Consider the following 49400-nt stretch of genomic DNA (forward strand, 5'->3'; position numbering starts at 1 on the left):
TGGAGACGTTTGTCGGTAAAGAAAAGCAGTACATTGTTACAGGGGCAGACAAAAAAGGCGACAAAATGTATGTTTGGGTGCCTGCTGACAAAAAGCAGAAAACGCTTTACAAAAAAGCATCAGCCGGCATTACCGGCCGCCAGGCTGCAAAAGCTGTTCAGGATGAGGGCCTGATGTCTGAGCTTAAAGAGGTGCACCTTGCAAGGGAAGGCAATGTTCTATTGTGGGAAGTTACATACTTAAATAAAGATGGGCAGTACAGTTTAAGCTATGTGGACTTTATAAACGGAAAAATTCACAAAAATATTACGCCTTAGACGAAACAGGGGGAAATCGAGTTGAATCTAGCTAAAAGAGTATCAGCGTTAACACCATCTGCAACATTGGCAATCACTGCAAAAGCAAAAGAATTAAAAGCGGCAGGGCACGACGTCATCGGTCTTGGGGCAGGTGAGCCGGATTTTAATACGCCTGAGCACATCATTGAAGCGGCTGTCCGTTCGATGAACGAAGGACATACCAAATACACGCCTTCCGGCGGTCTTGCGGCGCTGAAAGACAGCATCCGCGATAAATTCAAGCGCGATCAGGGAATTGAATACAGCCAATCGGAAGTTATTGTGTGCACAGGTGCAAAGCATGCTCTTTACACCCTATTTCAAGTGCTCCTCGACGAAGGGGACGAAGTGATTATTCCGACTCCGTACTGGGTCAGCTATCCTGAACAAGTCAAGCTTGCAGGCGGCAAACCTGTGTTTGTGGAAGGCCTTGAGGAAAACAGCTTCAAGATTTCTCCGGAGCAGCTCGAAAAAGCCGTCACAGAAAAAACGAAGGCTGTGATCATCAATTCCCCAAGCAATCCGACAGGGATGATGTATACGGAAGAAGAGCTCAAAGCTCTCGGTGAAGTATGCCTTCGACGCAACGTTTTAATCGTATCTGATGAAATATATGAAAAGCTGATTTACGGCGGAAAAAAACATGTATCCATTGCACAGCTTTCTCCAGAACTTAAAAACCAAACCGTGATCATCAACGGGGTTTCCAAGTCACACAGCATGACCGGCTGGAGAATCGGTTATGCAGCAGGCAGCGAACCGATCATTAAAGCGATGACGAACCTAGCCAGCCACAGCACGTCAAATCCGACATCTGTCGCTCAATATGGAGCCATTGCCGCTTACAATGGGCCAAACGAGCCTGTTGAGGAGATGAGAAAAGCTTTTGAAGAACGGCTGAACAAGGTGTATGAACTGCTTGTTGACATTCCGGGATTAACATGCCTGAAGCCTGAAGGAGCCTTCTACTTGTTCCCGAATGCAAAAAAAGCGGCAGAATCGTGCGGCTTTTCAAGCGTTGATGAATTCGCCGAAGCGCTTTTGGAAGAAGAAAAGGTTGCGATCGTTCCTGGTTCAGGGTTCGGCGCACCGGACAACATCCGTCTGTCGTATGCGACATCCCTGTCACTTTTGGAAGAAGCGGTTGAACGCATCCGCCGCTTTGTCGTGAATCGCAGCCGCTAGAAATTAAAAAGCGTCCGCAGGCGGACGCTTTTTTCATGCACACAACCTGCATTGACCTGATCGATTTAAAAAAGGTATAATATACGTTATGGACGTCAGGAAGAATGAGGGCTTGACCGAATTCTTTCGTGTTTTGGAGGGAAACGATAGTGAAAACAACAATAAACCAAGTGTACAAGCATGTTGGTGAAGAAGTAACAATCGGCGCTTGGATCGCCAACAAACGTTCAAGCGGCAAAATTGCGTTTTTGCAGCTTAGAGACGGGACAGGCTTTATCCAAGGAGTCGTCGTCAAAGCGGAAGTGGACGAAGAAACATTTCAAACCGCTAAGTCTGTAACACAGGAAACATCATTATATGTAAAAGGCGTCGTCAAAGAAGACGAGCGTTCGCCTCTCGGCTACGAGCTTGCTGTGACGTCGCTTGAAGTCATCCATGAAGCGACAGATTATCCGATTACACCTAAAGAACACGGAACAGAATTTTTGATGGATCACAGACATTTGTGGCTCCGTTCAAAACGGCAGCATGCAACGATGAAAATCCGCAACGAGATTATTCGCGCTACATACGAATTTTTCAATAAGGAAGGCTTTGTTAAAGTCGATCCTCCGATTTTGACGGGAAGCGCACCCGAAGGAACGACAGAGCTTTTTGCGACAAAGTATTTTGACGAAGATGCCTACCTTTCGCAAAGCGGCCAGCTTTACATGGAAGCTGCTGCAATGGCTTTAGGAAAAGTCTTTTCATTCGGACCGACTTTCAGAGCTGAGAAATCAAAAACGAAGCGCCATCTGATCGAATTCTGGATGATCGAGCCGGAAATGGCTTTTGTCGAATTCAATGAAAACCTTGAAGTTCAAGAGAACTATGTCTCTTTTATCGTCCAAAGCGTGCTTGAAAACTGCAAAATAGAACTGAATACGCTCGGCAGAGACACTTCCAAGCTGGAGCTTATCAAAGCGCCTTTCCCAAGAATCACGTATGATGAAGCAATTCAGTTCTTAAAAGAGAAAGGCTTTGACGATATTGAATGGGGCGATGACTTCGGCGCTCCTCACGAAACGGCGATTGCTGAAAGCTATGACAAGCCGGTATTTATTACACACTATCCGACATCATTAAAGCCGTTTTATATGCAGCCTGCACCTGACAGGGAAGATGTCGTATTGTGCGCTGACCTGATTGCGCCTGAAGGCTACGGCGAGATTATCGGCGGATCTGAACGGATTCATGATCTCGAGCTTCTCGAAGCGCGCCTGAAAGAGCACGGTTTAGAATCGGACGCTTATCAATGGTATGCAGAGCTGAGAAAATACGGCTCAGTTCCGCATTCAGGGTTCGGACTCGGACTTGAACGGACGGTTGCCTGGATCTGCGGCTCTCCGCACGTCCGCGAAACGATTCCGTTCCCAAGACTGTTAAATCGCTTATATCCTTAAGAAAAAAGTCTCCTGATTGCAGGAGACTTTTTCACAGTCATCCATGATATACTGGAAGGTAAGAGGTGTATCGAATGAAAAAACAGCACTTTATTAAGATGCAGGATATGGGAGCTGTCACCATTCCGAATCTGCTCTTTATGAACTATCGGGAGCTTGGCTTAAACGAGACAGAATTCATGCTGCTCTTAAACATTAAAATGCATGTTGAAAGAGGTTCTTTTTTTCCGACGCCGGAGGAATTAAGCAAGACGATGTCGATTGAAACCGAAGAATGCATGAATATGCTGAGAATGTTCATTCAAAAAGGCTTCATCTATATAGAAGAATGCGAAGACCAGAACGGCATTAAATTTGAAAAATATTCGCTCGAACCTCTCTGGGGCAAGCTGTTTGAGCTTTTAGAAATGGCCGAGCAGAAAAAACTCGCCGAACAGAATGAAGGCGAACAGAAGAGCCTTTATACAATCTTTGAAGAAGAGTTTGCACGACCGCTTTCTCCGCTGGAATGCGAGACGCTCAGCATCTGGCTTGACCAGGATCATCACGATGCACAGCTGATCAAACAAGCTCTCAAAGAAGCCGTCATATCAGGAAAATTAAATTTCCGCTACATTGACCGGATTCTGTTTGAGTGGAAGAAAAACGGCGTTTCAACAGTCGAACAAGCCGTAAACTACAGCCAAAGATTCAGGCGGAAGACCGCTCCGCGGCAAAATGAGCAAAAGGAGTATACAAGACAGGTTCCTTTTTACAATTGGCTTGAACAATAAAGTGAAAGGTGAAGACATGCTAACAAAAAAACAGATCGAGTTTTGTTTAGACACAATCGGTGAAATGTTTCCGGATGCAGAGTGCGAATTAGTCCATGACAATCCGTTTGAACTTGTCATCGCTGTCGCTTTATCGGCCCAGTGCACAGACGCGCTTGTCAATAAAGTGACGAAAACGCTTTTCCAAAAATACAAAAAACCTGAAGATTATCTTGCAGTTCCGCTTGAAGAGCTGCAGCAGGACATCAAATCGATCGGCTTATACCGCAACAAAGCTAAAAATATTCAAAAGCTGTGCAAAATGCTGCTGGAAGACTACGGAGGTGAAGTGCCGAGAGACCGCGATGAGCTGGTGAAACTTCCGGGTGTCGGAAGAAAGACCGCTAATGTCGTCGTTTCCGTTGCATTCGGTGTTCCAGCCATTGCCGTCGACACCCACGTGGAAAGGGTCTCAAAAAGGCTCGGCATTTGCAGATGGAAGGATTCGGTCACGGAAGTCGAAAAGACGCTGATGAAAAAAGTGCCTGAATCAGAGTGGTCCGTCACTCATCACCGCTTGATTTTTTTCGGCCGCTATCACTGTAAGGCGCAAAGACCGAAATGCGAAGAATGCCCGTTGTTTTCTCTGTGCAGGGAAGGGCAAAAACGATATAAAAAAGGGCTGGTGAAGCTGCTGTGACAAGCGTTTCACTGTTGGACGAATACGAAAAAACGCTGCGGAAGAAAAGGCCGGAATCCGGCGAAAGGCTTGCGGTACTTTCTGAAAATCCGCTCTGCTATGATTTTTTTCAAGACGCAGGAGAGGACAAGCCTTGGGAGCATGCGGAAGAATGGGTCCCGCTTCTGTTTGCAGAATGGGAACGCACAAAAGAAAAGCTTCTGCCCGTCTTTAAAACGAGAAAATCAAGGTGCAGCCAGGATGACATGCTCAACGGGGTGTGCTGCTTGATCGCAAGCCTTCACTGGACGATGGGGGAGCCTGTCAAAAGTCTCAACTGGGAGATCATCACCCGGAAGGATTTTGGAGCAAAGCCGATGAACTGGACGGAACGGCTCGAGTTCATCCTGCTGAAACCGACGCAGTACCATTGTTTTATCCAGCTTGACGAATTGTTTACGGAAATGAAAAAGCAATTTTATAAATATGTTGCCATGAATCATAAAAAAGCCACTCACTAAATTGTGAGTGGCTTTTTTGATCAATTGGTGCCGGTTGATTGACCGTTGGAATTTGTTTGTTGATCACCTGTGTTGGCGCCTTGATCCGGGTTTTTGTTTTTGTCTTTATCTTTATCTTTATTTTGATCGTTGTCTTGATCATCGGCGTCATCATCTTTTCTGCCGTTGTTTTGGTCTGAATTTCCCGGATTTTGATTGTTTTGATCGGAATTTCCTGGATTTTGATCATTCGGCTGATTTGAATTGCCGTTATTTTGTTTGTCTTTGTCCTGATCATCATCAGCATCCTGCTTCTTCTCGTCATCGTCTTTCTTTTCATCGTCCGTTTTTGACTCATCCTCATCAGCCGCGTTGACTTTAAGCGTTACAGAAGCAGGGTCGCTTTCACCATCTTCGGTAACGGCAGTGACTTGGAATCTGTAAACGGATCCTTCTTTTGCATTCGGTATGACGGCTTCTTTCGCACTGCTGTTTTGAATTTCGCTGTATCCGCCTCCGTCAACAGACTGTTTGACTTTAAAGGATACATCACCGTCTCCGGAATATGACCATGAAAGCTTAATGCTCTTTGATGCTTCATCATACTCTGCGCTCAAACCTGACGGCTTGTCGGCATTTTCTTTTTCTTCATATTTTTTCGAAACGGTCGTCGGCTGTGTGCCTTTTACAAAGTACTCAGTGACTTTTTTATCGCTAGGCGTGTTGCTGCTGGCGAGCACCGGCGGGTTCGAGCCTTTTAGAACGGTCGCTTCAACGACGCTGTCAGGCTTTTCAAATGAGCCGCTGCCGTTGTCCACCTTGGCAATCAGTTTTTTGAATAGGAGCTTGGCGACTTGCTGTTCGCTCTGGCTCAGCGAATTAAAGCCTTCTTTACCGGTCCAGACCGCTGCGGTATATTGCGGCGTATAGCCGACGAACCATGAATCTCTCGCTCCGTTTCGATTTATGCCGTGTTTTCTAATGTCGTCCTCGGTAAAGTTCGTCGTACCCGTTTTACCTGCTACAGTGACGCCGGGGACTTGAGCCGCTGTTCCTGTTCCTCGCTGAACAGCGCTTTTCAGCATATCCGTTATCATAAATGCGGTATAATCGCTCATGGCAGCCTTTGATTCAGGCGTCAAATCAAGCTTAGTGCCGTCATTGAATTCCACCGCGGTAACAGTATGCGGCTCATTGTAGTAGCCGTTGTTGCCGAAGGCGCTGTACGCTCCGGCCATTTGCAGAGGCGACACACCATTTCCGAAGCCGCCGATTGCATAAGCTTCCACTAAGTCATCTGAATTTATGTTAAGGCCAAGGTTGCCTGCAAATTTTACAATATTGTCTTTGCCGGCTGCCTGGAACGCTTTTAAAGCCGGGATGTTTCGAGAATCGACCAGCGCCTCTCTCATCGATATCCAGCCTCTGTAGCTTCTGTCATAGTTGTTAATCGGATCTCCAGTTGAATACGTGTATGCTTCATCTTTAATCTGTTCATACGTCGACCATTTCTTGTTCTCAATGACAGGGCCGTAGTCAAGGATTGGCTTAATCGTTGAACCGGGTTGACGTTTAGTATCTACTGCATAGTTAAAGTCGCCTGCTTTCCGGTCGCGTCCGCCGCCGAGCGCGCGGATCTCTCCGGTTTTCGTATCGAGCAGGGTGAGGCCGGCCTGCATTTTTTCGGTATACTGAATAGAATCGCCGTCCATCAGCTCATCCACATAATCCTGTGCGTCTGTATCAATCGTCGTGTAAATCTTCAGTCCGTCCGTTCCCGGAGTGACGTTCGCTTTTTCTTTCACTTCGGCGACGGCCTGCTCGATAAACGCGCTGTATTTGTTGGACGTTGTTTTTGCGTACTCTTTCGGAGATACAAGGCCTTTTGTGACGGCTACTTTTTTCGCTTTGTTGTACTCTGCGTCAGAGATAAAGCCGTGTTTATTCATCAGGCTCAGCACGACATTGCGCCGTTTCTCGGCTTTTTCCGGATGTTTGATCGGGTTGTAGTTATTCGGGCTTTGCGGCATGCCGGCAAGCGTTGCGGCCTGCTCGACCGTTAAGTCGTTTAGATCTGTAACCCCGTAGAACTGCTCAGCCGCTTTTCCGACACCGTAGGCCTGCGGCGAGAAGTAAATCCGATTTAAATACATTTCAAGAATTTCGTCTTTTGAGTATTTTCTTTCCAGCTGGAAAGACAGCCAGACTTCCTGGACTTTCCGTTTCAGCGTTTTTTCATGTGACAGAAGGGAGTTTTTGACGACCTGCTGTGTGATCGTACTTCCGCCTTCAGAACCAAATCCGCCTTCGAAGTTTGCCAGAAGCGCTCCTCCGATCCGGATCGGGTCGACGCCGTGGTGGTCATAGAAACGGGCGTCTTCCGTTGCAAGAAATGCGTTTTTGACGGAATCCGGGATGTCTTTAATCGACACGTACGTCCGTTTTTCCGAACCGATTTCGGCGATTTCTTTTCCGTTTTTGTCATAGATGGTAGAAGAGTACGGTGTCTTCAGTTTTGCTTCATCAAGGGACGGCGAGTCCGCTACCATCACCGCAAAAGTGACGCCCCCGGCAATCAAGCCGATAACACCGATGATTAAAATGGATAAAAGAATTTTCTTAAACAATCCTGCTTTTTTCTTTTTCTTGGGTTTAGAATGAGTATTAGACCTGCTTTTGCCCTGCTGGGCTTTTCGCCGTTCCTGGCGGCTGTTAAATTGATCTGACATAACATCTCAACCTTTCGTAGTTAAACCTTTCCGCTCACATGACTTTAAAATCATAATTTATGATGGCGAAAAATACAACTGATCAATAATCTTAATATAATCAATTCTTGGCGAGTATCCAAGTGAAATGGGGTGAGCGGCTTCCTGAAGCTCGTCTTTTCGGATCGATTTTCTGCCGTTTTGCTTTTTCCGCTCCCAGAAATAAAATAATTTTTCTGCTTCCAAAAAATAAATTTCTTCAAAAGCGGATATGATAACAAAACAAATGCCGTCTTGCGCCACAACCTGCTTCATATGCTCGATCTGATGATCGTGGAAATTCTGAAGCGGGAACGAGGTTCGGCTCTTTGTTTCTTTCGCTTCAAAATCGATGTAGCGGCCTTTATAAACCCCATTATAATCAGTAGTTGACGACTGCTTGAAATATGCTTCTTTGATAACCGCAGCGCTTCGCTTCGGATAATCGACCTGGACAATCTGTACAGGTGTCGGTTTTTTATGGATGACCGCAATCGAATGAGATTGATAATACATATTCGTTTCATTCAGGTCATCTTCGAGGGTCATGCCGCGATTGGAATACGACGGCTTCTTTTGCAAGGATGAGGCAGCTGTTTTCGGCTGATAGGATTTGCCGTTCGGGTAACGAATCACTTTCTTCATCCTCCTTTTACAAAAAATCTGGATACTAACGGAAGTGGCTGATCTTGCACAACACTTTTTCCGCGGCGGAGCTGACGAGCCGCATTCAAGAGCTGACCGCAAAACTGAACAAGGACAATATCTCACGGACAAATGCCTACAAACGCTACTTTGACCGCCATCCTGAAATCAAGTGGTCGCTTTTGGCTTCATTTGTTTCCCGGAATGCCGGCTGGTCGATGACCGATTTAAAAGGGCGCTTATTCGAGCTCGGACTTACGGCTTTTCAGCAGAAATGGCTATTTTTAGCGTATGAGAGAGCGAACTGGCTGATCTTTTCAGACGCCTATCCGCAGCTCCTGCTATACCATTGGTCCAAGCAGCTTGGCCAGCCGCTGTTTCATTTGCTCTCCTCATTTGGCGTGTCTTCATTTATGAAAACGGAGTGGGAACGGTTCTGGCATGAGCGCGATCAAAAGCGGCTCATGTACGCTCTCATTATAAATGAACAAAACACTATCCAAACTCCTATTATACAAAATCCTTTGTTTAAAAAGAATGTTTTTCAGACGATTCCTTTTCAGCTGTGTGAATGGTTTCACTTCAACACGGTCATTTTCCCGACGGTTGAAGGCGTTTTTTACGGTGTGTCTGTCAAACGCTTCACCAGTTTAAAGGAAAGGATCAAGCTCGGCAAGCAATTAAGCGAGCTGCTGTTTTCGCCTGAGCTTTTCCCCGGTTTTTTTCATTTTACATCATGTGTTCCGCATACCGGGTCGCGCTTTGATATGGAGCGCTGGGCAGGGGTTAAAATCAGAACCTCGCCGTTTTTGAGAACGTGTTATCCCGTTGTTGCCCATTCATTAGACGGATTAAAATGCGATTGGTTTCGCGGAGGAAAGAGGGAGGCGATGTTCAAAGATGAAAAACTGCCGAAAACGATCGAAATCACCGATTGGTATTTTCAAAAAAGAAGGCAGCTGCAGGCATTGTTTTCGCTGGAGCATTGGCTGAATAAGAGGTGAAAACAGAAAAAAGCAAGGGTTCTCCTTGCTTTTTAAGTAGACGGGCGGTTAGGTCCGCCTAATTTCTTATCCAGTGTGTCTGTTTGTTTAGCATCTGGTTTTGTTTTCGCAGGTGATTTCTTTTTATTGTTTTCCACAGCGGGCACCTCCTTACCTTTTTAGATTTTGCAAAAAAGCGCTGATCATACCATTTTTCGCAAGATCACTTGTCGAAAGCGGCGCGTTTGGCTGGAAAATGAGTTTCTTTGGCGGTTTGCTTCTAGTTTTGTCAGCTGTGGAGGAGAGAGTGCGCATAAGGGAGAATGCATAGAAGGCCATCAAAAAGGAGGGAAGCAAATGAACGGATTTGCAAGCAAAGACTCGGTCCTTCAAATGCTTTTGGAAACGGAATCAGACATGTCGTCTGCGGAGAAGGCTTTGACAGAAGCCGTACGCCGGACGGAGCAGGAAAAGCAGTCTGCCTGGAACGAACGGCTCGATCTGATTGAAAAAGAGCTGGCAGAACTCAGCTCATGTTTAAACAGCACGTTAATGGGAGTGGAGCCCGGGGTAGAGACGGCTTAAGCCGGATTCGTTGTAACGGCCGTCTTCCTTTGGTACGATAAACCCGAGGTGAAAAAATTGGATACACAATCTCTTCTTATACAGACACAGGATTTAATCCGCCTTGTAAAAGAAGCGGAAGAACGATATAGAAAGGGAAAAGAGGAAGGGACGGAATACGATTTTTTCGAGGTTGTCAAACCTTCTGTCGAGAGGTTCGAACAAACAGTGAAAAGCTGGCTGGCGGAAAGCCTGTCTTATATCAAGGCCAATCGGCCAAAATACATTTACGAAGAACAGCTCAACTCGGTTGAGGAAAATGCGAATGAAATTTTCATGCAGTCCTATTTCTGCAAAATTCATAAAAAACGCTTTAAAGATCTGACGGAATCCGTCCTCTACACGCTCAAAAACGTAGAAGACGATATATTAAAAGAAGACCGGGCCTAATCCCGGTCTTCTCTTTTTATGAGGGCTGTTATTTAGCTGGCGTCCGTATTCATATCATAAGCAGGGTGCTGTGCGCCATTCGCTTCAAGAACTTTCATACTTGTGCGAAATTCGTTTAATGTCAGATGTCCCTGGATATACAAAAACTTAGCGAAATCCATCAGTTTGTTCATGCAGTCTGTCTCATACTGTTTCATCTCGGCAAAACAATTTCTTAAGTATGATACGTTCATATGGTGCATCCCCTCTCCTTTTATATTAATAATATAGTACCATAACAATTCGACTTTTTTCTGTTTTTCAAATATTAAAATTTTCGACACTTTTTGACAAACTTGTGACAGAACCTTTGGAACGAGAAATGCCTCTATATCATACACTTATAAAAAAGGGCTATAGGAGGAGAGGAAAGATGGAAGAGAGGAGATCCGCCGTATATCCTTATTCCGGCCCTGGTGCGCATATTCAAGCCTATCAGCAAAACCATCAGGCCTATCATCCCGTTCAGCCGTACTTCAGCCAGGAAAGCGTTCCGTACGCCCATCCTGCACAGCGGCCGCAGCCATATCAGCAGCCGATTGAGCAGAATTTGGACCCGTTTTCAGTCTATCATCAGCCTGTTCAGCAGCAAATGCAGCCGCTTCCGCCGTTTCAGGGATTTCCTTATCAGCATCCATACCCTTCGCCGCGGCCTAATCTCCATCAGCCGTCACAGTTTCAAAGCTTTCTGTCGCAATTCAAAAAAAAGAACGGGCAGATTGATTTCAGCAAAATGATGGACACCGCAGGCCAGATGGTGAGCACGGTCAATCAGGTCGGAGCGCTTGCCAAAGGGTTTATGGGATTCTTCAAATAAAAAAAGCATGGATGAAGGTCATTCATGCTTTTTTTGCTCCGAAAATGAGACCGTGAGGACATTTCGGTTCCACGACGTCTTCATTGTTTCTTCACGGACAGGGTATGGGAGCAGAACGGTTCTGGACAGGCTTGTAAATGATGAAGAACCGCCGCTTTCTTGTTTCTCCTTCAAGGCGATATGAAGATACCGTGATTTCGCTTCAATCATAATATCTCCATTTTGAAACGATTCAGGAACGGCGATATCGACGTAAAGCGCCCCATCATCCTCTCTGATATTCATGGAAATCGTGGAATTCTGAAGCTGGTCTGATATGAGTTTTTGGAATGAATTTAAAATATCGTGGAAAGGCGAGTTGTAAAACAACTGTTCAACAGCTTCTTGAATTTCGTCCTTTTTGCTGAGCGAGTGATTGTCGTTTTCCTTAAAATCCATTCTTCATCACCCTCGATTTTTTATTTTCAGCTTATGCAGGGGCTCTTCATATGGTTATTCATTGATGGGAATTTGAAAGTGTGGTTAAATAGTGGGGAATCCAACGATTTGGTATTTAACCTGTTCCTCTTTTAATAGCCATCATAAAGAGGCGTTTTGAAAGGAGCCCACTGTATTGCTGAAAAAATTATTCGGTATTGGTCAAAAACAAGATGAAGTGAAAGAAGAAACCGTTTTTTCACCGGTTGACGGACAAGTTTTGGAACTTTCAAAAGTTCCTGACCCCGTTTTCTCTCAAAAGATGATGGGTGACGGAATGGCTGTCGAGCCTTCCGCGGGCGAGATCGTATCGCCTGTCGACGGGGAAGTGATCCAGCTGTTCCACACAAAACACGCCATCGGCATTCGTTCATTGTCCGGCGTGGAGCTCTTGATTCACATCGGTCTGGAAACCGTAGCAATGGAAGGCGAAGGTTTCACAGCCCATGTCAAAGAAGGAGACAAAGTAAAAGTCGGCGATCCTTTAATAACATGCGATTTGGAACTGATCAAGGAAAAAGCGAGCAGCACAATTACGCCGATCGTCATTATGAACGGCGATGTGTTGGAACGCGTCACAAAACATGAAGAGGCAGCAGCGAAAAAAAGCGAGACAAAGCTCATGGAGCTTAAAGTAAAGTAAAGTAAAAGAAAAAAGCAGAGAGCGCTTCTCTGCTTTTTCATTTTGTCAGGAAATCACCTCTTTCAGAACGAACGGACATTCGCTAAAATAGAAGGGAGAGGTGACAGCGTTGTTTCAAAAACGAAATTTGACAGATATGATTCAGCTTCTGAAAGAAGACCAAGCTTTCAGCAGGCAAATTGTTCATTGGCATACAATCGAGGGAAAAGAAGCGGATTACCGCGATTTTCCTGAAGGTTTAGATAAGAGAATCGTGCATGCTTTACAGCAAAGAGGGGTAGAAAAGCTGTATTCCCATCAGGCCGACGCATTTCTGCACAGCGCCGCCGGCAAAAACGTGACGCTTGTGACGCCGACGGCATCTGGGAAGACGCTTTGCTACAATCTGCCCGTCATTCAGAGGATCACAGAAGACCAAGATGCGCGCAGCTTATACCTTTTTCCTACTAAAGCATTGTCGCAGGACCAAAAAAGCGAACTGAATGAATTAATCGATGAAATCGGTGCGTCGATCAACTGTTATACATATGACGGAGATACGTCGCCTTCGATCAGGCAGAAAGTCAGAAAAGCGGGCCATATCGTGATTACAAATCCAGATATGCTGCATTCGGCGATCTTGCCTCACCATACAAAATGGGTGTCATTGTTTGAAAATCTGAAATACATCGTCATCGATGAGCTTCACGTATACAGGGGAGTCTTTGGCAGCCATGTAGCCAATGTCATCAGACGGCTGATGCGGATTGCTGAATTTTATGGAAGCAAGCCGCAGTTTATCTGTACATCCGCGACGATCGCCAATCCATTGGAGCTCGCTGAGACGCTCACGGGGCAGCCGATGCACCTGATTTCAAACAACGGCGCCCCGTCGGGAAGAAAGCACTTCTTATTTTACAACCCGCCGATGGTCAACCGTTCCCTTAACATCAGAAAAAGCGCGACCCTTGAAGTGAGAAAGCTCGCATCCGAATTTCTAAAAAACGGCATTCAGACGATTGTGTTTGCAAGAAGCAGAGTTCGGGTGGAAATTATATTGACATACTTGCAGGAAGTGATGAAGCCGATTGTCGGCCCGCATTCGATTCAGGGGTACAGGGGCGGCTATCTGCCGAACGAGCGGCGCGTCATTGAAAAAGGCCTTCGCAGCGGGGACATCAAAGGCGTTGTCAGCACGAATGCACTCGAACTGGGCGTTGACATCGGACAGCTGCAGACATGCATCATGACCGGTTATCCTGGAACGATCTCAAGCGCCTGGCAGCAGGCCGGCCGCGCCGGAAGAAGGCACAACGAAGCGCTGATTGTCATGGTGGCAAGTTCCGCCCCGCTCGATCAGTACATCGTACAGAATCCGGACTATTTCTTTAAACAAAATCCCGAGACTGCCGTCATTAACCCGGACAACCTGGTCATTCTCGTCGATCATATCAAATGCGCGGCCTTTGAACTGCCATTCAAAAGAACGGACACATTCGGCGGTATCGAAATTGAGGATATTCTTGACTACTTGGCAGAAGAAAGGGTCCTCCACTTAACCGGGAATACGTACCACTGGATGAATGACGCTTTTCCCGCGCACGGCATCAGCTTAAGATCGGCTTCTCAGGAAAATGTTGTGATTATTGATCAGTCAAGACGCGAGAAGGCGAAAGTAATCGGGGAAATGGACAGGTTCAGCGCCATGACGCTTCTTCACGATGAAGCCATTTATTTGCATCAAGGCATCCAATACCAGGTGGAAAAGCTTGACTGGGAGGAGAAAAAGGCGTTTGTCCGCGAGGTTCAAGTTGATTACTATACCGATGCCAATCTTGCCGTCTTGCTGAGAGTTCTCGAGGTTGACAAGGAGAAAAAGACGGAAACCGCAGCGTTCGGTTTTGGGGATGTGACCGTTCAGGCAAAAGCGACGATTTTTAAGAAAATAAAATTTGAGACGCATGAAAATATCGGTTCAGGACCGATTCATCTGCCTGAAGAGGAGCTGCATACCAATGCGGCTTGGGTGCAGGTGAACGATAGTGAGCGGCAAAATTGGAATGACATCAAATTGGAAGAGGCTTTGCTTGGGACTGCAAACGTTCTTGGGCATGTAGCCGCCTTAAAAGTGATGTGCGATCCATCTGATCTGCATGTTTTTCCGCAAATCAAAGCCGTTCATAACGAAAAGCCGACGATCTTTTTGTATGATCGCTATCCCGGCGGAGTGGGTCTTTCACAAAAAGTGTATGAACAAATGCCCGAGATCATCAGTGAAGCGCATCGGCTGATTTCAAGATGTCCGTGTGAGTCAGGATGCCCTTCCTGCATAGGAGTGAGCGGCGGCGATCAGACAAAAAACAATGCTCTGCGCCTTTTAAAAGGCTGGAAAGGTTGAGCGGAATGTCTTTAAAACGAAAACTTAATCGCTATAAGCATCACCTGGGAAATCAAGCGAAAGAAGAAAAAACGGAACCTCCCGCAGATAAGCTGACTTCCTTGTCCGTCAGTTTTGAAAAAGAATGGGCCGAACTCGGTGTTAAACCATATGCGTTTGAGGAATGCTATTGCCTGATCAGGGAAGTCGTTTACCCGTTGACTCATGTTCATGGTCATTACGCGTTTTCTGAGCTGCATGAGACGGTTAGGCGATGGAACAACAGCGCCGTTTCCCATTCGCTTTCAAGCAAAGGGTACACACCGAGCCAGCTCTTCTTCTTTGATACGGAAACGACCGGTCTCGGAGGCGGGGCCGGCAATGCGATCTTTTTGCTCGGCCATGCAAGGGTGTATGACGACCGCGTAGTCGTCAAACAGCATCTGCTGCCAAAGCCGGGGTACGAAGCCGCCCTCTATCACAGCTTTCTGAGTGAAGTCGATATTCAGTCTCTTGTCACCTATAACGGCAAAGCGTTCGACTGGCCCCAGGTGAAAACGAGGCACACGCTGATCCGCGACAGGGTCCCAAAGCTTCCGGATTTCGGCCACTTTGACCTGCTGCACGGATCCCGCCGCCTTTGGAAGCATAAATTTGACCGCGTTTCCTTAGGGACGGTGGAAAAGGAAGAGCTGGGCGTTGTAAGAACTGAAGATACGCCGGGCTATCTGGCGCCGATGATGTATTTTCATTTTTTAAAGGAGGAACGGCCGGAAATCATTGAAGGCGTTTTGCGCCATAATGAGCTTGACGTGCTTTCTTTAATCACTCTTTACATCCATTTATCGAAGAAAATCCTCACTCCGGAGCAGACAGCGGAAGCAAACGAAAAGTACGCGATGGCAAAATGGCTCCTCGCCAACCGGGAGACAGAGCTTGCGACAGCGCAATTGCAAGAGCTTGAAAAAAAACCTTTTGAACATTCTGAACGCGCATCATTCGATTTATCCATGCAGTATAAAAAACAAGGCATGCTAAAAGAAGCCGCAGCCCTTTGGCTGAAGCTCCAAAATGGAGAAGACGGAAAAACCGCCTGGCGCGCAGGCATCGAACTTGCCAAATACTTTGAACATCGAAAGCGGGATATTCGGGCCGCTCTTGAGGTAGCGGAAAACCTGCTGGAGCAGCACGGTTCACAAAAGTTTGAGCTGACCGAAAAAGAAATGGCCGGCCTCTTGAGAAGGCGCGAGCGGCTGGAAAGGAAATACGGACGAAATATTCCCCGGGCAAGCGCAGAAAACGACGATCTTCGAAAGCCAAACATTTCAAGCACGTTATGAATTGTAGAAACCGATCGCTTCTTGTAAAATAGCGTTAGAATCGTTTGAAGGGAGCGTCGATATGTATAAGGGGCTGTTTTATCTGTTTTTTGTCGTCGTATTGTTTATCGTATTGATCATGACGAATTTCAAGGAAAGCTTTATGGCTTACTTTTAAAATAGGTTTTTATATTAGTACATGTTTACCCCCTGCTTCATAGTTTAATAGTGTATATAGAAGCTTAAAGAAAGGGGAATTTTCATGCACTGTAAACCGCATGTAATGGCGCCGATTGTTCATCCTACTCAATGCTGCTACAACCATACGCACAGCAAAACCGTCGTACCGCACATTCACCCGCAGCACACAACGAATGTCAACCATCAGCATTTTCAGCATGTTCATTACTACCCGCAAACTCAATCAGCTGTCAACAAGGCGTCACATCAGCACTTCGTGAGCCCTGGAGCAGGAATGATGCCTGGGCCTGGAGGGATGCCGGGACCTGGAATGGGCATGGGGCCTTACTAAAAAGGTTTTTCGGAAGTTTTGTCAGGATGAACGAGCGCCGGATTGAACGTGACTAACAGAATATTTTTAAAAAAATGGGGCGGAATACGGCCCCATTTTTTAGCAGGTGATCATAATGAAAGTATTGGCCGTTACAGGGTACAAGCCGTTTGAACTCGGGATTTTCAAACACGATGACAAGGCCCTGTTCTACATAAAAAAAGCGCTTGAAAACCGGATGATCGCTCTCCTTGAGGAAGGCCTGGAATGGGTCCTTATCTCGGGCCAGCTCGGGACTGAACTATGGGCGGCGGAAGTCGCGTTTTCGCTGCAGGAAGAATATCCCGACTTGAAAGTGGCGGTCATCACTCCGTTTTTGGAACAGGAAAAGAAGTGGAGCGAGAAAAATCAAGAGCAGTATGAAGCCGTGCTCGCAGCCAGCGATTTCACTGAAAGCTTGACACACAGGCCGTACGAAAGCCCGGTGCAATTCAAACAAAAAAACCGGTTCTTCATCGAAAAGGCGGATGGCTTATTGATTCTGTACGATGAAGAAATCGAAGGCTCGCCTGTGTATATGCTGAATGAAGCAAAAAAGGCTCAGGAAAAACGCGATTTTCCGATCTACACGATTACGATGGATGACTTGAGAGTCACTGTTGAAGAATGCAGCTTTTACGAAGAGTAAAAAGTGCAAGAGAAAATTTGACATTGCACACGTTTTCTGAAAAAATATAAGATGATGATTCACGATATGAGGTGAAAAAGATGCTTGCTGATAAAGTGAAGCTTTCTGCTAAAGAAATTTTGGAAAAAGAATTCAAAACAGGAGTCAGAGGCTACAAGCAGGAAGACGTTGACAAATTCTTGGACATGGTTATTAAGGACTATGAAGCCTTCCATCAGGAAATCGAAGAATTGCAGCAGGAAAACCTGCAGTTGAAAAAACAGCTTGAAGAAGCCAACAAGCGACAGCCGGCTCAATCAAATACGACCAATTTTGATATTCTAAAACGACTTTCCAATTTGGAAAAACATGTATTTGGAAGCAAATTATACGATTGATGAAAACCGCTTGCCCTTTAGAACAAACTAAGCTATAATAGTGGATGTCTTAACGTTCGGGTAATCGCTGCAGATTTTACATCTGTAGAGGAAAGTCCATGCTCGCACGGTGCTGAGATGCCCGTAGTGTTCGTGCCTAGCGAAGTCATAAGCTAGGGCAGCCTTGCAGAAGGCTGACGGCAGGAAAAAAGCCTACGTCCTTTATGGATATGGCTGAGTATCCTTGAAAGTGCCACAGTGACGAAGTCTCACTAGAAATGGTGAGAGTGGAACGCGGTAAACCCCTCGAGCGAGAAACCCAAATTTTGGTAGGGGAACCTTCTGGACGGAAATGAACGGAAGGAAGGACAGAGTTGACTCTGTAGATAGATGATTACCACCCGAGTACGAGGCTTAGCAGCCGACGGCAGTACGACGGAACAAAACATGGCTTACAGAACGTTACACACTATTATGATGATGACAATGTATAAGCTCTCCGCAGGTAGGAGAGCTTTTATCATGTAAAAAACATACATAAAAACAGGTGATATAATGAAAACCTATACATTAATCGCAACAGCGCCGATGGGAATTGAAGCGATCGTCGCCAAAGAGGTGCGCGACCTTGGATATGATTGTACAGTTGACAACGGTAAAGTCGTGTTTGAAGGCGATGCCCTCGCCATCTGCAGAGCCAATCTGTGGCTGAGAACCGCTGACAGGGTGAAAGTGCAGGCTGCCGAATTTACAGCCAAGACCTTTGACGAGCTATTTGAGAAGACAAAAGCGATCGACTGGAGCGCCTATCTTCCTGAACACGCGTCATTCCCCGTGACGGGAAAGTCTGTTAAATCAGTGCTCGCAAGCGTGCCGGACTGCCAGCGCATCGTCAAAAAAGCGATCGCCGAGAAGCTGAAATCAGAATATCAGACACAGGGCGAGTGGCTTGAGGAAACAGGGCCGGAATACAAAATTGAAGTCTCTCTTTTAAAAGACAAAGCGGTCATAACGCTTGATTCATCCGGAGCCGGGCTTCATAAACGGGGATATCGAACCGGCCAAGGGGAAGCGCCGCTGAAAGAAACCCTTGCTGCAGCTTTGATTCTATTGACAAATTGGACGCCTGACAGGCCTTTCGTCGATCCGTTTTGCGGTTCGGGTACGATACCGATCGAAGCCGCTTTGATCGGCCAAAATATCGCCCCGGGTTTCAACAGGGATTTTGCATCTGAAAGATGGGAATGGATCGGTAAAGAAGTGTGGGATCAAGCGAGGCTGGAAGTCGAAGAAAAAGCGAATTATGATCAGCCGCTTTCAATCTCGGGGTATGACCTGGATCATCGCATGATCGAAATCGCCAAGGCAAACGCCGAGGAAGCTGGACTCGCCGATTTCATCGAATTTAAGCAAATGCAGGTAAAGGATTTTCGGACGAAAGAGGAATACGGCGTAATTGTCGGAAATCCGCCGTACGGGGAACGCCTCGGTGAAAAGAAAGCAGTCGAAGCCATGTATAAGGATATGGGCAAAGCATTTGCCGAGCTTGATACATGGTCTGTCTACATGCTGACATCAAACGAGCGTTTTGAAGAGTGCTACGGGAAAAAAGCAACGAAAAAACGGAAGCTCTTTAACGGTTTTATTAAGACGGACTATTACCAGTATTGGGGGAAAAGGCCGCCAAAACCGAACAAAGAAAAGTGAAGTTTAAAGGCTGCCATGTAAAACGGCAGCCTTTTTTCTTTCCATAGCCGGAACCGCTGAACGGCGTATTGAATTCGCGCCCGCTCGGAGTTAGCCCCTTAAAAGCGCATGGCAAAACATCGACTCACTAATAAATCCATGAATCATTTTTCTTTTTATAAGACGAATCATAGCATTTTTTGCGCGGCTCATAATAGCAGTCTTTTTTGCAAGGCTTGTGGTAATCATAGTCTTTTTTACAAGGCTCATGGTAGTAGAAGTCCTTTTTGCAGTAATCGTAATCCTTTTTGCAAGGCTTGTGGTAATCGTAGTCTTTTTTGTAATCCTCATGGTAGTCATAATCCTTTTTGCAATAATCGTAATCCTTCTTGCAAGGTTCATGGTAATAGAAGTCTTTTTTGCAAGGCTCGTGATAGTAGTAATTCTTCTTGCAAGGCTCATGATAGTAAAAGTCCTTTTTGCAATAGTCGTGATCCTTCTTGTAAGGATCATAATCATAATCCCAATAATCTTTCTTTGCCGGTTCATAATAATACATGTACTCTCCACCTTTAGTCTATAAATTTTAAGTCCCTACAGGATATGATAGAAAAATGGAATAGACTGGGTTTTTATGATGGATAAAGAGCACATTGTCTAACACAGTCCTTGTTATCTGGTGTTAAGCTTTTTGTTTGACTGAAAAAAGGGTGTTTGACCGCTGCGAAAACGGTCCGCCCTAAGAGTATAGAAAGAAAAAACATAAAATCAGCCTGTATAAAAACGATTCATCCTGCATATACTCGGGATTATTCGATTTGAAAAGAGGTGATTTCATGTTGAACAGCGATCATATTCAAATGATTCAAAAAGCGCTGGAGACGTCAGAAAGCCAGCTCGAGGACATTGGCGAAGAGCGCCTTACATATGCAAAGGAAGAATTGAAAAACGCGATCAGCCATATGGAATCGACAGATCATCCGTTTTTGACGCATTCGATTTACCGGAAATAGTTGAGAGAGGCTTCCTGCTCCTTTTTTCAAATCTTTCTTGTTGAATTTCTTGAATCATAGTGATAGGATAGAAGTTCTGAAAACTCGATAGTTGGGGGTTGGAGCAGGGTGACAGCATCTCGTCTGCCTTTTTCATTAACAAAAACAAAAAACTTTTATGAAGAACTGAACAATTGGATCGGTGATGTATTTTACGATATTCTTCCTGAAAAAGGCTTTGATTTGCGCGATGAGCAAATATTCATGGCTTTTCAATTAGAGCGGGCATTTAAGGAAAAGAAGGTCATGTTTGCGGAAGCCGGCGTCGGCACCGGAAAAACGCTCGTCTATCTTCTGTTTGCCTTGAGCTATGCCAGGTATACGGGCAAGCCGGCGGTCATCGCCTGCGCGGATGAGACGCTGATCGAACAGCTCGTCAAAAAAGAAGGCGACATTTATAAAATTTCCGAGCATTTAGGCCTGACGATCGACGCAAGGCTCAGCAAGTCGCATGATCAATATTTATGTTTGAAAAAACTGGAGAAAACGATGCAGCGCTCTGATGATGAAAAATGGCTTGACCTTTACGAAAGTCTGCCGTCTTTCGTTCACGAATCGCAGGGCATGCAGGCTTTTTATCCGTACGGCGACCGAAAAGAGAATTCGTCTTTATCAAACGATGAGTGGTCTGAAATCGGTTACGACTCTTTTCAGGACTGTCTTACATGTGATATGAGGCACCGCTGCGGGCTCACACTGTCAAGAGACCATTATCGAAAATCAACCGATTTCATCATCTGTTCCCATGATTTCTATATGGAGCACGTTTGGACGGAAGAGGCGAGAAAGCGGGAAGGCCAGCTTCCGCTTTTGCCGGAGCACAGCGCAGTGGTTTTTGATGAAGGGCATCTGCTCGAGTTTGCGGCCCAAAAAGCGCTGACATACAGGGTGAAACAATCCACGCTCGAAATGTTCCTTGAGCGCCTGCTCGGCAATGACATCAGAGAAGAATTTGCAGAGCTTGTCGAAGAAGCGCTTCGCGCCAACGACGAATTTTTCGGTTTGCTTACGGAAAATGCCGAAAAAGCAGAAGGCTCTGAGCGCATGCGCATCAAAGACGATACCGATGTGAAAAAAGCGGCCGCCGAGCTGTATGATTTGCTTGAAAAAATCGGAGAGGCGCTCGTTTTTGAGGGCGAGCTGTACACGATCGACCAGTACGCTTTAACTGTTGTCGAAGAGTATTTAGAACAGATGGCTTACTCCCTTTCGCTCTACAGGAAAAATGCGATCAGCTGGCTTGAACAAAAAGAGCTTGAGTCGACATTCGTCGTCATGCCGAGAACCGTCTCTGAAGTTCTCGGAGAAAAGGTGTTCTCCAAGCAGATTCCGTTTATTTTCTCATCGGCGACATTATCGGAAAACGGATCGTTCGATTATTTGGCGACCAGCCTCGGGATCCGCGATTACTTATCATTTACCGTCGATTCGCCGTACGATTATGAAGAGCAGATGAAAGTGTACATCCATCAAATCGAGGAAAAAGAAGCGAAAGAAAAAGCGGCAATCCGTGCAATCAAAGAATCTGGAGGGAAGACGCTGATCCTGTTTCCGTCTTTTGAAGAGCTTCTGTCCTTCAAGCGCCGGACTGCACAGGAATCATTTTCGTTTCCCGTTTACTTTGAAGGGGATGAAGAAATCAGTACAATCGTTGAAAAGTTTCAAACGGTAGAAGAATCCGTCTTGTGCTCTGTCCATCTATGGGAAGGGCTCGATATTCCCGGAGACCCGCTTCAAAATGTCATCATCTGGTCGCTCCCATTTCCGCCGCATGATCCCGTGTTTGAAGCGAAGCGGAGCGGCGTGGAAAACGCCTTTCGCGAAGTAGACCTTCCTTACATGCTGCTAAGACTTCGCCAAGGGATCGGACGTCTGATCAGATCAAACAGCGACAGCGGCACGATCAGCATTTTTGCGGGCGATGAAAAAGAATGGAATGTGATAAAAGAAGTCGAATCTGTTCTTCCTGTTCAGCCAGTCTATGTATAAGAAAAGCGGACATCCCGCTTTTCTTTTTTTGGCTGCATAAAAGTTGACTTTCGTAAATATTTCCATTAGTCTGATTACAATTCGCATCATATACGGGAAGAGGAGGATGAATGATGTCGATCAATACATATGAAAAAGAGTTTTTAGAAACATTAAAGAAAATCAGCCGGTATGAGCAGGCGATTAATGTCATGTACTGGGATATGAGAACGGGCGCGCCGAGAAAAGGGGAGGAAAGCCGCGCTGAAGCTATCGGCCAATTGTCGGCAGACGTCTTTCAGATGAGAACGTCCCCGCGGATGAAAGAGCTTTTGGATACCTTAGCCGGGCAAAAACAAGATCTGCCTTTTGATACACAGAAAGCGGTTGAAGAAGCGAAAAAAGAGTACGATTTAAACAGCAAGATTCCGGAAGAGGAGTTCAAAGAATATACGACACTGACTTCCAAAGCGGAATCCGTCTGGGAAAAAGCGAAAAAGGCGTCCGATTTTTCTCTCTTTGCTCCGTATTTAGAAAAAATCATCGACTTTAAAAAACGGTTTATCTCATACTGGGGATATGAAGGCCATCCTTATAACACGCTTCTGGACCAATACGAACCAGGCGTTACAGTCGAAAAGCTCGACGCCCTTTTTTCTGAATTGCGGGAGGCTATCGTTCCGCTTGTGCAAAAGATTGCCGCCAGTGATAAAAAGCCTGATACGGGCTTTGTTCACGATCATTTCCCGAAAGAGCGGCAGCGCGATGTTTGCCACTTCTTCTTACAGGAGCTGGGCTATGATTTTGAGGCGGGGCGCCTGGATGAGACGGTTCATCCTTTCCAGGTGACGATCAGCCAAGGGGATGCCCGGGTGACCACAGCATACAATGAAAACGATTTTCGGTCGGCTGTTTTCGGAACAATTCATGAATGCGGCCATGCCATTTATGAACAGAACATTGATGAAGCGCTGGGCGGAACCAATTTATCAGACGGCGCATCAATGGGCATTCATGAATCTCAATCCCTTTTCTATGAGAACTTTATCGGCAGGCATCAAAGCTTTTGGACGCGGTATTTTGATAAAATAAAGGAAGCAAGCCCTGACCAGTTTGCAGGCGTTACTGCCGAAGGGTTCTACAGAGCCGTTAATGAATCAAAGCCGTCGCTGATTCGGATCGAGGCTGATGAACTGACATATCCGCTGCATATTATGATCCGCTATGAAATTGAAAAAGCGATTTTCAGCGGCGAAGTATCGGTCGGAGACCTTCCAAAACTATGGAATGACAAATATGAAGCATACCTGGGCATTACGCCTCCCGACGATGCTAAAGGAATCCTGCAGGATGTCCATTGGTCCGGCGGAGATTTCGGTTATTTTCCTTCATATGCGCTTGGATATATGTATGCGGCTCAACTGAAGTCAAGCATGCTGAAAGATCTTCCGGAGTTTGACCGTCTGATTGAAAACGGCGATTTTCAACCGATCAGAAAGTGGCTGACAGAGCATGTACACATCCACGGCAAAAGAAAAAAACCGCTGGAAATCATTAAATCTGCGACAGGCGAAGAATTAAACGTCCGTCATTTAATCCGCTATCTGGAAGAAAAATATACAACACTCTATTTGTAAAAGAAAACCCCTCCCGTCTGTATGGGAGGGGTTTTCGGGTCAGAATTTTCTGTTAAATACGAACGTTCAAATGAAAAAATGTGTGCAGGTTCGTCTTTTTTTGTTTTATCCCTTTTCATTCGGAACGAAAGTTGATATAATTTGATACATTATATCACTCATATAATCGCGTGGATATGGCACGCAAGTTTCTACCGGGCACCGTAAATGTCCGACTATGAGTGGGCGATAAGAAAACGAACGTCTTTTAGTCAAACTGACGGAATTCGTCTTTTTAAGCATTGCCCGCTCGCATTTCAAATCCGAGCGGACAATGCTTTTTTTTATGAAGGGCAATTGATGAACGGAGGGGTTTAATGGAAAAGCTAAAACGAAAAATTGCAGAGCAGGGCACGGTGTTGTCTGACGAAGTGCTGAAAGTTGATTCATTTTTAAATCATCAAATCGATCCGGAATTAATGCTTGCTGTGGGTGAAGAGTTTGCTTCGCTTTTCCGGGAGGAAGGCGTCACAAAGATTGTGACGATTGAATCCTCAGGCATCGCACCTGCCGTGATGGCCGGCTTGAAGCTGGGCGTGCCGGTAGTATTTGCAAGAAAGCGTCAATCGCTTACCTTGACGGAAAATCTGTTGACGGCTTCTGTCTATTCATTTACAAAGAAAACGGAAAGTACGGTTGCCGTATCAGCCAGCCACCTTTCAAAGGATGACAAAGTTCTGATCATCGACGATTTTTTGGCAAACGGACAAGCAGCTAAAGGGCTCGTTTCCATCATTGAACAGGCCGGCGCTAAGGTGTGCGGAATCGGAATCGTCATCGAGAAATCATTCCAGACGGGCAGGGAGGAACTTGAAAATCTTGGAATCAGAGTCGAATCCCTTGCGCGTATTGCCTCTCTTGCCGGTGGAAAAGTTACCTTTTTACAGGAGGTTGGGTCATGAAACTTACAGCCGGTAAAACTGTTTCATTAAGCATTCAGCACGTCCTTGCCATGTATGCAGGAGCCGTTGTCGTACCGCTGATCGTCGGCGGCGCTCTCGGTCTGACGCCGGCTCAGCTGACATACCTTGTATCTGCCGACATTTTGATGTGCGGTGTGGCGACGCTGCTGCAAGTTTGGAAAAACCGCTTTTTCGGTATCGGTTTGCCTGTTGTATTGGGGTGTACGTTCACAGCCGTTTCTCCGATGATTTCGATCGCCTCGACATATGGTATTCCAGCGATCTATGGAAGCATCATAGCAGGTGGTGTGATTGTCGTCATCATTTCTTTTTTCTTCGGAAAGCTTGTTAAGTTTTTCCCTCCCGTGGTCACAGGATCTGTCGTCACGGTGATCGGTATCACCTTGATTCCCGTTGCGATGAACAACATGGCCGGCGGTGAAGGCAGCAGCGATTTCGGCGAGCTGTCCAATCTTGCTTTAGCTTTTTCCGTTTTACTAGTCATCGTCCTTTTATATCGTTTTACATCAGGATTTATCAAGTCAATTTCCATTTTAATCGGCTTGATCGCAGGAACAGCCGGCGCCGCTCTAATGGGAAAAGTTGATTTTACAGAAGTCGCAAACGCTGGCTGGGTGCAGATGATTCATCCGTTTTACTTCGGCGCCCCTGTTTTTGAAGTTACCCCGATCTTGACGATGTCCCTCGTGCTGATCGTCAGCCTTGTCGAGTCCACAGGCGTCTACTTTGCATTGGGCGATTTGACGGACCGCCGCCTGACAGAAAAGGATTTAGGAAAAGGATATCGCGCCGAAGGGATTGCCGTGCTGTTGGGCGGGGTTTTCAACGCCTTTCCTTATACGGCGTATTCGCAAAACGTCGGTCTCGTTCAGCTGACAGGAGTTAAGAAAAACAGCGTGATCGCGCTTGCCGGAGCTTTTCTCATTTTGTTGGGGCTGTTTCCGAAAGCCGCTGCTTTAACGACGATCATTCCTAAACCTGTGCTCGGCGGCGCTATGGTAGCGATGTTCGGCATGGTGATCGCCTACGGGATCAAAATGCTGAGCAGGGTTGATTTCGGCAAGCAGGAGAACTTGTTGATCGTAGCGTGTTCAATCGGAATCGGCCTCGGCGTGACGGTTGTACCGCAAATGTTTCAAAACCTTCCTGACGCCGTCAAGCTTTTGACAGAGAACGGAATTGTTGCGGGAAGCTTTACCGCCATTCTCTTGAATGCGATCTTTCACATTCATCCGTTTTCTCGTCATGCTGAACAGCCTGAAGCAGTTTCTGCTGAGAAATCTGCCGTTTAAAACCTCACGGATTGTGAGGTTTTTTTGTTGTGTTTTCTCATTGCGGATAAGCCATACTACCGGTATGAAGAGGAGGCGTAACGAATGGAAACTGTGAATGAGCTTGTCGAACGAATCAGGACGAAAGACGGCGGTGAAGCTGTCATCCGTCCCGTCAAAATGGCGGATGCCCCTGACATCATCGAGGCGGTGAAAGATGTGATTCAAACGGGCGTTTACATCCAAAAAGAACGGCCGCGCACACTTGAGGAAGAGCGTGCATTTATCAGCGATATGATGAAAAAAGACAACATGTATGCGGCGGTTGAAATCGATGGTACGGTGTACGGAATTGCCCGGGTCATACGCGGCGAACTCAAAATGAAGCGGCACACGGGTCTGTTCAGAACTTGGCTCCACAGCAAGGCGCAGGGGCTTGGGATCGGCAGGGAAATCATGTCCTACACCCTGAAATGGTGCAGGCTGCATCGCCTGCATAAGCTCTGCTTGACCGTTTTTTCCGAAAATGAAGCAGCGCTGTCGCTCTATAAGAAAAGCGGCTTTATCGTTGAAGGGGTTCAAAAGGAACAGGTTTTGTCGGACGGGAAATATGAAGATGAAGTGCTGATGGCCTATTTTTTCAACGGGTCCACATAAGGCCGCCAAATTCGGGAGAAGCTGTAAACAGAGGTGGTGTTATGGCCTATGTCATTTCGGCGGGGACAAGCATTCCGCGCTGCCATGTCGACCAGAAGGAAGCAGCCGTTTTTGCGAGGGAGATGTTCAAAGATTCATTTAAAGACATTGATCGTCTGCTGTCAGCTTTTCAAAATGGCGAAATCGCTTCACGGCAATTTGTCATGCCTTTGGATTGGTACAAAGAGGCCAAGAGCTTCAAGGAGAAAAATCAAACGTACATTGATATGGCTGTCAGACACAGTGCTGAAGCCGTTTCGAATTGTCTGTCGGACGACCGTTTTTTGAAAAAAGAAATCCCTTGCGGAAAAATTGACGCGATTTTTTTTATTTCCTCTACAGGCATCTCGACTCCCAGCATTGAAGCGAAGCTTATGAACATTCTGCCTTTTTCAAAACGGGCGAAGCGGATCCCGATCTGGGGGCTAGGCTGTGCAGGAGGGGCTTCAGGTATAGCGCGGGCATTCGAATACTGCAAAGCGTTTCCAAAAGCCCATGTCCTTGTGATTGCGGCGGAGCTGTGCAGTTTAACGTTTCAAAAGGATGATCAATCGAAAAGCAATCTTATCGGCACATCTTTATTTGGCGATGGAATCGCCGCGCTTTTAATGTGCGGCAAGGAAGCGGATTTCTCAGAAGCCAGATTTGAGGTTCTTCCGGAAGTATTGGGCTCACAATCCAGCACCTTGGAAGATTCGGAAGAGGTCATGGGATGGGAAATCAATGACAACGGTTTTCGCGTCGTTTTTTCCAGGGACATTCCGACATTGATCAAAACACACTTAAAGAACGATATCGAAGCATTTCTGAATAAAGAACATATCGCTTTGGAGAACATTCAAGTATTTCTGGCCCACCCTGGCGGAAAAAAAGTTCTCGACGCTTATATGGAAATCCTTGGCTTTTCCGAAGCGCACATCGACTGTTCACGAAAAATTTTGGCCAGGCACGGCAATATGTCATCGGCCACTGTGATGCATGTTTTAAAGGAATATTGCTTGCATGGCGGCCCCGTGCCGGGAAAATACGGTCTCTTAGGGGCGCTCGGACCGGGCTTTTCATCGGAGCTGCTGCTCTTGAGATGGACAAAAAGAGAGTGACTGACACATGTTTTGGACGATTTTAAGCATTTTTGCCGCCCAGCGCCTGCTTGAGCTGGCAGTCGCGAAGTTCAACGAAAAAAACGCTCTGAAAGAGGGAGCGGTCGAATACGGGAAACGTCATTACCCTTACATCGTCGCGATGCATGTTTCGTTTTTCGTATCTTTGATTTGGGAAACGACCGCTTTTCAACGCGGAACCCTTCCGATGGCGCTTGTCGTATTGACAGGCCTCATCTTCACGCAGGTTCTCCGGTATTGGGCGCTCTTTTCACTGGGGAAATGCTGGAACACGAAAATCCTTGTCATCCCTGGAACGAATCTTGTCCGAAAGGGGCCCTATCAATGGATTAAACATCCGAACTATTTGGCGGTCGCTCTTGAATTTCTGCTTTTGCCCCTGCTTTTTCAGGCATACGCCACCGCACTTTTATTTACGGTGCTCAACGCTGCTGTCATGTACATCCGCATTCGTACGGAAGAACAGGCATTAGAAAAATTACACCATTGAAAATGATTATCATTTCATTTATAATGATGATAAACATTCTCATTATAGGATGGTGAGTCGCGTATGACGATGTTTTTTCTACTGGCGGCCGTCAGTACATACAGTTTATTGATTGGATATGTCTTAAAAGGAATCGCAGGAGCGAATCCGCAAAAATAAATAGATACACGTGCTGAAGCTGCCGAAACCGGCAGCTTTTTCTCGTTTTTCTTTCCGATTGTGAAGAAAAATACAGCAAGGTTGTGTAAAATGGGAGAAAGGGCTAAGATGGCAAACAACAACGCATAAAAGGGGTAGGAAACATGGCACAAATAAACACGAAAGACGATCTGATGAAAAGAGCCGGAGCGGTTTTCGGGGAGCTCACAAAAAACGGGGATGACAAGCGGTCGGCGCAGCTTGCGGGCATCATCCGAAAATGGCTGAGAAAAGAAGTGTACATCGCGTTAACCGGACACTATTCAGCAGGGAAATCATCGCTTTTGAACGCGCTGCTTCAGGAAGAAGTCCTGCCGACAAGTCCGATTCCGACGAGCGCCAATCTCGTGCTGGTCCGCCGGGGAGAAATGAAAACAACACTCCATACGGTCGATGGAAGATACGCTCAGATGGACGGCTCTTATGATAAAGAAAAAGTGCAGGCGTACTGCAGGGACGGCAGCCAGATTGAAATGGTGGAAATCGGGGGGCCTTTTTCAGGAATAGCGCCTCAGGCCGTCTTAATCGACACGCCTGGAATTGATTCTACAGACGATGCTCATTTTCTATCGGCGTCTTCGATTCTTCACCAGGCGGATGCCTTGTTTTATGTCGTGCACTACAATCATGTCCATTCCGAAGAAAATGTGAAATTTCTTCGATCAATAAAAGATAAGATACCCAATATTTTTTTCATCGTGAACCAGATTGACCGCCATGACGAAGCTGAAACAGACTTCCACGCCTATAAAAAGCAAGTTCTAGATATGCTGCTGAAAGAAGGGATCAGTGAAGAACACCTCTTTTTTACATCGGTCACCGCAGCCGATCATCCGCTCAACGAATTCAACCGGCTCCGTGCTGAGCTGGAAAGACTGCAGCATCAATCCGAACAGCAGCTGCAGGCATATACGGAGCAAAAAATCAGCAGCTTGATTCATGAACATATCAAAATGCTGATCAGTGACGAAGATACGGCTCTGTCTGAAGAAACCGCTTCCTTAAGAGAAACCGTCGAGACTTTAAAATCACAGCTTGCCGATTTGACAGAACAGGAAAAACGGGCGGAGGAACAAATCAAAAAAGACATCCAAACGATTGCCCAAAACGCAAATATAACGCCGTTTGAGATGAGAGAGCTGGCCAAATCGTATTTGGAATCAATCGAAAAGGGCTTTAAAAAAGGAATTCTTTTCAGTAAGGCCAAAACGCTTGAAGAAAAACAAAAACGAAAAGAAGCTTTTCTTGCCGACGTCCAAAAAAGGGTTCAAGCCGAAATCGATTGGCATGTCATTGAAGCAATCAAGGCATTCATGAAATGCTTTAACGTCCAGAATGATGAAATGCTTCGGGAAGTTCTTCAATTTCGGACCGTGATAGATGAAAACGACCTGCTTCGTTCCCGGAAAAAAGGGGCTGAGCTTACACCGGAATACGTGCTGAACTACACGAAAGAACTGGCTGAAAACATCAGAAGAAAGGCGAAGAGACAAGCGCAGCCGCTCATCGACCAGCTCAAAACCTTTATTAAAGAAAGAAGCGTCCTGCAGGCGGAAGCGATAAAAGCTGAATATGATGCGGAACAAGCGAAGCTCGCCGAGCGCGAAAGACGGTTGATTGAGCAGCAGAAGTCATATGAAAAAGCAAACCGTCTCTGGGATCAATGGGAACACGGCAATCAGAGCGATCTGCCGGCGAATTGGTATGCCGCCGAAAGAAAGCCCCTTGAAAAAACGCTTGATGCGAAGCGAGCGGAACCGGTCCGTGCACAAGGGGAAAACAGCAGCCGTAAAGACGAGGCTCTTCATCCGAAAAAGGGCGTTTCTGAGTCCATTGAGCACTTTTTCGAACTTGCCCGGATTTTGGCGGATATCCCGGCTTTAGAAAAGCAGAGAAAAGCATTCCTACACAAAACGGAGCGCCTTCATACAAGGCAGTTTACCCTGGCGCTCTTCGGCGCATTCAGTTCCGGCAAATCGTCTTTTGCAAATGCGCTTTGCGGGCGGAAAGTGCTGCCGTCATCTCCGACGCCGACAACGGCAACGATTAATAAAATAACAAAACCGTCGGGAACCAAAAGGGACGGGACAGCCGAAGTCGCTTTTAAAACGGAAGGGGAAATCACAGCTGAACTGGATCAGCTTTTAGATGGAAAAATGGCTTCAGCAAAAGGCTCCGCTTTTGGCGAAAAACTTAAAAACCTCTTGAAAAAAGAGGAACTGCACGATGATGAACGGCTGCTGATCAAGAACTTCCTCAAGGCTTATAAGCGTTATGGTTCATATATCAATGATCAGGAAATCCTGACGATTTCCGCTGACGATCTGCATCCGTATGTCGCTGAAGAACAAACGGCCTGTGCCGTCCGCGAAGTCACCGTTTATTTGAGCACACCGGTCACGGAGAAAGGAATAACAATCGTCGATACACCGGGAGCCAGCAGCATGAATAAACGGCATACTGAACTTGCGTTTCAATACATGAAAGATGCTGATGCCCTGCTTTACTTAACATACTACCAGCATTCATTTTCCAAAGCGGACCGGTCGTTTTTGCGCAAGCTGGGGCTCATTAAAGACGCTTTCAGCATGGATAAAATGTTTTTTATTTTAAATGCGGCTGACCTCGCGAAAAGCCCGGTCGAATTACAGACGGTTGAAGACTATGTAAGGGGAGAGCTCTTGAAAGAAGGCATCCAAAATCCGCACCTGTACCATGTATCGAGCAAGCAGGAGCTCAACAAAAAAACTTCGCCGTACAACGACTTCAGCAGGCTAAAGCGGGAGCTCGACGATTTTATCGAAAACGGTTTGGCCAGAACAGCTGTCGAAGAGCTGCTTGATGAAGGCAAAAAACTGTGTGAAACCGTCTTTCAGCTCCGCGGTTCACTGCACCGTTCCGCTGAAGAAAAGGAAGCGGAGCAAAAGCGCGTCGCAAAAGCTTATCAAGAGGCTTTGGCTGCGATTGAAGAAGCAGAGAAGGGGTCATCAATCCTTCAAATGACGGAAAAGGATGTGGAAGAGCAATTTTACCACATGAAGCAGCGTCTGGCCTTTGTTGCACACGATTTATTTAAAGCTGCGATACACCCCGGGCTTCAGAACGGAGATTGGCGCGCCAATCTGCAAACCGCTTTGAAAAGCTGCTTAAAGGAGTATGAATTCGAATTTTTGCAGGAACTAAAAGCGCTTGATATCAGAATGGAAAATTTGATGCTGAAATTTGCGGGCGAACAATGGGCAAATGCCGTAAAAGAGCGGCTTGCCGGCAATCCTTATTTTTCGGTTCATATCCAGGCTGACCGGCCTGAGACCGAAAGCTGGGAAACGACTGAAGCGTCAGCGGATGAAGGGGAGTTTACAGATGAACTGAAAATGTTCAAAACACCTAAAACGTTTTTTCAGCAAAATGGCAAAGCCCGGCTTGTCGAGGCGTTTACTGCAAAGCTTTCGGCGATCACGGACAATTGGATTCAACGTGAAAAGCAGACATTTTTAAACCGCTGCAAAACGAGCGCCGGTCAATTACAGAAAGCGGCTGTTCTATCCGCAAAAGCTCAACTCGAAGAACAAAAAGAAGCATATTTTCATGAGGCGCTGGAGAGCGCAGAGCGCGAAAACATTGAAAAAGCGCATGCCTTGGCAGGCGAATGGCTCCGCTCATGTTGAATCAGATTGATATTGGTATGGATATCTGGCTGGCAGGCATGATAGACTGAATAAAAAAAGAAGGGAATTAGATGATGACAAACGTTCATGAAGCAATTACAGCACATTCCAAAAAACAGCACCAGCACATCAAGCAGTTCGTGCGTCTCGAACAGGAGAGGGAAAAAGCGATCGATGAAGCGGTTGATATGTGCCGGCGAAATGAAGCATTTTCAACCGACCTCATCAACCAAATTACCAAGCAGATGAACGAATTGGCCAAAAAAGGCATCGTTCCCACGAGACGGCTCGTCTCGAAAGAAATGGTCGCCGAATACGTCAGCCGAAAATATCCGCAGGCCTAGCTGGTGAATCCTTCCGCGTGTGGTGTCATGTTTTTTTGCAAAACATAAACCATGACCCGCCCGCTGGAGGTGAAGTGTAATGGGAAGAACAAAACTTGGCAACGCGAATGCACAGCGAAACAACAACGCTAAAAAGAAGAACGGCTTTAACACTGAATTTGCGACTGAATCCTATTCGCAAATGGAAGCCGCAAAATTAATTTCTAGCAAAAAACAGCACAAAAAATAGAAACAGCGTCGATTGACGCTGTTTTCATCATTTTTGCTCCTGTGGTACAATAAGTGCATTGTATGATGAAAGGAAGTTTCTATAATGAACAAGAAGCTGCTGCTTGTAGACGGGATGGCTTTATTATTCCGGTCTTTTTTTGCGACTGCGGTGCACCGCAATTTTATGCTGAATGACAAAGGGGTGCCGACAAACGGGGTTCACGGCTTTTTAAAGCATCTGTTAACCGCGGTGTCTGCGTTTGAACCGAGCCATGTCGTCTGCTGCTGGGACATGGGGAGCAAAACGTACCGCAACGATTTATTTAAGGACTATAAAGCGAACCGCGGCGAGCCGCCGCTAGAATTGATTCCGCAATTTGACATGGCAAAGGAAGCGGCGGAAGGGCTCGGGATTTTAAATATCGGCCTTGCGGGCTATGAAGCCGATGACTGCATCGGCACGCTGTCAGCGATGTTCAGCGAAGAAGCGGAGATCACGATCGTCACCGGTGATAAAGATTTGCTTCAGCTTTTAACAGTCAATGTTAAAGTCGCCCTGCTTCAAAAAGGAATCGGCAATTATAAAGTATACACGGAAGAATCATTCAGTGAAGAGACCGGTGTCGAGCCGAAGGCTTTGATTGACATCAAAGCGCTGATGGGCGATACAAGCGATAACTACCCGGGTGTAAAAGGCATCGGCGAAAAGACGGCTTACAAACTGATCAAGGAATATTCGACTGTTGACCGGCTGCTGGAAAACATCGGTCAGCTGACAAAAGGCCAGCAGACGAAAATAACCGAATGTCTTGAAGACCTGAAGCTGTCCAGAATTCTTGCAGAAATCAAATGCGATGTACCGCTTTCCTGCTCATTGGACGACGCAGACTTCACCTTGATGCATGACAGGGCGAAAGCGATGCTGAGACTTCATCAAATACGGGGAATCGAACCGCTGCTGATGAAATTCGAAAAAAGAGAGATCGGATAAACCGATCTCTCTAATGTTTTGTATTGCTTTTTTTCGCCCGGTTTTCAAGCTCGGTTTTTGGGTCTGTATGCCGGTTATCCCGGTTCAATACAATATCCCCCTGGGGCGTGACACCGCCTGTCAGGCGGCCTCTTCCTGCTGAGTGCTGTTTTTCCACATGAACCACCTCACTCGTTATGATGTGCAGCGGGAATGGATTTTACTCGGGGTGGTTCAGCAATATCGCCTTTTTCGCAAGCTTGTCAGCCGCCTGATTAGACTTCGAAGGAATCCACTTGATAAAAAATAAATCAAAATCGTTTTTTAAGCGGATGATTTCATCCAGATAAGGCTTAAATGCCTGATTTTTGACAAACTCCGAATCCGCCGCGCGCTCAACGATCTGCGAATCGGTCCGAAACGAAACGATCCGGTAGTTTCGTTCGGCGCACAGCTTCATTCCTTCGATCAGCGCCTTGAATTCCGCTTCATGGTTGCTCAGTAAGCCGGCCGGAAGGGAGAAAGACTCGGTCTTCTGACCGTCTTTGATGAAAATGCCAAGTCCGGACGGTCCGGGATCACCCGCGCTTGCTCCGTCGATATAGACCTCAACCGGCATTGTTTTCGCTCCTTTCATCCAAAGGGGTGATTCTTTTAGCGGCATAAGCGTACGGAGCTGCGAAAACGGCGACAACGAATTTCAAGACGTATGTCGTGATGAAAATCTGAATCCATACATCGAGCGGATAAGCGCCCATAAATGCGACGCTTGTAAAAATCAACGTATCGAGCAGCTGGCTTAGGGCTGTGCTGCCGCTGTTGCGAAGCCACAGTGCCCGATCGGAAGGAAATAACCTTCTGATTCCCGAATATACATAAACATCAAGCGTTTGGCTGATGATATAGGCGAGCAGGCTGCCGAGCGCCACGCGGGGCAAGAAGCCGAATATCGTCTCCAGCGCAGGCTGTGCGATGTCTTCCGGATGCGGCTTGAACAGAAGCGCTCCTTGCATGACGAGCGTCAAGGCAATCAGAATGAAAAAACCGATTGAAACGGCTTTTTTCGCTTCTGCCTTTCCGTATCTTTCATTGATGACGTCGGTCGCAAAAAATACGCTTCCGTACAGGATGTTGCCGAGTGTCGCGGTCAACCCGAACAGCTCGACCGTTTTGACCACCTCGATATTGGCGGCGGCTGTCGCAAAACCGATCCAGACAAATAAACCGGTTTTGCCAAATCGTTTAAAAAAGAAGAGAACAATGATAAAATTAATGATCGCAAAACTAATCCATAATATTTCGTTAAACAAGAACGGGTACTTCCTTTCTGAATAAACTGTTTTGATTATAGCATAACAAGCCATAATTTGAATAAAGGTGATTTTGTGAAACTGAGAGCAGGTATGAAAATCAAGATTAAAGGGTCTTCACCCATTCCATTTACAGCTGATGAATGGATCGAGGTGAAAGAGGCAGTGGCGGCCGGGCGTCAGCTTTCTCAAAGTCCGTATGTCACTGAACTTGAGTTTGAAGATGAGAAGGGCAGCTTTTGGACTCTGAAAGAGCTGGAAAAGCTGAAAGAAGAGCTTGCAGCTGAACCGGATGAGATCACCGTCTATTTTGACGGCAGCTATGATAAAGAAAGTCAGCTCGCTGGTTTAGGCATTGTGATATATTACTCCCTCGGCGGGGACCGGTATCGATTGAGAAAGAACAAGAGCTTTCGGCTGACAACGAATAACGAGGCGGAATATGCGGCTCTCTCCGAAGCCGTTAAAGAGCTTAGAGATCTCGGGGCAAGCAGGAACTCCGTTGTCATTAAAGGGGATTCGCTCGTCGTGCTGAACCAGCTTGAAGGTAACTGGCCATGCTATGACCCCGTCCATTCGAAATGGCTGGACAGAATCGAAAGCCAGCTTCAAAAATTAAAGCTCACGCCCACCTATATTCAAATCAGCCGCAAAGACAACAAGGAAGCGGATCAGCTCGCAAAAAAAATGCTTGAGCATACCATTGTGGAAAGCCAAATCAAACTAGATGAATAACGGAGATGAACGTTTTGGATAAGAAAGAGATCTTTAAGGAACTGACACATTTGCAGGACACCTACTGTGAAGGGTGCTTCATCAAAAAACACTTCAGAAAAGAATACGGAAAAACGTATGCCCACGCATTTTGCATTTCAAAATGTACGGTCGGGGAAAAGCTCCGCACCTATGGAGACGTGCTGACAAACAAAAATTGATCCCTTTACCATCCCCAATAGGCCATCATCCTTGGGCCGCGCTAAAAAAACCGCTGAACGCGGTTTTTTTAATGCTGTGATTCGTCAAGCTGGTGCTGGCAATCATTTAATATGTTGAGCTGTTCGTTTAAAAAGTCTTCATCCAGTGCGGATAGTTCCTCAGCCTGTGACAGCTGTCTGGCATCTTCGATCGATTGATACGCCGATTTCAGCAAAGTGGAGCTCTTTTGCCTCGTCGCCATTCCCGTCGTCTTTTGGGCGGTTTCTACGGCTATTTCAAGCTGCTTGCGCTGATTAAATCCCGTTACGAGATCATCGCGATGTTCTGAGTTCATGATCATACACCTCCGACAAGTATTTTTTCTAAAAAAGGCATTTTTATGTGTGAAATAGAAAAAATAAAGTAAAATTAATCCGATATAACTATTGAACCTAAAAAATATAAGTCTTTATTACTAATTTAGGTAATCATGAAAAAAAGGAGTCTGAGGAACAGTGGAAAGCAATGAACTGCAAACCGTTCTTCACAAGACATTTGTGGAGGTATATAAAGATCTTGAACAGCTCGTTGATATCGCGAAAAAGGGGCGTCCATCTCTCGAGAAGAACATTGAGGAAATCGAGCAAAGGCTGAAGCAAAATATACTGGCGATCGAAATTCAGCTGAAAATTAAATAGGAGAGGCAAAAAATGCCTCTCCTCTTATTTGAAGTCTCAATTGTCTTGATTTTGTTAAAGCTTTACAACGTTAGATGCTTGAGGTCCACGATTACCTTCAACAATTTCGAAAGAAACTTCTTGTCCTTCTTCTAGAGATTTGTATCCGTCACCTTCGATTGCAGTGAAATGAACGAATACATCGTCTCCGCCTTCAACTTCGATGAAGCCGAAGCCTTTTTCATTGTTAAACCATTTTACTTTACCGTTTTGCATATTGCTTAATCCTCCTAGTACTGTAGCACAATGTGCTAAAAAAAATTTTCATCATCTAACGGTGTTCTGCTAAATGATGGTTTCACTATACACTATCTATGGAGGCTTCGTCAAGCTGTCAAGAGAAAAAAATGAACTTTAATGCTTTTTTAAGGAATTTCTTTGAAAACGTTTTCGATTTATGGTTATTGATCATTATTTTTCGCAAAGCGGACGAAACATTTTAAGCGTCAGCCCGTATATAATAAAACCAATATCAGGAATGCGAAGAGGAGTGTTTATAGATGAACCGTTATTCGGTTGATGAGTTTGTATCCAAAACCCAGCAGGAAGACAAAGGGGAGGGGCTGTTTGAAATGGAAACGCCCCGTCTCTTGGAAGTTAATCTCGATGGAAAAGTGTGGGCAAAGGCCGGTTCGATGGTTTCCTACAGGGGAAGAGTCAAATTTAAGCGTGAAGGGGTATTTGAACACGGAATTGGACGTATGGTGAAAAAAGTGTTCAGCGGCGAAGGGGCTGCACTGATGAAAGCGGAAGGAAACGGGAAGGTGTACCTCGCGGATCAAGGAAAGAAGATTTCCATCTTAAACTTGAAGGAGGACTCCATATTTGTGAACGGGCACGATCTGCTCGCATTTGAGCCGTCGATCGATTGGGACATCAAACTGATGAAAAGAATTTCCGGCATGCTGGCCGGCGGATTGTTTAACATTAAGCTTGAGGGTACTGGAATGGCTGCAATCACAAGCCATTACGAGCCGCTCACTTTGATCGTAACCCCGGAAAGCCCAGTCTATACCGATCCAAACGCAACGGTTGCCTGGTCTGGAAGCCTGCAGCCTGAATTTGTGACAGATGTATCTTTTAAGACGTTCATCGGCAGGGGAAGCGGGGAATCGATCCAAATGAAGTTTTCAGGGAACGGGTTTGTCGTTGTGCAGCCGTTTGAAGAAGTTTATTACTCGGAATCTTAATATTAAACGAAAAAAACACTTGCAGAGCAAGTGTTTTTTTGACTCGGGCTTTTTTAGGACAGCGCCCGGACAGTCTGTTTTTTGTTCATGATGATTTCAGACTGCTCGATAATGTCCGTCAGGATGACTTCTGATGAATTGGATAAATGCAGGCTTTTAATGTTTTTCTTCATTTCGTTTAACTTTTTCTCATCAGCCAAAAGGGAGGAGACTGATTCAAGAATTTCCTCATGCCTGTTGACGACGATGGCAGCTCCTCTGTCTTCGAAGAACAGGGCATTTTCCTTTTCCTGCCCGGGAACAGGCTTGTAAAGGATGACGGGAACGCCGATTGCCGTGGCCTCCGTCAAGGTAATTCCGCCCGGCTTTGTGATCATGCAGTCAGCCACCCTGAACAGCTCGTCAATTCTTTCGATATAACCGAGCGATTTCAGCTTGTTTGGATAAAGGGCTTCAATGTCTTCCAGTGAAGATTTCAGCATCGTATTTTTTCCGCACACGACGACGACTTGAACATCCTCTTTCGTCACCAGAGATTCACACAGTTCTTTTACGTTTTTCAGAACCCCGTGTGCGCCTGCCATGATCAGCAATATCTTCTTGTCGGGAGACAGCTGATACTTCTCGTAGATTTTATCTTTGTCCATTTCTTCTTCAAACTGCCTGCGGATCGGAATACCCGTGATCTTGACATTGCTCGGGTGAGTGCCGATTTCGAGCAGTTTTTCCTTCACATAATCAGTTGCTACGTAATATTTATCAATATGTTCGTGGACCCAAATTTTATGAAGGCAGAAATCTGTCATGACGTTAAAGGTCGGAATGACTTTTCCCATTCTCCGTCTGTATTCGGGCACGACAATCATTGGAAACGTATTGATGATGATGTCTGGCTGATGTTTTTTAACCAGTTGGTCCAGCCGTTTATTTCCCATTTTGAAATAAATATTAAACTTTCTTTTATTGTAAATTTTATCGACCCCATAGTAGAACAGGCGATAAAACTGTTTACCGATTGAGAAGCTTTTCAGGTAGAGATACTGCGTGATCTCTGACACAATCGGATTTGATTCTTGATACAAATTCGAAACAGTTACATTCTTAAAACCGAGCCGTTCGCACTCTTGGTAGAGCGTTTTGGCTACTTGAACATGGCCATTTCCGTAATTTGCAGTCAAAATTAATATATTTTTATTGGTATTCAAGCATATTCACCTCAATTAATTCAAACAGCAAGAGCTAAAATGGTAAAAAAACAGGAGTCAATGTCCACACATACCATACCATAAATATTATTTTAATTATAAATGAAGAACAAAAATTAAGGTATTTTTAAAGTATGGATCGGCAGGAAAGCACTGGGTTCCTTATTATTCTTGCTTTCGCGGCCAAGCCGAACCCCCTTATGGAAGACTAACCCAACTGTATTTTAACACATTTTGAATGTCTTGCATCAGACCAGGGCATGAGAATTTCATTTCCACTCATATGGTGTTTCCTGGTAAACGTAATAGTTCAGCCAGTTCATGAACAAAAGAGTCGCGTGGGCCTTCCAGCGGTTTACAGGCGCCGCGCCGTCCGGCCCGTCTTTAAAATAATTCACCGGCGGATCAATGTCCATGTTCCTGGCCAAATCCCTTTCATACTCTTCTTTAAGAGTATCTGTATCATACTCAGGATGTCCAGTTAAAAAAACTTGTTTTTCATCTTTTGAAGCAATTAAACAGACGCCCGCTTCATCGGATACGCTGAGCACTTTTAAATGGGACACGGCTTTCAGGTCATCCATATTGATATCTGTATGCCTCGAATGCGGGACATAGTAGAATTCTTCAAAGCCTCTGACAAGTCTTTCATTTTTCTCCATTATTCTGTGTTCGAAAACGCCAAATGTTTTTTTCGGCAGTTTGACTTTGCGAATTCCGTAGTGATGATACAGTCCCGCCTGCGCTCCCCAGCAGATGTGAAGCGTTGACGTGACATGCGTTTTGCTCCACTCTAAAATCTCCTGAAGTTCTTTCCAATAGGACACTTCTTCGTACTTCAGGTGCTCGATCGGCGCACCGGTAATAATCATGCCGTCGAATTTTCTGTTCCTGATTGAAGAAAAAGTTGTATAAAACTGTTCCAAATGCTGCCTTGGTGTATGTTTTGGCGTGTGTGTAGACGGTATTAAAAAAGTGAAATATACCTGTAAAGGAGAATTTCCGAGCATCCTGAGCAGCTGTGTCTCGGTCCTGATTTTCTGCGGCATCAGATTAAGAATTACAATATTTAAAGGTCTGATGTCCTGATGAAAAGCCCGTTTTTCATCCATGACAAAAATATTTTCACTTTCAAGAATCTGCTTCGCTGGCAAATTGATAGGTATGTTGATAGGCAACACGCCACCTCCGGTTTTCTCCGCTGATTTTTCTTCATTATAGGAACTTTTTGGCGATATTTCAATGTGTGAATTGTGTTACAATGAAAGAAGTGTGTGAAAAATATGGAAAATCATCGTGTGATGAACCAAAAGGAGGCTCCTCTTGCAAATGAAATCCCATCTATCAGACATAGAAATCGCCCAAAGTACGGAATTAAAACCGATTACCGAAATTGCACGGAAACTCAATATAAATGACGAAGAAATAGAGTGTTTTGGTTGCACAAAAGCGAAAATTTCTTTAAAAATTTTTGAGCGTTTGAAAGAAAAAAACGATGGACAGGTGATTTTGGTAACTTCCATCAACCCGACCCCGGCCGGTGAAGGAAAGTCGACTGTCACCGTCGGATTGAGCCAGGCACTCTGGCAGATTGGCAAAAAATCGATCGTTGCACTGAGGGAACCTTCACTCGGTCCGACAATGGGACTGAAAGGCGGGGCTGCCGGAGGAGGATATTCCCAGGTTCTTCCGATGGAGGATATCAACCTCCACTTTACGGGAGATATGCATGCGATCACAGCTGCGAATAACGCTTTGGCGGCTTTTATAGACAATCATATTCATCAGGGAAACGAATTAAACATCGATATTAGAAAAATCGTCTGGAAAAGGACGCTTGACCTCAATGACAGGGCGCTGCGCGAAACCGTTGTCGGCTTGGGCGGAAAAGCGAACGGATTTCCCCGGGAAGACGGCTTTGACATTACTGTCGCATCGGAAATCATGGCCGTTTTATGCCTGGCCGGAGACTTGGCCGATTTAAAAAGACGCCTGGCAGCAATGATCGTTGCCTACACTGTTGACGGAGAGCCGGTGACGGCCGGCATGCTCGGTGTCCAGGGAGCGCTTGCCCTCCTGTTAAAAGATGCCATCAAACCAAACCTTGTTCAGACTGTTGAAGGAACACCGGCGCTCGTCCACGGAGGCCCGTTTGCAAACATCGCTCACGGGGCAAACAGTTTGATCGCGACGAAAACGGCTGCGAAACTGGCTGATTATGTCGTGACTGAAGCGGGATTTGGCGCGGATTTGGGTGCGGAAAAATTCATGCACATCAAAACGAGAGCCGGCGGGTTCACCCCGGGAGCGGTCGTGATCGTCGCCACCGTCAGAGCGCTGAAAATGCACGGCGGAACGCCTCTCGCCGATTTGAAGCAAAAAGACGTAAAAGCATTAAAAAGCGGAATCGCAAACCTTGCGAAGCATATCGAAACGATAGACGCCTTCGGTCTTCCGTACGTTGTGGCCGTCAACAGATTTGTACACGATGCGGAGGATGAGCTTGAGACGGTTCTTGGCTGGTGCAGGGAAAACGGACATCCGGCTGCACTGTGCAATGTTTGGGAAGAAGGCGGAAAAGGCGGGACTGACCTGGCAAGGGAAGTCATTCATGTCATGGAACAAAAGGACAATCGTTTTTCCTATTTATATGAATTAACCGACTCGATCGAAGACAAATTAACCAAGATTTCCCGCACCGTTTATGGAGCCGAAGGGGTAGAGTTTACCGAAAAGGCGAAAAAGCAGCTGCTGGAATTGAAAAAGAACGGATTGGGCGGGCTGCCAGTATGCGTGGCCAAAACTCAGTATTCTTTATCAGATGATCCGGGGAAAATCGGCAGGCCGAAAGGTTTTAGCATCACCGTCCGTGAATTAAAACCATCGAGGGGCGCGGGATTTATCGTCGCTTTAACTGGCAGCATTTTAACAATGCCCGGGCTGCCGAAACGTCCTGCTGCACTTAAAATGGATGTCGGTGAAGACGGCAGGGCCAAAGGTTTATTCTAAAAAGGAGGGACGGTCATGTCCATTTACGATATCAGCGTCAAGACGATTAAAGGCGAGGACACGACACTGCGGCCGTATAAAGGCAAAGTGCTTCTCATCGTCAACACGGCCTCAAAGTGCGGATTTACACCTCAATATGAACAGCTTCAAGACTTGTATGAAACATATAAAGACCGAGGGCTTGAGATTCTGGGCTTTCCCAGCAACCAATTCATGAATCAGGAGCCTGGCGATGAAAAAAGCATTGAAGAATTTTGCAGCGTAAACTACGGTGTCACGTTTCCGATGTTTTCGAAGGTGAATGTAAAAGGAGATCAAATCCACCCGCTGTTCCGCCACTTGACGAACAAGGCGAAGGGCATGCTTGGAACAAAAGCGGTCAAATGGAATTTCACAAAATTTCTCGTTGATCAAACCGGGGAGAACGTTGAGCGTTTTTCACCGCAAACCAATCCAAAGGAGATGGAGGAGACCATTCAGAAATGGCTGGGCTGAATCAGGAACAAACAGAACAGATCCGCTTGATGTCCGAATGGGTAAGAAAAAAGCTCGCAGCCGAAGACACAGGACATGACTGGCTGCATATCGAAAGGGTTCGGAACGTAAGCCTTCAGATTGCAAAAGAAGAGGGTGCAGACCTGTTTATGACCGAAGCTTGCGCCCTTCTCCACGATGTGATTGATGTAAAGCTTGCCGATGAACACCGGGTTCCGCTTCATGAGCTGAAAAGGCGCCTGTCAGAAGACTGGAAAGTCGATCCTGGTACGGTTGACGGGATTCTTGCCATCATCGCAAGAATTTCATTCAGAGACAGAGAAAAATATAAAGACGAACCCCTTTCAAAAGAAGGTATGGCAGTTCAGGATGCCGATCGGCTTGATGCGATGGGCGCCGTCGGGATCGCCAGGGCTTTGATGTATGCGGGGGCAAAGGGTCATCTCCTCTATGGGAGCGCCAATGCGCCTACTGCTGTCGGCCACTTTTACGAGAAGCTTCTCCTTTTAAAAGATTTGATGAATACAAAGACGGGACGGATGCTCGCAGAAAAAAGGCATCAGCTGATGCTCGAATTTCTCGGCGAACTGGAAAATGAATGCGCCTTCTCCAGAGAAAGCCGCCTTGATAGATCAGGGCTGGGGGTTATGGTAGAATAAGACCGGATCTTTTAACAGAGGGGGACAATGATGAAAATTAAATCGATAGAACCGACACCGAGCCCGAATACAATGAAGGTGATTTTGACCGAAGAACTGCCGGGCGGAAAAAGCAATAATTATAAAAAGGACCATGCGGAAGGCGCGCCTCCCGTCATCCAGGAAGTTTTAAACATAGACGGAGTAAAAGGCGTCTACCATGTGGCCGATTTTATCGCTGTCGAGCGCAATGCGAGATTTGACTGGAAAGACATCCTCCCTGCGGTGCGCGCTGCCTTCGGAATGGACGAAGCCGAAGAGGCGGGGGGCCGTTCCGAAGAAAAAGAATCGTTCGGCGAGGTTAAAGTCTTCGTGCAAATGTTCAGCGGGATACCGATGCAGGTGAAATTGACCGACGGCGAGCGCGAGGAGCGCTTCGGCCTTCCGGAACGTTTCCAGGAAGCGATCTTGAAGCTTAAAACCGCGTCTTCCAACGTCGTGCTCGAACGGTCATGGAAAGAGCAAGGCGTCAGATTCGGCGATTTTTCAGAAATCGGCCGTGAAGTAACGGAAGAGCTTGAGGCGGCTTACGATGAGGAGCGCCTGCGGAAGCTGACGGAATCAGCTGCATCAAGCGATGCTGATGATAAACGCGCGGCTGTGCAGCGAAAGTCTTACCGGGTTACGCTTGAAATGATGGATGAGGAAGATTGGCAAAAACGCTATGCTCATCTAGAACAAATGGACCCGGATGAAAAGGACATTCCAGTACTCGAAAAAGCGCTCAAGGACCCGAAAACATCGATCAGAAGGCTTGCTGTCGTTTATTTGGGCATGATCGAAACGCCTGCGGTGCTTCCTCTTTTATATCAAGCGCTCGAAGACAAAACGATCACGGTCAGAAGAACAGCCGGTGATTGTCTGTCAGACATCGGAAACCCGGAAGCGATTCCGGCAATGATCAAAGCGCTCAAGGACCCGAGCAAGCTTGTGCGCTGGAGAGCCGCCATGTTTCTGTACGAAGTCGGCGATGAGAGCGCGCTTCCCGCTTTAAAAGAAGCTGAAAACGATCCCGAATTTGAAGTCAGCCTTCAAGTCAAAATGGCGATCGAACGGATCGAATACGGTGAAGAAGCGAAAGGCTCCGTATGGAAGCAAATGACGGAAAGCCGCAAAAAAAACGGTTGACAAGGACGCTGGAAACAGCGTCTCTTTTTTTGGCCTCAAGCCCTCCGCTCCGAAGCGGCGATCCATCCGGGAATTTTGAAAAAAGTCACGCGTCTTGTTATAAAATATCACTTTTTCTATAAAAATATTTCGAATATTGTTGAAAAGCACGCTGAAAATATATATAGTAGTTAGCAATCATATGGAATGTGGAGGTTCTGATTCATGGGGAATGATTTACAGATGAAGATCAAAACAGCCGTCATCTTGCGGATCAGTCCGGCAAGCGGTTAACAGACAGTTTTTTGAAACTGAATATTCAGAAAATATAGAATGTAAATACGAAGATGTTTAGGAGGATCACGATGACAGGTTTACGCAGTGACATGATTACAAAAGGGATCGACAGAGCGCCGCACCGCAGTTTGCTGCGCGCGGCAGGAGTAAAAGAAGAGGACTTCGGCAAACCGTTTATTGCCGTTTGTAACTCATATATCGATATCGTACCGGGTCATGTCCATTTGCAGGAGTTCGGAAAAATCGTCAAAGAGGCGATCAGAGAGGCCGGCGGTGTTCCGTTTGAATTTAATACAATCGGGGTCGACGACGGAATTGCGATGGGACATATCGGAATGAGATATTCTCTTCCGAGCCGCGAAATCATCGCCGATTCAGTGGAAACGGTTGTATCAGCGCACTGGTTTGACGGAATGGTATGTATTCCAAACTGCGATAAAATCACGCCGGGCATGATCATGGCAGCAATGCGGATCAATATTCCGACCGTGTTTGTCAGCGGGGGGCCGATGGAAGCGGGAAGAACGAGCGACGGACGGAAAATCTCGCTTTCCTCTGTATTTGAAGGCGTTGGCGCTTATCAATCAGGCAAAATCGATGAGAAAGGGCTTGAGGAGCTTGAACAGTTCGGCTGTCCGACATGCGGATCATGCTCGGGCATGTTCACGGCCAACTCGATGAACTGCCTTTCTGAAGCTCTTGGCATCGCCATGCCGGGCAACGGCACCATTTTGGCGACATCGCCCGACCGCAGGGAATTTGCCAAACAGTCGGCCCGCCAGCTGATGGAGCTGATCAAGTCGGATATCAAACCGCGCGACATCGTGACCGAAAAAGCGATCGACAACGCGTTCGCTTTAGACATGGCGCTCGGCGGATCAACGAATACGATCCTCCATACGCTTGCGATCGCCAATGAAGCGGGGGTAGACTACTCGCTTGAACGGATCAATGAGGTAGCGGCAAGGGTTCCGCACTTATCAAAGCTTGCGCCGGCTTCCGATGTGTTTATTGAAGATTTGCATGAAGCAGGAGGCGTATCAGCAGTCTTACACGAGCTGTCGAAAAAAGAAGGCGCGCTTCATTTGGATACGCTGACCGTAACAGGAAAAACGCTTGGCGAAAATATTGCCGGGCGCGAAGTGAAAGATTACGAGGTTATTCATCCGATCGATCAGCCGTTTTCAGAGCAAGGCGGACTCGCCGTCCTGTTCGGCAACCTGGCGCCTGACGGAGCGATCATTAAAACCGGCGGCGTCCAAGACGGGATTACCCGCCATGAAGGACCTGCGGTTGTCTTTGACTCACAGGAAGAAGCGCTTGACGGCATCATCAACCGTAAAGTAAAAGCGGGAGATGTCGTCATCATCCGCTATGAAGGTCCTAAAGGCGGACCGGGAATGCCTGAAATGCTTGCACCGACTTCGCAGATCGTCGGAATGGGCCTCGGTCCGAAAGTCGCCTTAATTACCGACGGCCGCTTTTCCGGAGCCTCCCGCGGTCTTTCGATCGGCCACGTTTCGCCAGAAGCAGCCGAAGGCGGCCCGCTTGCTTTCGTAGAAAACGGCGACCATATCGTTGTCGATATCGAAAAGCGGATTTTAAACATCGAAATCTCCGATGAAGAATGGGAAAAAAGAAAAGCAAACTGGCCCGGATTTGAACCGAAAGTGAAAACAGGCTATCTCGCCCGGTATTCAAAGCTGGTGACATCTGCCAATACCGGCGGCATTATGAAAATCTAGCGGTTTTTTCGCCCGGTGTTTGAAATTCAGCCCCCGCTGTAGTATCCTTGACATCAGTAGTCAAGGTTTATAGAGGGGGCTTTTTAATATGTCAACAGCTTATGAAGAATACATGCGCCAGCTCGTTCTTCCGATGCGTCAGGAATTGGTGCAGGCCGGCTTTAAAGAGTTATCGACTGCGGAAGAAGTTGAGACTTTCATGGAAGGTGCAGAAGGCACGACTTTCGTCGTCGTCAATTCAGTCTGCGGATGTGCCGCCGGACTGGCGAGACCGGCAGCCGTTCAGGCCGTCTCCGGAAGCGAAAACGGCCCTGACGAGACCGTTACAGTTTTTGCCGGACAGGACCGCGAAGCAACGGCAAAAATGAGGGAATACTTCGAAGGATATGAACCGTCTTCACCTTCAATGGCACTGCTGAAAGGCAAAGAAGTCGTTCATTTCATTCCGCGTGAACAGATTGAAGGCCGTGAAATGACGGAGATTATGAAAAACATTACAGATGCTTTTGAAAAACATTGCTAAAATGCCCTTTGAAGGGCATTTTTTACGGAGAAAAACATGATTGTCACAACAAGCTACAGACCGACTGAAAGCACGGTTTTAACGGCGGAAAAAATCAGCCGGACGCTCGGCGCCCGCTTTTCCGAGCGGAGAAAACGGCCGATTCGCCAAATCCGGCAAACAGAGCAGGATGATGTTCTCGTGGTTGGAAAAGAGCGCTTCGAGCTGTATCATTCAGAGGGCGAAAAGTTCTTTTTCCACCCGAACTCTGCGATGTTCCGGGCGAAGCGCATGTTAAGGGGCGAAGCGGATCCTTTTGTCGAAGCTGCACAAGTTGAACCGGGAGACAAGCTGCTCGATTGTACGCTCGGCCTTGGATCAGACGCGATCATTGCAAGCCTTGCCGCTGGCGAACAAGGCGAGGTGCGCGGAATTGAAAAAAGCCCGCTCCTCGCTTTTCTTGTCGAGGCGGGACTTCAATCGTGGGAGACCGGCCTTGCCGCTTTGGATCAGGCGATGAAAAGGATTCGGGTTCATTCCGGCGACAGCTTTGAATATCTGCTGGAACTTGATGATGATTCAGCAGATATCGTCTACTTTGACCCGATGTTTGATGATGGTATCAAAGAATCAGACGGCATCGCCCCTTTAAGAAAGTGGGCGCATTCCGAGTTTACGCTTGACGGTGCTTTACATGAAGCCCTTCGGGTCGCCAGAAAAAGAGTGGTCCTGAAAGACCACTGGAAGAGTCCGCGCTTTGAAAAATACGGATTTTCCGTAAAAAAACGAAAAACAGCCCTGTTTCATTACGGTGTCCTCGAAAGATGAAATCCCAAGGTATATACCTTGGGATTTTTTAATCTGCGATTTCCATGACGATAAAATAAGCGAGGGTAATCAATGAAGCGGCTATAAAAAGACCTTCAACCATGAACGATCACTCCCAGTTTTGGAATTTTCATCTTTGATTGTAAACGTTTTATCGGCAAAAGAAAAGGCGTTTTGTTTTTCTGCACTGCCACTTTATGAATGACTGAAAATTCAACCTATGATAGAATAAGAGAAAACGAGAAAGCGATCCAAAAGGGGACTAATCAGTCATGAAGATGTGGATGAGAAAAGCGCTTGTCGCATTATTTACAATTGCAACGTTCGGCCTTGTATCTCCTCCTGCTGCATTAATGGCGGACAAGCCGCAGGAGCATCAGAGCGTGAAAGAATCCGGGTATACAGCTGTTTATCAAAAGCAGGAAGAGCCCGAACTTGAAGAAGACAGCGAATCCAGATCTTCATTTAACACTTACAAGGACGAACTGCTCAATGAAGCGGAAGATCTGTCATTCGTAAAATTCGGCAGCAGGATATCGCCGGTCATTGAAGACGAGTACAGGGAAGAAGTGCTTCCAAAGGTCGAGGAGATCATCGTCAGCCATCTCATGACAATGCAGGACAATGACGCTTACCAGGATCTCGTCATTTCCAAAACGCCGACGGCGGGGAAGTCGGAAAGAATTTTCCACGTTTACAACCGGAAAACGGGGGAAGATGTGCTGAGATTCCATGTGCGCAGGGACAAGCCGCCGCATAAAGGGTACTGGTTTAACTTTCATTATCATACTGCCGAAGACGGCTTTCAAAAACATCACGATCTCGGAAGCATTTACTGGGACCGCAATACACCGCCTAACTGGATGAGCCACTAAAGGAGATTGATGCAGATGAAGAAGTATACGATGAATGAAATGGTGCACATAACGAAAAATATGCTGAATGAGCGCGGGGTTACGATTGAGGATATCGCGCTGATCGTACAAAAGCTGCAGGAAAAATACCATCCTGATCTGTCGCTTGAAGTATGCATTGAGAATGTCGAAAAGGTCTTAAACAAAAGGGAAATCGTTCATGCCGTGTTAACGGGGATAGCGCTTGACCAGCTTGCCGAGAAAAAGCTATTGCCTGAACCGCTTCAATATTTGGTCGAAACGGATGAACCCCTTTACGGAATCGACGAGATTATTCCGCTTTCCATCGTAAACGTCTACGGTTCGATCGGCTTGACGAACTTCGGCTATCTGGATAAAGAAAAGTTCGGCATCATTAAAGAACTGGACGACTGTCCGGACGATGAGGTTCACACGTTCCTTGATGATATCGTCGCTGCCTTGGCGGCAGCTGCTGCAAGCCGAATTGCCCATTCGCATCAGGATCTTGAGGATGAAGTGCAGGAAGAGAGAACAGACGGACAGAGCGTTGCGAATAGCCGCTGAAAGATCCGGCCGTCCCCGCCATCAGGCGGGGACTCAGCTTGTCGACAAAGTCACAAAAAATGGCTTCATCGACAAGCTTTTTTTGTTAAAATATGAGTGAAATCTAGTTTTTGGAGGTTTTACCATGTTGTCCAAGCAATCAAAAGATCAGCGTGAACA

56 protein-coding genes, 1 other RNA gene and 1 riboswitch (1 of these 58 only partly in view) are annotated in these 49400 nt (G+C 46.4%); of the genes, 44 read left to right on the forward strand and 13 right to left on the reverse strand.

The genetic code is table 11. The annotated features are described in order from the left end of the window. The 6 genes from tseB to KI350_RS19505 all read left to right on the forward strand — a co-directional run. Positions 1-317: the 3' portion of a cell wall elongation/penicillin-binding protein regulator TseB gene (tseB, locus tag KI350_RS19480; protein WP_003182911.1), read on the forward strand. The gene continues 169 nt to the left of window position 1, outside the view; 317 of the gene's 486 nt are visible here — the last part of the coding sequence; its start codon lies beyond the left edge, outside the window; the stop codon is at positions 315-317. A 21-nt stretch (positions 318-338) separates the two neighbouring features. Further along, complete coding sequence (locus KI350_RS19485; RefSeq protein ID WP_003182909.1) at positions 339-1523, forward strand: pyridoxal phosphate-dependent aminotransferase; 1185 nt, start codon at positions 339-341, stop codon at positions 1521-1523. A gap of 149 nt (positions 1524-1672) precedes the next feature. Then, on the forward strand, positions 1673-2965 hold the full coding sequence (gene asnS / locus KI350_RS19490) for an asparagine--tRNA ligase (protein ID WP_003182907.1): 1293 nt from the start codon (positions 1673-1675) through the stop codon (positions 2963-2965). A 74-nt stretch (positions 2966-3039) separates the two neighbouring features. Next, the gene (locus KI350_RS19495) at positions 3040-3738 is read left to right on the forward strand and encodes a DnaD domain-containing protein (RefSeq protein ID WP_003182905.1); all 699 of its coding nucleotides are present in this window, start codon (positions 3040-3042) and stop codon (positions 3736-3738) included. Positions 3739-3754: 16 nt separating this feature from the next. Next, positions 3755-4417 (forward strand): endonuclease III, encoded by a 663-nt coding sequence (gene nth / locus KI350_RS19500; RefSeq protein WP_212930575.1) that lies wholly within the window; start codon positions 3755-3757, stop codon positions 4415-4417. Continuing rightward, positions 4414-4917: a YpoC family protein gene (locus KI350_RS19505; RefSeq protein WP_003182901.1), complete on the forward strand. Its 504-nt coding sequence runs from the start codon at positions 4414-4416 to the stop codon at positions 4915-4917. Before nth ends, KI350_RS19505 begins: the two co-directional genes overlap by 4 nt. A 20-nt stretch (positions 4918-4937) precedes the next feature. Here the strand turns inward: KI350_RS19505 and KI350_RS19510 are convergent, their stop codons facing one another. Next, positions 4938-7625, reverse strand: coding sequence for a penicillin-binding protein 1A (locus tag KI350_RS19510; RefSeq protein WP_009328005.1), 2688 nt, complete (start codon positions 7623-7625; stop codon positions 4938-4940). Between the two features lie 57 nt (positions 7626-7682). Further along, positions 7683-8279: a Holliday junction resolvase RecU gene (gene recU / locus KI350_RS19515; protein WP_003182896.1), complete on the reverse strand. Its 597-nt coding sequence runs from the start codon at positions 8277-8279 to the stop codon at positions 7683-7685. Between the two features lie 53 nt (positions 8280-8332). Between recU and KI350_RS19520 the strand changes: the two genes are divergently transcribed. Next, positions 8333-9292 (forward strand): DUF2515 domain-containing protein, encoded by a 960-nt coding sequence (locus tag KI350_RS19520; RefSeq protein WP_003182894.1) that lies wholly within the window; start codon positions 8333-8335, stop codon positions 9290-9292. A gap of 32 nt (positions 9293-9324) precedes the next feature. On the opposite strand, the gene sspM is transcribed toward KI350_RS19520, so the two are convergent. After that, on the reverse strand, positions 9325-9429 hold the full coding sequence (gene sspM / locus KI350_RS19525; protein WP_009328007.1) for an acid-soluble spore protein SspM: 105 nt from the start codon (positions 9427-9429) through the stop codon (positions 9325-9327). 199 nt (positions 9430-9628) lie between these two features. Here sspM and KI350_RS19530 point away from each other — a divergent pair, with 199 nt between their 5' ends. Both KI350_RS19530 and KI350_RS19535 read left to right on the forward strand, forming a co-directional pair. Continuing rightward, positions 9629-9856, forward strand: coding sequence for a YppD family protein (locus KI350_RS19530; protein ID WP_003182890.1), 228 nt, complete (start codon positions 9629-9631; stop codon positions 9854-9856). A gap of 57 nt (positions 9857-9913) precedes the next feature. After that, positions 9914-10285, forward strand: coding sequence for a YppE family protein (locus KI350_RS19535; protein WP_003182887.1), 372 nt, complete (start codon positions 9914-9916; stop codon positions 10283-10285). 32 nt (positions 10286-10317) lie between these two features. On the opposite strand, the gene KI350_RS19540 is transcribed toward KI350_RS19535, so the two are convergent. Then, complete coding sequence (locus KI350_RS19540; RefSeq protein WP_011198064.1) at positions 10318-10518, reverse strand: YppF family protein; 201 nt, start codon at positions 10516-10518, stop codon at positions 10318-10320. Positions 10519-10697: 179 nt separating this feature from the next. On the opposite strand from KI350_RS19540, the gene KI350_RS19545 reads away from it, so the two are divergent. Next, positions 10698-11141 (forward strand): YppG family protein, encoded by a 444-nt coding sequence (locus KI350_RS19545; RefSeq protein ID WP_003182882.1) that lies wholly within the window; start codon positions 10698-10700, stop codon positions 11139-11141. A gap of 18 nt (positions 11142-11159) precedes the next feature. Here the strand turns inward: KI350_RS19545 and KI350_RS19550 are convergent, their stop codons facing one another. Next, positions 11160-11579 (reverse strand): Hsp20/alpha crystallin family protein, encoded by a 420-nt coding sequence (locus tag KI350_RS19550; RefSeq protein WP_003182880.1) that lies wholly within the window; start codon positions 11577-11579, stop codon positions 11160-11162. A gap of 175 nt (positions 11580-11754) precedes the next feature. On the opposite strand from KI350_RS19550, the gene KI350_RS19555 reads away from it, so the two are divergent. From KI350_RS19555 to KI350_RS19590, 8 genes are all read left to right on the forward strand, one after another. Continuing rightward, positions 11755-12261: a PTS sugar transporter subunit IIA gene (locus KI350_RS19555; protein WP_003182879.1), complete on the forward strand. Its 507-nt coding sequence runs from the start codon at positions 11755-11757 to the stop codon at positions 12259-12261. A gap of 136 nt (positions 12262-12397) precedes the next feature. Next, positions 12398-14638: a DEAD/DEAH box helicase gene (locus tag KI350_RS19560; protein WP_044790247.1), complete on the forward strand. Its 2241-nt coding sequence runs from the start codon at positions 12398-12400 to the stop codon at positions 14636-14638. A 5-nt stretch (positions 14639-14643) separates the two neighbouring features. Next, positions 14644-15957, forward strand: coding sequence for a ribonuclease H-like domain-containing protein (locus KI350_RS19565; RefSeq protein WP_212930576.1), 1314 nt, complete (start codon positions 14644-14646; stop codon positions 15955-15957). A 241-nt stretch (positions 15958-16198) separates the two neighbouring features. After that, complete coding sequence (locus KI350_RS19570; protein ID WP_003182875.1) at positions 16199-16468, forward strand: CotD family spore coat protein; 270 nt, start codon at positions 16199-16201, stop codon at positions 16466-16468. A gap of 115 nt (positions 16469-16583) precedes the next feature. Continuing rightward, complete coding sequence (locus KI350_RS19575) at positions 16584-17135, forward strand: SLOG family protein (RefSeq protein WP_003182874.1); 552 nt, start codon at positions 16584-16586, stop codon at positions 17133-17135. A gap of 80 nt (positions 17136-17215) precedes the next feature. Continuing rightward, complete coding sequence (gene gpsB / locus KI350_RS19580) at positions 17216-17512, forward strand: cell division regulator GpsB (protein WP_003182873.1); 297 nt, start codon at positions 17216-17218, stop codon at positions 17510-17512. A gap of 52 nt (positions 17513-17564) precedes the next feature. Beyond that, positions 17565-17951, forward strand: an RNA gene (rnpB, locus tag KI350_RS19585) — RNase P RNA component class B. A gap of 95 nt (positions 17952-18046) precedes the next feature. Continuing rightward, complete coding sequence (locus KI350_RS19590) at positions 18047-19198, forward strand: THUMP domain-containing class I SAM-dependent RNA methyltransferase (protein WP_003182872.1); 1152 nt, start codon at positions 18047-18049, stop codon at positions 19196-19198. Positions 19199-19325: 127 nt separating this feature from the next. On the opposite strand, the gene KI350_RS19595 is transcribed toward KI350_RS19590, so the two are convergent. Next, complete coding sequence (locus KI350_RS19595; RefSeq protein ID WP_009328014.1) at positions 19326-19736, reverse strand: hypothetical protein; 411 nt, start codon at positions 19734-19736, stop codon at positions 19326-19328. Between the two features lie 277 nt (positions 19737-20013). On the opposite strand from KI350_RS19595, the gene KI350_RS19600 reads away from it, so the two are divergent. The 13 genes from KI350_RS19600 to KI350_RS19660 all read left to right on the forward strand — a co-directional run bounded on the left by KI350_RS19600 (position 20014) and on the right by KI350_RS19660 (position 33785). Further along, a complete protein-coding gene (locus KI350_RS19600; protein WP_003182870.1) occupies positions 20014-20190 on the forward strand; it encodes a hypothetical protein in 177 nt (58 codons plus the stop codon). A 108-nt stretch (positions 20191-20298) separates the two neighbouring features. Further along, a complete protein-coding gene (locus KI350_RS19605; protein ID WP_026699180.1) occupies positions 20299-22218 on the forward strand; it encodes an ATP-dependent DNA helicase in 1920 nt (639 codons plus the stop codon). A 113-nt stretch (positions 22219-22331) separates the two neighbouring features. Beyond that, on the forward strand, positions 22332-23834 hold the full coding sequence (locus KI350_RS19610) for a carboxypeptidase M32 (protein ID WP_011198061.1): 1503 nt from the start codon (positions 22332-22334) through the stop codon (positions 23832-23834). Positions 23835-23972: 138 nt separating this feature from the next. Continuing rightward, positions 23973-24072: riboswitch (purine riboswitch) on the forward strand. A 118-nt stretch (positions 24073-24190) separates the two neighbouring features. After that, positions 24191-24775, forward strand: coding sequence for a xanthine phosphoribosyltransferase (gene xpt, locus KI350_RS19615; RefSeq protein WP_003182865.1), 585 nt, complete (start codon positions 24191-24193; stop codon positions 24773-24775). Further along, entirely contained in the window at positions 24772-26088 is a 1317-nt protein-coding gene (pbuX, locus tag KI350_RS19620) for a xanthine permease PbuX (RefSeq protein ID WP_009328016.1), read from the forward strand. The genes xpt and pbuX overlap by 4 nt, the downstream gene beginning before the upstream one ends. Positions 26089-26172: 84 nt before the next feature. Beyond that, on the forward strand, positions 26173-26724 hold the full coding sequence (locus tag KI350_RS19625) for a GNAT family N-acetyltransferase (RefSeq protein WP_003182862.1): 552 nt from the start codon (positions 26173-26175) through the stop codon (positions 26722-26724). Positions 26725-26765: 41 nt separating this feature from the next. Further along, entirely contained in the window at positions 26766-27863 is a 1098-nt protein-coding gene (locus KI350_RS19630; RefSeq protein ID WP_011198060.1) for a type III polyketide synthase, read from the forward strand. A gap of 7 nt (positions 27864-27870) precedes the next feature. Next, positions 27871-28374 carry an isoprenylcysteine carboxyl methyltransferase family protein gene (locus tag KI350_RS19635; protein WP_003182859.1) on the forward strand — a complete coding sequence of 168 codons (504 nt, stop codon included), beginning with the start codon at positions 27871-27873 and terminating at the stop codon, positions 28372-28374. A 63-nt stretch (positions 28375-28437) separates the two neighbouring features. Next, positions 28438-28533 (forward strand): Fur-regulated basic protein FbpC, encoded by a 96-nt coding sequence (fbpC, locus tag KI350_RS19640; protein ID WP_003182857.1) that lies wholly within the window; start codon positions 28438-28440, stop codon positions 28531-28533. A gap of 143 nt (positions 28534-28676) precedes the next feature. Then, positions 28677-32240 carry a dynamin GTPase gene (gene dynA, locus KI350_RS19645; protein WP_016885978.1) on the forward strand — a complete coding sequence of 1188 codons (3564 nt, stop codon included), beginning with the start codon at positions 28677-28679 and terminating at the stop codon, positions 32238-32240. A 74-nt stretch (positions 32241-32314) separates the two neighbouring features. Beyond that, on the forward strand, positions 32315-32584 hold the full coding sequence (locus KI350_RS19650) for a YpbS family protein (RefSeq protein ID WP_145646138.1): 270 nt from the start codon (positions 32315-32317) through the stop codon (positions 32582-32584). A 79-nt stretch (positions 32585-32663) separates the two neighbouring features. Further along, positions 32664-32813: a hypothetical protein gene (locus tag KI350_RS19655; protein WP_164468301.1), complete on the forward strand. Its 150-nt coding sequence runs from the start codon at positions 32664-32666 to the stop codon at positions 32811-32813. Between the two features lie 84 nt (positions 32814-32897). Beyond that, positions 32898-33785: a 5'-3' exonuclease gene (locus tag KI350_RS19660; protein ID WP_374706279.1), complete on the forward strand. Its 888-nt coding sequence runs from the start codon at positions 32898-32900 to the stop codon at positions 33783-33785. A 10-nt stretch (positions 33786-33795) separates the two neighbouring features. On the opposite strand, the gene sspL is transcribed toward KI350_RS19660, so the two are convergent. Genes sspL through KI350_RS19675 form a run of 3 tightly spaced genes read right to left on the reverse strand, consistent with a single transcriptional unit; the run spans position 33796 to position 35074 of the window. Beyond that, positions 33796-33942 (reverse strand): small, acid-soluble spore protein L, encoded by a 147-nt coding sequence (sspL, locus tag KI350_RS19665; RefSeq protein WP_003182847.1) that lies wholly within the window; start codon positions 33940-33942, stop codon positions 33796-33798. A 42-nt stretch (positions 33943-33984) separates the two neighbouring features. Then, complete coding sequence (locus KI350_RS19670) at positions 33985-34383, reverse strand: reverse transcriptase-like protein (protein ID WP_065643810.1); 399 nt, start codon at positions 34381-34383, stop codon at positions 33985-33987. Continuing rightward, positions 34373-35074: a queuosine precursor transporter gene (locus KI350_RS19675; RefSeq protein WP_145646126.1), complete on the reverse strand. Its 702-nt coding sequence runs from the start codon at positions 35072-35074 to the stop codon at positions 34373-34375. The genes KI350_RS19670 and KI350_RS19675 overlap by 11 nt, the downstream gene beginning before the upstream one ends. Positions 35075-35149: 75 nt before the next feature. Here KI350_RS19675 and KI350_RS19680 point away from each other — a divergent pair, with 75 nt between their 5' ends. Both KI350_RS19680 and KI350_RS19685 read left to right on the forward strand, forming a co-directional pair. Beyond that, entirely contained in the window at positions 35150-35809 is a 660-nt protein-coding gene (locus KI350_RS19680) for a reverse transcriptase-like protein (RefSeq protein ID WP_145646125.1), read from the forward strand. Between the two features lie 14 nt (positions 35810-35823). Beyond that, complete coding sequence (locus KI350_RS19685) at positions 35824-36009, forward strand: zinc-finger domain-containing protein (protein WP_003182841.1); 186 nt, start codon at positions 35824-35826, stop codon at positions 36007-36009. A gap of 68 nt (positions 36010-36077) precedes the next feature. On the opposite strand, the gene KI350_RS19690 is transcribed toward KI350_RS19685, so the two are convergent. Then, positions 36078-36344, reverse strand: a complete 267-nt coding sequence (locus tag KI350_RS19690; protein WP_020451892.1) for a DUF2564 family protein — start codon at positions 36342-36344, stop codon at positions 36078-36080. A gap of 160 nt (positions 36345-36504) precedes the next feature. On the opposite strand from KI350_RS19690, the gene KI350_RS19695 reads away from it, so the two are divergent. Further along, complete coding sequence (locus KI350_RS19695) at positions 36505-36687, forward strand: hypothetical protein (RefSeq protein WP_003182837.1); 183 nt, start codon at positions 36505-36507, stop codon at positions 36685-36687. A gap of 54 nt (positions 36688-36741) precedes the next feature. Here KI350_RS19695 and cspD read toward each other — a convergent pair whose 3' ends face one another. Continuing rightward, complete coding sequence (gene cspD / locus KI350_RS19700) at positions 36742-36942, reverse strand: cold-shock protein CspD (protein WP_003230776.1); 201 nt, start codon at positions 36940-36942, stop codon at positions 36742-36744. A 284-nt stretch (positions 36943-37226) separates the two neighbouring features. On the opposite strand from cspD, the gene KI350_RS19705 reads away from it, so the two are divergent. Continuing rightward, a complete protein-coding gene (locus KI350_RS19705; protein ID WP_145646124.1) occupies positions 37227-37916 on the forward strand; it encodes an AIM24 family protein in 690 nt (229 codons plus the stop codon). 53 nt (positions 37917-37969) lie between these two features. Here KI350_RS19705 and KI350_RS19710 read toward each other — a convergent pair whose 3' ends face one another. Further along, positions 37970-39121, reverse strand: a complete 1152-nt coding sequence (locus tag KI350_RS19710; protein ID WP_145646122.1) for a diglucosyl diacylglycerol synthase — start codon at positions 39119-39121, stop codon at positions 37970-37972. A 269-nt stretch (positions 39122-39390) separates the two neighbouring features. Next, a complete protein-coding gene (gene metA / locus KI350_RS19715; protein ID WP_065643815.1) occupies positions 39391-40299 on the reverse strand; it encodes a homoserine O-acetyltransferase MetA in 909 nt (302 codons plus the stop codon). Positions 40300-40450: 151 nt separating this feature from the next. Between metA and KI350_RS19720 the strand changes: the two genes are divergently transcribed. The 9 genes from KI350_RS19720 (at position 40451) to KI350_RS19760 (ending at position 49241) form a co-directional block, all read left to right on the forward strand. Beyond that, the gene (locus KI350_RS19720) at positions 40451-42130 is read left to right on the forward strand and encodes a formate--tetrahydrofolate ligase (protein ID WP_145646121.1); all 1680 of its coding nucleotides are present in this window, start codon (positions 40451-40453) and stop codon (positions 42128-42130) included. 15 nt (positions 42131-42145) lie between these two features. Next, entirely contained in the window at positions 42146-42625 is a 480-nt protein-coding gene (locus KI350_RS19725) for a glutathione peroxidase (RefSeq protein WP_145646120.1), read from the forward strand. Then, on the forward strand, positions 42613-43284 hold the full coding sequence (locus KI350_RS19730) for an HD domain-containing protein (RefSeq protein ID WP_145646119.1): 672 nt from the start codon (positions 42613-42615) through the stop codon (positions 43282-43284). Before KI350_RS19725 ends, KI350_RS19730 begins: the two co-directional genes overlap by 13 nt. Before the next feature lie 30 nt (positions 43285-43314). Then, complete coding sequence (locus tag KI350_RS19735) at positions 43315-44451, forward strand: conserved virulence factor C family protein (RefSeq protein WP_145646118.1); 1137 nt, start codon at positions 43315-43317, stop codon at positions 44449-44451. A 344-nt stretch (positions 44452-44795) separates the two neighbouring features. Continuing rightward, complete coding sequence (gene ilvD / locus KI350_RS19740) at positions 44796-46472, forward strand: dihydroxy-acid dehydratase (protein ID WP_212930577.1); 1677 nt, start codon at positions 44796-44798, stop codon at positions 46470-46472. A gap of 88 nt (positions 46473-46560) precedes the next feature. Next, complete coding sequence (locus KI350_RS19745) at positions 46561-46995, forward strand: BrxA/BrxB family bacilliredoxin (protein WP_025811259.1); 435 nt, start codon at positions 46561-46563, stop codon at positions 46993-46995. A 36-nt stretch (positions 46996-47031) separates the two neighbouring features. Beyond that, complete coding sequence (locus tag KI350_RS19750; protein WP_145646116.1) at positions 47032-47802, forward strand: class I SAM-dependent methyltransferase; 771 nt, start codon at positions 47032-47034, stop codon at positions 47800-47802. Between the two features lie 272 nt (positions 47803-48074). Beyond that, a complete protein-coding gene (locus KI350_RS19755) occupies positions 48075-48677 on the forward strand; it encodes a YpjP family protein (protein WP_065643822.1) in 603 nt (200 codons plus the stop codon). Positions 48678-48692: 15 nt separating this feature from the next. Continuing rightward, the gene (locus KI350_RS19760; protein WP_065643823.1) at positions 48693-49241 is read left to right on the forward strand and encodes a phosphatidylglycerophosphatase A family protein; all 549 of its coding nucleotides are present in this window, start codon (positions 48693-48695) and stop codon (positions 49239-49241) included. Positions 49242-49400 lie beyond the last annotated feature (159 nt).

The sequence above is a fragment of the Bacillus sp. J41TS8 genome, from assembly GCF_018333035.1.
Taxonomy (GTDB): domain Bacteria; phylum Bacillota; class Bacilli; order Bacillales; family Bacillaceae; genus Bacillus; species Bacillus paralicheniformis.

Excerpts from the sequence above, each read along its gene's own strand:
- KI350_RS19495 (WP_003182905.1), top strand. The coding sequence starts at position 3,040 with ATGAAAAAACAGCACTTTATTAAGATGCAGGATATGGGAGCTGTCACC.
- nth (WP_212930575.1), top strand. The coding sequence starts at position 3,755 with ATGCTAACAAAAAAACAGATCGAGTTTTGTTTAGACACAATCGGTGAA.
- KI350_RS19510 (WP_009328005.1), bottom strand. The coding sequence starts at position 7,625 with ATGTCAGATCAATTTAACAGCCGCCAGGAACGGCGAAAAGCCCAGCAG.
- KI350_RS19530 (WP_003182890.1), top strand. The coding sequence starts at position 9,629 with ATGAACGGATTTGCAAGCAAAGACTCGGTCCTTCAAATGCTTTTGGAA.
- KI350_RS19540 (WP_011198064.1), bottom strand. The coding sequence starts at position 10,518 with ATGAACGTATCATACTTAAGAAATTGTTTTGCCGAGATGAAACAGTAT.
- KI350_RS19545 (WP_003182882.1), top strand. The coding sequence starts at position 10,698 with ATGGAAGAGAGGAGATCCGCCGTATATCCTTATTCCGGCCCTGGTGCG.
- KI350_RS19550 (WP_003182880.1), bottom strand. The coding sequence starts at position 11,579 with ATGGATTTTAAGGAAAACGACAATCACTCGCTCAGCAAAAAGGACGAA.
- KI350_RS19560 (WP_044790247.1), top strand. The coding sequence starts at position 12,398 with ATGATTCAGCTTCTGAAAGAAGACCAAGCTTTCAGCAGGCAAATTGTT.
- KI350_RS19565 (WP_212930576.1), top strand. The coding sequence starts at position 14,644 with ATGTCTTTAAAACGAAAACTTAATCGCTATAAGCATCACCTGGGAAAT.
- KI350_RS19570 (WP_003182875.1), top strand. The coding sequence starts at position 16,199 with ATGCACTGTAAACCGCATGTAATGGCGCCGATTGTTCATCCTACTCAA.
- KI350_RS19575 (WP_003182874.1), top strand. The coding sequence starts at position 16,584 with ATGAAAGTATTGGCCGTTACAGGGTACAAGCCGTTTGAACTCGGGATT.
- gpsB (WP_003182873.1), top strand. The coding sequence starts at position 17,216 with ATGCTTGCTGATAAAGTGAAGCTTTCTGCTAAAGAAATTTTGGAAAAA.
- KI350_RS19590 (WP_003182872.1), top strand. The coding sequence starts at position 18,047 with ATGAAAACCTATACATTAATCGCAACAGCGCCGATGGGAATTGAAGCG.
- KI350_RS19595 (WP_009328014.1), bottom strand. The coding sequence starts at position 19,736 with ATGTATTATTATGAACCGGCAAAGAAAGATTATTGGGATTATGATTAT.
- KI350_RS19600 (WP_003182870.1), top strand. The coding sequence starts at position 20,014 with ATGTTGAACAGCGATCATATTCAAATGATTCAAAAAGCGCTGGAGACG.
- KI350_RS19610 (WP_011198061.1), top strand. The coding sequence starts at position 22,332 with ATGTCGATCAATACATATGAAAAAGAGTTTTTAGAAACATTAAAGAAA.
- xpt (WP_003182865.1), top strand. The coding sequence starts at position 24,191 with ATGGAAAAGCTAAAACGAAAAATTGCAGAGCAGGGCACGGTGTTGTCT.
- pbuX (WP_009328016.1), top strand. The coding sequence starts at position 24,772 with ATGAAACTTACAGCCGGTAAAACTGTTTCATTAAGCATTCAGCACGTC.
- KI350_RS19625 (WP_003182862.1), top strand. The coding sequence starts at position 26,173 with ATGGAAACTGTGAATGAGCTTGTCGAACGAATCAGGACGAAAGACGGC.
- KI350_RS19630 (WP_011198060.1), top strand. The coding sequence starts at position 26,766 with ATGGCCTATGTCATTTCGGCGGGGACAAGCATTCCGCGCTGCCATGTC.
- KI350_RS19635 (WP_003182859.1), top strand. The coding sequence starts at position 27,871 with ATGTTTTGGACGATTTTAAGCATTTTTGCCGCCCAGCGCCTGCTTGAG.
- fbpC (WP_003182857.1), top strand. The coding sequence starts at position 28,438 with ATGACGATGTTTTTTCTACTGGCGGCCGTCAGTACATACAGTTTATTG.
- dynA (WP_016885978.1), top strand. The coding sequence starts at position 28,677 with ATGGCACAAATAAACACGAAAGACGATCTGATGAAAAGAGCCGGAGCG.
- KI350_RS19650 (WP_145646138.1), top strand. The coding sequence starts at position 32,315 with ATGACAAACGTTCATGAAGCAATTACAGCACATTCCAAAAAACAGCAC.
- KI350_RS19655 (WP_164468301.1), top strand. The coding sequence starts at position 32,664 with ATGGGAAGAACAAAACTTGGCAACGCGAATGCACAGCGAAACAACAAC.
- KI350_RS19660 (WP_374706279.1), top strand. The coding sequence starts at position 32,898 with ATGAACAAGAAGCTGCTGCTTGTAGACGGGATGGCTTTATTATTCCGG.
- KI350_RS19670 (WP_065643810.1), bottom strand. The coding sequence starts at position 34,383 with ATGCCGGTTGAGGTCTATATCGACGGAGCAAGCGCGGGTGATCCCGGA.
- KI350_RS19690 (WP_020451892.1), bottom strand. The coding sequence starts at position 36,344 with ATGAACTCAGAACATCGCGATGATCTCGTAACGGGATTTAATCAGCGC.
- cspD (WP_003230776.1), bottom strand. The coding sequence starts at position 36,942 with ATGCAAAACGGTAAAGTAAAATGGTTTAACAATGAAAAAGGCTTCGGC.
- KI350_RS19705 (WP_145646124.1), top strand. The coding sequence starts at position 37,227 with ATGAACCGTTATTCGGTTGATGAGTTTGTATCCAAAACCCAGCAGGAA.
- KI350_RS19720 (WP_145646121.1), top strand. The coding sequence starts at position 40,451 with ATGAAATCCCATCTATCAGACATAGAAATCGCCCAAAGTACGGAATTA.
- KI350_RS19725 (WP_145646120.1), top strand. The coding sequence starts at position 42,146 with ATGTCCATTTACGATATCAGCGTCAAGACGATTAAAGGCGAGGACACG.
- KI350_RS19730 (WP_145646119.1), top strand. The coding sequence starts at position 42,613 with ATGGCTGGGCTGAATCAGGAACAAACAGAACAGATCCGCTTGATGTCC.
- KI350_RS19735 (WP_145646118.1), top strand. The coding sequence starts at position 43,315 with ATGAAAATTAAATCGATAGAACCGACACCGAGCCCGAATACAATGAAG.
- ilvD (WP_212930577.1), top strand. The coding sequence starts at position 44,796 with ATGACAGGTTTACGCAGTGACATGATTACAAAAGGGATCGACAGAGCG.
- KI350_RS19745 (WP_025811259.1), top strand. The coding sequence starts at position 46,561 with ATGTCAACAGCTTATGAAGAATACATGCGCCAGCTCGTTCTTCCGATG.
- KI350_RS19750 (WP_145646116.1), top strand. The coding sequence starts at position 47,032 with ATGATTGTCACAACAAGCTACAGACCGACTGAAAGCACGGTTTTAACG.
- KI350_RS19755 (WP_065643822.1), top strand. The coding sequence starts at position 48,075 with ATGAAGATGTGGATGAGAAAAGCGCTTGTCGCATTATTTACAATTGCA.
- KI350_RS19760 (WP_065643823.1), top strand. The coding sequence starts at position 48,693 with ATGAAGAAGTATACGATGAATGAAATGGTGCACATAACGAAAAATATG.